This window comes from Acinetobacter entericus (assembly GCF_026168575.1).
Classification (GTDB): domain Bacteria; phylum Pseudomonadota; class Gammaproteobacteria; order Pseudomonadales; family Moraxellaceae; genus Acinetobacter; species Acinetobacter bouvetii.
On the sequence record NZ_JAPEQW010000007.1, the window covers coordinates 1 to 57,671 of the forward strand.

General features: G+C 43.3%; 45 protein-coding genes and 2 pseudogenes (1 of these 47 running past the window's edge). 18 read left to right on the forward strand and 29 right to left on the reverse strand.

All coding sequences use genetic code 11. The features are described 5' to 3' along the window. The first annotated feature begins 404 nt into the window (after nt 1-404). Nucleotides 405-1,337 carry a hypothetical protein gene (locus OKC24_RS07100; protein ID WP_265464909.1) on the forward strand — a complete coding sequence of 311 codons (933 nt, stop codon included), beginning with the start codon at nt 405-407 and terminating at the stop codon, nt 1,335-1,337. A gap of 603 nt (nt 1,338-1,940) precedes the next feature. Here OKC24_RS07100 and serC read toward each other — a convergent pair. Further along, nucleotides 1,941-3,020, reverse strand: coding sequence for a 3-phosphoserine/phosphohydroxythreonine transaminase (gene serC, locus OKC24_RS07105; protein WP_219191208.1), 1,080 nt, complete (start codon nt 3,018-3,020; stop codon nt 1,941-1,943). 119 nt (nt 3,021-3,139) lie between these two features. Further along, nucleotides 3,140-3,802, reverse strand: a complete 663-nt coding sequence (locus OKC24_RS07110; protein WP_265464910.1) for a hypothetical protein — start codon at nt 3,800-3,802, stop codon at nt 3,140-3,142. A 158-nt stretch (nt 3,803-3,960) separates the two neighbouring features. Here OKC24_RS07110 and OKC24_RS07115 point away from each other — a divergent pair, with 158 nt between their 5' ends. The 5 genes from OKC24_RS07115 (at nt 3,961) to gltP (ending at nt 10,462) form a co-directional block, all read left to right on the forward strand. Further along, nucleotides 3,961-5,481 (forward strand): TolC family protein, encoded by a 1,521-nt coding sequence (locus tag OKC24_RS07115; protein ID WP_265464911.1) that lies wholly within the window; start codon nt 3,961-3,963, stop codon nt 5,479-5,481. An 18-nt stretch (nt 5,482-5,499) separates the two neighbouring features. After that, on the forward strand, nt 5,500-6,681 hold the full coding sequence (locus OKC24_RS07120; protein ID WP_265464912.1) for an HlyD family secretion protein: 1,182 nt from the start codon (nt 5,500-5,502) through the stop codon (nt 6,679-6,681). A gap of 2 nt (nt 6,682-6,683) precedes the next feature. Further along, nucleotides 6,684-7,814 carry an ABC transporter permease gene (locus OKC24_RS07125; RefSeq protein WP_265464913.1) on the forward strand — a complete coding sequence of 377 codons (1,131 nt, stop codon included), beginning with the start codon at nt 6,684-6,686 and terminating at the stop codon, nt 7,812-7,814. Continuing rightward, nucleotides 7,811-8,908, forward strand: coding sequence for an ABC transporter permease (locus tag OKC24_RS07130; protein ID WP_265464914.1), 1,098 nt, complete (start codon nt 7,811-7,813; stop codon nt 8,906-8,908). Before OKC24_RS07125 ends, OKC24_RS07130 begins: the two co-directional genes overlap by 4 nt. Nucleotides 8,909-9,166: 258 nt before the next feature. Then, complete coding sequence (gene gltP, locus OKC24_RS07135) at nt 9,167-10,462, forward strand: glutamate/aspartate:proton symporter GltP (RefSeq protein WP_005008605.1); 1,296 nt, start codon at nt 9,167-9,169, stop codon at nt 10,460-10,462. Between the two features lie 89 nt (nt 10,463-10,551). On the opposite strand, the gene OKC24_RS07140 is transcribed toward gltP, so the two are convergent. The 6 genes from OKC24_RS07140 to OKC24_RS07165 all read right to left on the reverse strand — a co-directional run bounded on the left by OKC24_RS07140 (nt 10,552) and on the right by OKC24_RS07165 (nt 17,916). Beyond that, nucleotides 10,552-10,917 (reverse strand): hypothetical protein, encoded by a 366-nt coding sequence (locus OKC24_RS07140; protein ID WP_131275788.1) that lies wholly within the window; start codon nt 10,915-10,917, stop codon nt 10,552-10,554. Nucleotides 10,918-11,157: 240 nt separating this feature from the next. Further along, a complete protein-coding gene (locus tag OKC24_RS07145; protein WP_130147015.1) occupies nt 11,158-11,595 on the reverse strand; it encodes a DUF5065 family protein in 438 nt (145 codons plus the stop codon). Nucleotides 11,596-11,669: 74 nt separating this feature from the next. Beyond that, nucleotides 11,670-14,651, reverse strand: a complete 2,982-nt coding sequence (gyrA, locus tag OKC24_RS07150; protein WP_265464919.1) for a DNA gyrase subunit A — start codon at nt 14,649-14,651, stop codon at nt 11,670-11,672. 418 nt (nt 14,652-15,069) lie between these two features. Continuing rightward, complete coding sequence (locus tag OKC24_RS07155; RefSeq protein ID WP_265464920.1) at nt 15,070-16,002, reverse strand: electron transfer flavoprotein subunit alpha/FixB family protein; 933 nt, start codon at nt 16,000-16,002, stop codon at nt 15,070-15,072. An 18-nt stretch (nt 16,003-16,020) separates the two neighbouring features. After that, a complete protein-coding gene (locus OKC24_RS07160) occupies nt 16,021-16,773 on the reverse strand; it encodes an electron transfer flavoprotein subunit beta/FixA family protein (RefSeq protein ID WP_265464921.1) in 753 nt (250 codons plus the stop codon). Between the two features lie 537 nt (nt 16,774-17,310). Further along, nucleotides 17,311-17,916 carry a LysE family translocator gene (locus tag OKC24_RS07165; RefSeq protein WP_265464922.1) on the reverse strand — a complete coding sequence of 202 codons (606 nt, stop codon included), beginning with the start codon at nt 17,914-17,916 and terminating at the stop codon, nt 17,311-17,313. 112 nt (nt 17,917-18,028) lie between these two features. Here OKC24_RS07165 and OKC24_RS07170 point away from each other — a divergent pair, with 112 nt between their 5' ends. Both OKC24_RS07170 and OKC24_RS07175 read left to right on the forward strand, forming a co-directional pair. Then, nucleotides 18,029-18,523: an Lrp/AsnC family transcriptional regulator gene (locus OKC24_RS07170; RefSeq protein ID WP_130146591.1), complete on the forward strand. Its 495-nt coding sequence runs from the start codon at nt 18,029-18,031 to the stop codon at nt 18,521-18,523. After that, nucleotides 18,520-19,161: a GNAT family N-acetyltransferase gene (locus OKC24_RS07175; RefSeq protein WP_265464923.1), complete on the forward strand. Its 642-nt coding sequence runs from the start codon at nt 18,520-18,522 to the stop codon at nt 19,159-19,161. Before OKC24_RS07170 ends, OKC24_RS07175 begins: the two co-directional genes overlap by 4 nt. Here OKC24_RS07175 and OKC24_RS07180 read toward each other — a convergent pair. After that, entirely contained in the window at nt 19,067-19,438 is a 372-nt protein-coding gene (locus OKC24_RS07180; RefSeq protein WP_130146593.1) for a hypothetical protein, read from the reverse strand. The two genes, OKC24_RS07175 and OKC24_RS07180, sit on opposite strands and share 95 nt — an antisense overlap. Before the next feature lie 424 nt (nt 19,439-19,862). Here OKC24_RS07180 and OKC24_RS07185 point away from each other — a divergent pair, with 424 nt between their 5' ends. Beyond that, nucleotides 19,863-21,545 carry an amidase gene (locus OKC24_RS07185; RefSeq protein ID WP_265464924.1) on the forward strand — a complete coding sequence of 561 codons (1,683 nt, stop codon included), beginning with the start codon at nt 19,863-19,865 and terminating at the stop codon, nt 21,543-21,545. A gap of 41 nt (nt 21,546-21,586) precedes the next feature. On the opposite strand, the gene xerA is transcribed toward OKC24_RS07185, so the two are convergent. The 8 genes from xerA to OKC24_RS07225 form a co-directional block, all read right to left on the reverse strand. Then, nucleotides 21,587-22,510, reverse strand: coding sequence for a site-specific tyrosine recombinase/integron integrase (gene xerA / locus OKC24_RS07190; protein ID WP_265464925.1), 924 nt, complete (start codon nt 22,508-22,510; stop codon nt 21,587-21,589). A 9-nt stretch (nt 22,511-22,519) separates the two neighbouring features. After that, nucleotides 22,520-23,134 carry an alpha/beta fold hydrolase gene (locus OKC24_RS07195; RefSeq protein WP_265464926.1) on the reverse strand — a complete coding sequence of 205 codons (615 nt, stop codon included), beginning with the start codon at nt 23,132-23,134 and terminating at the stop codon, nt 22,520-22,522. Between the two features lie 102 nt (nt 23,135-23,236). Then, the gene (dapF, locus tag OKC24_RS07200; RefSeq protein ID WP_265464927.1) at nt 23,237-24,082 is read right to left on the reverse strand and encodes a diaminopimelate epimerase; all 846 of its coding nucleotides are present in this window, start codon (nt 24,080-24,082) and stop codon (nt 23,237-23,239) included. A gap of 13 nt (nt 24,083-24,095) precedes the next feature. Then, entirely contained in the window at nt 24,096-25,340 is a 1,245-nt protein-coding gene (gene lysA / locus OKC24_RS07205; protein WP_265464928.1) for a diaminopimelate decarboxylase, read from the reverse strand. 23 nt (nt 25,341-25,363) lie between these two features. Continuing rightward, nucleotides 25,364-25,585, reverse strand: a complete 222-nt coding sequence (gene lptM / locus OKC24_RS07210; RefSeq protein WP_131276263.1) for an LPS translocon maturation chaperone LptM — start codon at nt 25,583-25,585, stop codon at nt 25,364-25,366. Between the two features lie 117 nt (nt 25,586-25,702). Next, nucleotides 25,703-28,705 (reverse strand): DUF4132 domain-containing protein, encoded by a 3,003-nt coding sequence (locus OKC24_RS07215; RefSeq protein WP_130146607.1) that lies wholly within the window; start codon nt 28,703-28,705, stop codon nt 25,703-25,705. A 24-nt stretch (nt 28,706-28,729) separates the two neighbouring features. After that, entirely contained in the window at nt 28,730-29,128 is a 399-nt protein-coding gene (locus tag OKC24_RS07220; RefSeq protein WP_130146609.1) for a hypothetical protein, read from the reverse strand. Between the two features lie 138 nt (nt 29,129-29,266). Next, entirely contained in the window at nt 29,267-30,670 is a 1,404-nt protein-coding gene (locus OKC24_RS07225; RefSeq protein WP_130146610.1) for an amino acid permease, read from the reverse strand. Nucleotides 30,671-30,955: 285 nt separating this feature from the next. Here OKC24_RS07225 and radA point away from each other — a divergent pair, with 285 nt between their 5' ends. The 3 genes from radA to OKC24_RS07240 all read left to right on the forward strand — a co-directional run bounded on the left by radA (nt 30,956) and on the right by OKC24_RS07240 (nt 34,352). Continuing rightward, entirely contained in the window at nt 30,956-32,353 is a 1,398-nt protein-coding gene (gene radA / locus OKC24_RS07230) for a DNA repair protein RadA (protein WP_265464929.1), read from the forward strand. 118 nt (nt 32,354-32,471) lie between these two features. Then, a complete protein-coding gene (locus OKC24_RS07235) occupies nt 32,472-33,479 on the forward strand; it encodes a Tim44 domain-containing protein (protein ID WP_130146614.1) in 1,008 nt (335 codons plus the stop codon). Nucleotides 33,480-33,839: 360 nt separating this feature from the next. Beyond that, nucleotides 33,840-34,352: a tetratricopeptide repeat protein gene (locus OKC24_RS07240; RefSeq protein ID WP_130146616.1), complete on the forward strand. Its 513-nt coding sequence runs from the start codon at nt 33,840-33,842 to the stop codon at nt 34,350-34,352. A gap of 73 nt (nt 34,353-34,425) precedes the next feature. Here OKC24_RS07240 and OKC24_RS07245 read toward each other — a convergent pair whose 3' ends face one another. Both OKC24_RS07245 and OKC24_RS07250 read right to left on the reverse strand, forming a co-directional pair. Further along, a complete protein-coding gene (locus OKC24_RS07245; protein WP_130146618.1) occupies nt 34,426-34,950 on the reverse strand; it encodes a cysteine peptidase family C39 domain-containing protein in 525 nt (174 codons plus the stop codon). Between the two features lie 69 nt (nt 34,951-35,019). Continuing rightward, nucleotides 35,020-35,960, reverse strand: a pseudogene (locus OKC24_RS07250) (DUF4424 family protein). A gap of 302 nt (nt 35,961-36,262) precedes the next feature. Between OKC24_RS07250 and ahcY the strand changes: the two are divergent. From ahcY to OKC24_RS07280, 6 genes are all read left to right on the forward strand, one after another. Continuing rightward, complete coding sequence (gene ahcY, locus OKC24_RS07255; RefSeq protein WP_130146622.1) at nt 36,263-37,645, forward strand: adenosylhomocysteinase; 1,383 nt, start codon at nt 36,263-36,265, stop codon at nt 37,643-37,645. 180 nt (nt 37,646-37,825) lie between these two features. Next, complete coding sequence (gene metF / locus OKC24_RS07260) at nt 37,826-38,662, forward strand: methylenetetrahydrofolate reductase [NAD(P)H] (protein ID WP_130146624.1); 837 nt, start codon at nt 37,826-37,828, stop codon at nt 38,660-38,662. A gap of 25 nt (nt 38,663-38,687) precedes the next feature. Next, nucleotides 38,688-39,404 (forward strand): 16S rRNA (uracil(1498)-N(3))-methyltransferase, encoded by a 717-nt coding sequence (locus OKC24_RS07265; RefSeq protein WP_130146626.1) that lies wholly within the window; start codon nt 38,688-38,690, stop codon nt 39,402-39,404. Nucleotides 39,405-39,571: 167 nt separating this feature from the next. After that, the gene (locus OKC24_RS07270) at nt 39,572-42,451 is read left to right on the forward strand and encodes a bifunctional diguanylate cyclase/phosphodiesterase (RefSeq protein ID WP_131276265.1); all 2,880 of its coding nucleotides are present in this window, start codon (nt 39,572-39,574) and stop codon (nt 42,449-42,451) included. 138 nt (nt 42,452-42,589) lie between these two features. Next, entirely contained in the window at nt 42,590-44,869 is a 2,280-nt protein-coding gene (locus OKC24_RS07275) for an NADP-dependent malic enzyme (RefSeq protein WP_130146630.1), read from the forward strand. An 81-nt stretch (nt 44,870-44,950) separates the two neighbouring features. Then, nucleotides 44,951-46,186, forward strand: coding sequence for a multifunctional CCA addition/repair protein (locus tag OKC24_RS07280; RefSeq protein ID WP_131276266.1), 1,236 nt, complete (start codon nt 44,951-44,953; stop codon nt 46,184-46,186). Between the two features lie 64 nt (nt 46,187-46,250). Here the strand turns inward: OKC24_RS07280 and OKC24_RS07285 are convergent, their stop codons facing one another. The 10 genes and pseudogenes from OKC24_RS07285 to OKC24_RS07330 all read right to left on the reverse strand — a co-directional run. Continuing rightward, nucleotides 46,251-47,405, reverse strand: coding sequence for a winged helix-turn-helix domain-containing protein (locus OKC24_RS07285; protein WP_130146634.1), 1,155 nt, complete (start codon nt 47,403-47,405; stop codon nt 46,251-46,253). Between the two features lie 100 nt (nt 47,406-47,505). Then, entirely contained in the window at nt 47,506-48,489 is a 984-nt protein-coding gene (gene epmA / locus OKC24_RS07290; RefSeq protein WP_130146636.1) for an EF-P lysine aminoacylase EpmA, read from the reverse strand. Beyond that, nucleotides 48,486-49,553, reverse strand: a complete 1,068-nt coding sequence (locus tag OKC24_RS07295) for a 4-phosphoerythronate dehydrogenase (protein WP_131276267.1) — start codon at nt 49,551-49,553, stop codon at nt 48,486-48,488. The genes epmA and OKC24_RS07295 overlap by 4 nt, the downstream gene beginning before the upstream one ends. A gap of 713 nt (nt 49,554-50,266) precedes the next feature. Next, a complete protein-coding gene (locus OKC24_RS07300; RefSeq protein ID WP_131276268.1) occupies nt 50,267-53,425 on the reverse strand; it encodes an efflux RND transporter permease subunit in 3,159 nt (1,052 codons plus the stop codon). Further along, nucleotides 53,415-54,647, reverse strand: coding sequence for an efflux RND transporter periplasmic adaptor subunit (locus tag OKC24_RS07305; protein WP_131276269.1), 1,233 nt, complete (start codon nt 54,645-54,647; stop codon nt 53,415-53,417). Before OKC24_RS07305 ends, OKC24_RS07300 begins: the two co-directional genes overlap by 11 nt. A gap of 1 nt (nt 54,648) precedes the next feature. Next, nucleotides 54,649-56,016 (reverse strand): TolC family protein, encoded by a 1,368-nt coding sequence (locus OKC24_RS07310; protein WP_131276270.1) that lies wholly within the window; start codon nt 56,014-56,016, stop codon nt 54,649-54,651. 48 nt (nt 56,017-56,064) lie between these two features. After that, nucleotides 56,065-56,475 carry a hypothetical protein gene (locus OKC24_RS07315; RefSeq protein WP_131276271.1) on the reverse strand — a complete coding sequence of 137 codons (411 nt, stop codon included), beginning with the start codon at nt 56,473-56,475 and terminating at the stop codon, nt 56,065-56,067. Between the two features lie 204 nt (nt 56,476-56,679). Further along, nucleotides 56,680-57,042: pseudogene (locus tag OKC24_RS07320) on the reverse strand (transposase); the annotation flags it as partial. A gap of 82 nt (nt 57,043-57,124) precedes the next feature. Beyond that, the gene (locus tag OKC24_RS07325) at nt 57,125-57,517 is read right to left on the reverse strand and encodes a transcriptional repressor (protein WP_265464930.1); all 393 of its coding nucleotides are present in this window, start codon (nt 57,515-57,517) and stop codon (nt 57,125-57,127) included. Between the two features lie 83 nt (nt 57,518-57,600). Beyond that, on the reverse strand, nt 57,601-57,671 hold the 3' end of the coding sequence (locus OKC24_RS07330) for an efflux transporter outer membrane subunit (RefSeq protein ID WP_131276272.1). Its footprint extends 1,330 nt past the window's final position; the window shows 71 of its 1,401 coding nt (coding positions 1,331-1,401); the start codon falls outside the window, past its right edge; it ends in the stop codon at nt 57,601-57,603.

Genomic DNA, 57,671 nt, shown 5'->3' on the forward strand with positions numbered 1-57,671 from the left:
TTTAAATGGTTTATCGCATAGACATTTTAATTGGTGAATAACATCTTAAATTTATTAAATATTTTTCAATGGCTTATCATGTACCAAAAAGCCCAGACCTGCCAATCTTGGCTTTTTTGATGATTTTTTATATTCCACGATTGATATTTAAACAATGTTCCACAACTTGATGCAATCTCATTGAACGCTAAAGCAGAAAAATGTCCAGATGAAATAAGAATAGATGTCTAAGCCGTTATTGATTTTGCACATCAGCATCTTGAGCATTCACTTCTATGCAGCCATTTTGACATGGTCTAGACTGAAAATAACAGCTGAATACGGAATATTTAGCGCTCAAGACTTGAAAATTTCAAATAACCCTCGATTTAATACATAAATACAACCCAACATCAATCGTGCTTATGAAAAATCAGAACAGACCAGAAATGATCACTATTGAAGATCAGAACTTCGGTAGCCACATTGAACACTGGAATTTATTAACAGAACAACCGTGTACCGATGTTCCTCAATGGCTCGGTCAAGCTCTGGATGCTCCTGTGATGCCGATGGGCTTATGCGCTGCAGAATGCGATATGGACACCGGCACCTGGCTGATTCAGGGCCCCAGTAAAGCGTCAGTACAGCTGACTCAAGTGATTGAAGTTGAAAACAACAAACCAAAAGCGGTAAAAACCGCATTTCCGTGCTTCGAGAGCCCGTATAAATTCAAGGCCAGCATTGACCGGATTATTACCTGCAAGTCCAATATTCAAGCCGTACTGTGCTTAAATTTAGGCGCCGACACTTCCGTATATGCCTTTGACAGCCTGTACAGCGTTAACCACAGCCAATATGAAAAGGGTCAGGACTATTTGGTGCAGCTGAATGGCTGGGCCTATGAGTTAGAAGCCGTTGCCGAACATGAGCAGTTAGTTGTCGATGACCCGGCCTCAATCAAACACCACCGCGCTTTAAACGATATTTTAGCCGCCAATAATGGTGTGGCGCCTGCAAACCTGCAGGAACAGATTGAAGCTTGGGAACCGCAGTCTGAAGATGATAAAGCCCCTGTCACAGTCGATTTTTCAAAAATGGTGGCTTATCTGTACGGCGAAAACATGGGCCAGGAAGATGAAGCCTGGTTCCAAGGCAATATTGTCGGCAAGTCATCCATGCAGTTTATGGATCAGGACTATACGCTTTACGATGTCACTTTAATTCACGAAGAAAATCAGCCCGCCGTGCTGATCCGCATTGCCACAAAAGACCCAGCTTACAAAAATTATGAGGTTGGCCAGTTCATTCGCGGCAACATTTGGATTCAGGCGAATATTTACACAAAATCTGCTTAATTTAAATTCAAAAAGCCTCTTTCTGTACAAATCAGACTTGGGCTTTTTTTATTTTAGCTGATAGACAATTTCATTACATAATTGATAATCCGCTGAAATTTTATCCACAATTAATAATCAAAAGTCAGCATTTTAAATTCAAACTTAAATGCACTTATCCACATTTATAAATTCAAAATTAATCCTTTTTAGTGATTATTTAATATTCAATCATAAGGATTTTAAATCCTTAATTAAATTTTAGATGACTGAAAATATGCAAGTTTTTATGCTTCTTACTCATCTTTTAAAATAAATCAAGCAGTTTGGCAATTTTAATCAAGATAGTACTTTATTTAATCAAAATTTTATGGTAAAAATAAAAATTACAAATAGGATTTAACGATAAATAGATCGGACAATAAATATCTATGAAAATCGTGCAAGAAGAAAACATACAGCAAGCCGGACACAGCCTGATTTCTCGATATCATGTCGAGCCTATGGCCTGCCTATTTTTTGTTTTAGGCATGATGATCTGTGCATATTTACTCCACACTTTTATTCTTTAATTCAGCAGATACAAAAAAGCCCATCTTTCGATGGGCTTTTTATCTTCAAGGATTATGCATTGCGTTTCGCAAAGTCATCCATGAAATTCACCAGCGCCTGCACACCTTCTAAAGGCACTGCATTGTAAATACTTGCACGCATGCCGCCAACAGAACGGTGTCCCGCAAGGTTCAGCAAATGATTTTCTTCCGCTTCTTTCAAGAATTGCTTCTCAAGCTCAGGATTTGCTAACGTAAATGGCACATTCATAATAGAACGGTTAGCTTTTGCAATCGGATTTGCATAAAAATCGCTTGAATCGATATAGCCGTATAGCAATTCAGCTTTTGCCAAATTCGCTTTATAAATGGCATCTACACCGCCCTGTTCAAGCAGCCATTCAAATACCAAACCAGACAGGTACCATGCATATGTAGACGGTGTGTTGACCATCGAATCATTTTTGGCTTGCGCAGCGTATTTTAAGATGCTTGGAATTTCAGGTTTTGCCTGATCCAACAGATCGTCACGAACGATCACAATTGTTAAACCTGCAGGGCCGATATTTTTTTGCGCGCCCGCATAGATCAAGCCGAATTTAGACACATCTAAAGGCGCAGATAAAATGCTCGATGAGAAATCTGCAACCAAAGGCTTATCTGTTTCTGGGATATTTGCAAACTGAATACCGCCAATGGTTTCATTATCTGCATAATGCACATAAGCGGCATCGTCAGATAAGTTCCACGTGCTTTGATCAGAAATTGCCATTTTGCCATCTACGGTTGTGCCCGCTTCAATGACATTAATGTCGCCATAGCGCTGCGCTTCTTTAGTCGCTTTTTCAGACCAAATACCGGTATGGATATAATCCGCTTTGCTGTTTTTGCCCAGCAAATTGAGCGGAATTGCAGAGAATTGCAAAGATGCGCCGCCTTGCAGAAACAGCACTTTATAATTCTCAGGAATGTTCATGAGTTTGCGTAAATCCGCCTCTGCCTTTTCTGCAACTGCAACATAATCTTTGCTGCGGTGGCTCATTTCCATAATGGAAAGACCTTTGCCATGCCAATCCAGCATTTCAGCTTGGGCTTTTTCTAAAACGGCAGTAGGTAATGCAGCAGGACCAGCACAGAAGTTGTACGCGCGCATGATTTTTCCTTTCAGAGTGAGACACAATAAAATGATGGCATTTAACCACAGATAGACGGTGCTTGCAGTAATTTATCCTGAAAATATTTCAATGCTGTCGGACATTTAAAGCTAAATCTTCAATAAAGATCTGATCTTTTTGCAGGTTTGATAATTTCAATAAAGGGCTCACCTGCCAGCAAATAGCTGACGATTCTTAAAATTAACGCGGGAATTACCACAATGGCGTGAATCAGCATGGCTGCGCTTAAATAAAAAGCAAACTCAACCCAGCGCAGCCAAGGCATAAAAACGGATTTTTTGCTTTCTAGCTTTTGCTGCTTTAACTGAGATAAAGGCGCATCACCATTTGCATCAATCCATTGCCGTGTTTTTAAATCATAGGTATTTGAGCTCATCAGCCCGCGGCCATAAGCGTGCACAATCCGTTTCGGCTTTAAGAAAAAGCCTGTAGACAGCGCAATCAAATTCATCACGCCTAAAATTGGATGGCGGAACATTGAGCCTGTGCCCAGCTCCCAAGCGCTGACCTCGCCTTCGCCAATCCGCCCAACCGTATAGCCCGTCAAAATATGGTGCATATCGTGATATTTTAAATATTTATGGCGCACGCCAATATTGGGCATTGGCACAATTAAACAGCCTGTATATACACCTACCGTCAAAGGCTCACGGTCACCCACAATTGGGCCAAAGCCATTTTTTTGATAAAACAGCGCAATCGCTTCATTTAAGGTATATGAATCTGAAAAATTATTTGGCGCTTTGACTTGTAAATCCATCTTATATTTATTAAACATGATGATGTGAATATAATATAGCCAATTATTCTGATTTATTACATCCTGATAACAATTTCAAAAAAATGAACAGCTGTATAAGAAGCATATCGCTGAACGGTTGCTTTATACTGGGTTTGACGATACGGAGAATCTATTTGATGTTACAGCATTCATCAAGTTTATGCAGATCTGAACAACAACAAAATCAAGCGAACAATATAACCAGCGCTATAGTGAAAAGTTCAATTTTTACGGTTTCATTACTGTTCAGTTCGCTTTGCCTTGCCCAAAGCATCAGCTTTCAACAGGCTGAGCAAAACGTACTGCAAGACTCTTACAGCACCAAAGCCAATCAGGCATTGCAGCAGGCATCACAGCTGGAAGCAGAGGCAGTCAAAGGCCTTGGGCTGCCGCGGGTCGATTTAAACGTGCGCGCTTATGCCTTTCATAATGAATTGGATATCCCATTAGGGGCCATCAAAAACAATTTAGAACAGTCGCTGTCAAATGGCGTCAACAGCAAAATTGATGAATGGCAAAATTCTAACCCGAATCTCGGCGGTTTAGCCGACCCGCTGAAAGAAGGTTTAAACCAAACCATCCATGATGGTGTCGGCTTAATTCCAGATGAATATCAAGTGGCATTAAATGATCAGGTGATCCGCCCAACCGTATCCATTATGATGCCTTTATATACAGGCGGGCTGACTTCCAGCGCTAAAGAAGTCGCTAATATTAAAGCCCAGCGCAGTCTGCTCAACACCAAACAGCAGCAGGATGTGCAGCGCTTTGAACTCATACAGGCTTATTTTAATGCGCAATTGCAAAAACAGCTGCAGGCCAGCAGTCAATTTAATTTGCAGTCCATGCAAAAACATTACAGCAATGCGCTCAAGCTGGAACAGCAAGGCTTTATCAGCAAAGGCCAGCGCATGCAGTTTGAAGTCGCGCGTAATAATGCCGAACGCGCCCATCAAAATACGCAAGCCGGCTATAAAGCCAGTTTATTTCAGCTGAATAACTTACTGCAAAGCAGCCAAATTACTGACCTGAGCACTCCGCTGTTTGTCAATTCGACACAAAACTTGGCTTTAAACAGCCTATTGAAAAGTTTTCCTGAACAGTCTTCACTCATTCAAAAAATGCAGATGGATACGCGGCTGGCCAAAGCCAATGTCAAAGTGCAAAACGCCGCGAAAAAACCCAGTGTCTTTGCTTTTGGCGAATATAGCCTGGACGATAAGCAAAACTGGATTGTGGGTGTGGCAGCCCGCTACAACTTATTCTCCGGCATCGATAAAAACAAAAATGTGCAGGCAGCCGAGTTGCAGCGTTATGCTTCAGAGCTGATCACTGAGCGCACCAAGCAAGAAATTGAAAACATCATTTATAAATCTTATAGCGAAGTGGTTACTGCACAGCAAAGTGACCAATTGCTGCAGCAAAACGTAAAAGCCGCCCAAGAAAATTTACGCATTCAGGAATTGTCTTTTAGAGAAGATATGGGTACGGCAACACAAGTGATTGATGCGCAGAATATACTCAGCGGTTTGAAAACAGAAACAGCGCTAAATGCTTATAAATATGTCATGTCACTGGCAGCTTTACTGCAAAGCCACGGTTCGATTGAACAGTTCCAGGGCTATATCAATCAGCCCAATACACGCTATGTCCGCTAATTTCAGATGGGGAATCCTATGAATCAAGATCAAAACTCACCTGAATCTGAAGAGAAGCCTATTTCACCTGAGCAGTCCAATCATGATGCTCAGACAAACTCCTCTGTATCTGAAAGCGCGAATGCCAATCATGAAAAAAACTTAACGGCTCCCAAAGATGATTCTGAGCATCAGCAGACGGAGCAGTCCGCCGTTGCGCCGCAAAATCCTAAAAAATCTGCAGCCGTTAAAATCGCCGTCTGCATGGTATTGATTCTGCTGCTTGGATTAATTGCTTTTGGCTTATGGAAAAGCTATCAGCCCAAAGAAGTCGAATTGCAAGGCCGGGTGGAAGCCGAAACCATTCATGTCTCCACCAAAGTGCCGAGCCGCATTGAAGAAATGTATGTGCATGATGGTCAAAAAGTCGTTAAAGGCCAAGAACTGGTGCGCCTGTTCAGCCCAGAAGTTGATGCGAAGAAACAGCAGGCGCTTGCAGTACTGCAGTCTGCTTTAGCGCTGCAGTCAACGGCAGACCGCGGTTCACAGGAAGAAAACATTGCCACGCTGTATGCCAACTGGCAAAGCATGAAAGCGCAGCAGAACTTAGCGCAAACCACCTATCAGCGCGGCGCCAAACTGTTTCAAGAAGGCGTTATTTCACGTCAGCGCAGAGATGAAATGCACGCCGCTTCTATTTCCGCGGCTGAATTAGCAGAAGCTGCGTATCAGCAGTATACCCGCGCCAAACGCGGCAGCACGCCAGAGCAAAAATCTTCTGCAGATGCGCAGGTCAGCATTGCCAAAGCCGCAGTAGCCGAAGCGAATGCTTTAGAGGCTGAAACTAAATTATTGTCGCCGATCAATGGAACGGTATCTAAAACCTACGGCAAACCCTCAGAGCTGGTTGCGATGGCTGTTCCCGTAGTCAGCATTATTCAAGATGATGATCTGCACGTCAGCCTGAATGTCCGTGAAGATCAATATCAGTCTGTATATAAAGCCAAAACCATGCGCGGCTATATTCCTGCCTTGGGCCAAACGGCTGAATTTAAAATTAAATATATTGATGCTGAAGGTGATTTCGCCACCATTAAAACCACCCGCCAAACCGGCGGTTATGACATCCGCAGCTTTAAAGTGCATCTTGCGCCTGTACAGGCCATGCCAGATTTAAAAGTCGGCATGAGCGTATTATTTAAAGTGAAAGAGGCGCAATAAATATGCGGGCAGGCGTTTGGCGTGAATTGCAGTATTTACTTAAGCACAAATGGGACTTGTGCTTAGTCACCCTTGCGCCTTTATTTATTGTTGTGCTGTTCAGCAGCATGTTTGCTCAAGGCAAGCCTGAATATTTGCCGATTGCCATTATTGATCAAGACCGCAGCAATTTAAGCCGCAGCATCGAACATCATTTAGCCCTGAGCAGCGCTGTGAAAATTGCGCTCATCAGTGACAGTCAAACTAAAGTCGAACAGCAGCTGAATCAAAATAAAATTTGGGGCTATGTGCACATTCCAGCGGGTGCAGAACAGCGCTTGGTGCAAGCCAAAGATGCTGAAATCAGCATTGCCTATAATCAAAGCTATTTTAGTGTGGGCAATACCATTTCGTCTGCCATGCTGCTTGGGACGCTGCAGGCCATGGCTGATTTTATGGGTCAGAATTACTTTGAAAATACCCTCCCTTATTTAGATGTGCCAACACCGAACGTCAAAGTTTCTCCGCTATATAACCCCGGGCTGAATTATGAGTTCTATTTAGAACCCTACATGATTCCAGCCATTTTGCATTTGCTGCTCTGCTGCTGCGTGGCTTTTTCTGTAGGGCAGGAACTGAAATTTAACACCGCACAGCAATGGCTGCATGGGCAAACGCTGTTCAGTGCATTGCTGTCCAAAAATTTGGTCTATATTTTAATTTTTAGCATTTGGACATGGCTGTGGATGATTTGGCTGATTGGCATCCGCGGCTGGTTTGTCGCAGGCCATTTGTGGCTGATTTTGCTCGCTCAGATTTTACTGTACAGCGCCTATGCCTTTATCAGCAGCGCAATTGTGCTGGCCACAAAAAACCTGTCGAAAACCTTTGGCGTGATTGCCGTCTACGGCGGTTCATCGCTCAGCTTTGCAGGCGTAACCCTGCCCCTCAATAATGCCCCGATGTTCACCCAGTTTTGGGCGCATATTATCCCCTACACGCCGTATGCCAAACTGCAAACCGAACAATGGGTGATTGGCAGCCCGCTGTCATCTTCCTTGCAGCCTTTTGCCCTGCTCGTGGTATATAGCGTGCTGTATTTTGCACTGGCTTATGTCTTCTTGAAAAAATGCGCCAAGGAGATTCAGTCATGAAACAGTTTTTCCACTACTACATTCAAACCTTTAAAAACATTGCTGCCAATTCATCTATCTTGACCACGCTGATTCTGTCGGTCTTTATGTACAGCTTTTTTTATCCTACAGCTTATCAGGCGCAGCAAGCGCAGGCTTTGCCGATTGTGATTGTCGATGAAGAACAAAGTGCAATGACATCCGCAATTATTGGACAAGTCTCTAACAGTCCAAATGTAAAGATTAAGGCAGTCACAGCTAACTTTTTAGAAGCTGAACAAATGGTTCAGCGCCAGCAGGCGGATGGCATTTTGCTTTTGCCTGACAATTTATCCAACAGCATCCGCCATGGCGAAGTTGGCGGTGTCGGCTTATATCTCAGCGCTGCAAATTTTTTAAAAACCAAACAAATTGGCCTTGGCCTTGCCACATCTATTGAAAATGCACTGGCGGAACAGGCAGAAAAATTTGGCAATATTTCACATTTCTCTCCTGCACTGTCCATTCATCAAATACCGCTATTCAATACCTTATCTGGCTATGGCAGTTATATTTTCCCTGCAGTTGCGCCGCTGATTATTCACCAGACCATTGTACTTGGACTGTGCATGCTGCTGGCAAGCTACCGTGAACAGTATCAATGGAAACCTGCTGCAGCTGAATTTTGGGCAATTTTCGCGGCCATACTTACGATTGGCTGTTTGGGCTGTTTCTATCTGTTCGGCTTTACCTTCTGGCTGTACGATTATCCGCGCGGCGGAAATTTTATGGGCATGCTGATCGCGGTACCGATATTCATTAGCTGCATCATTGCCCTTGCTATGCTGCTGGCCTCATTTTTAGATATGCCTGAACGGGCTGGGCATCTGATTGTATTCACCTCAATTCCGCTATTTTTGCTCTCTGGCACGGCATGGCCGCACGCAGCAATGCCTTTATGGATGCAGGGGCTAGGCAGTTTTTTGCCTTCTACCCAAGGCATTCAAATGTTTATCCAGCTGAACCAGATGGGAGTGCCGACCAGCATTGTTGTGCCTAAATTAATCTATTTAAGCGCTTTTGCCGGCGTTTGCCTATGCTGGTCTTACTATAGATTAAAACTTAAGCCAAACTAGTCAATTATTAATCATTTTTATTTGTTTCATAACTTAATTTTATCACCTAAATCGGATTATTAAATAAAACTGAAAGAAAAAACACCAATCAACAGCAATATCATAAAAATAGTTAGCTCATTTTTCATAAAAACTTCAAAATAGGCTTAATCAAATCTGCCAAAATTCCTCTTGCCTTTGCAGCGCCATTTTTTAGATGCAGCGCAAGAGTTCATGCAGATTTTTTTTGTCCCTAATTTAGTTTTTTCAGAGCTGAGTATGAAAAAAATTAAGATGAGCCTTGCATGGCAAATCGTAATTGCACTCATTTTAGGTATACTTTTAGGCTCTATTCTCCACTATTCTCCTGAATACCGTGATGCCTTAGTAAATAATTTATTGACCCCGCTGGGTTCAATTTTTATTAACCTTATTAAAATGATTGTAATCCCGCTTGTAGTTTCAATGCTGATTTTAGGCATTGCCAATGCAAGTCATGGTTCCAATGTGGGTAAACTGGGTTTCAAAACCATTTTGTATTTTGAAATCATTACCACTATTGCAATTATTGTCGGTTTAGTTGCAGCCAATGTCTTCCAGCCCGGCGCTGGCATTGACATGTCGACCCTGACCCAAGTGGATATTTCCAAATATCAGGAAACATCCCATGAAGTCAGTTCGCATTCACATGGATTGGTGCAAACTGTATTATCTTTGATCCCGCCAAACTTCTTTGCTGCTTTAACCAGCGGGCAAATGCTGCCGATTATTTTCTTCTCGGTGCTGTTTGGCATTGGCTTAGGCTCTTTATCAAAAGAAACTAAACAGCCGCTGATCAGTGTTTTGCATGCCGTTTCTGAAACCATGTTCAAAGTCACTCACATGATTATGATGTTTGCGCCTTTAGGTGTATTCGGCTTAATCGCTGCGACTGTCGCGAACTTTGGCTTCAGTTCATTACTGCCTTTAGTCAAACTTGCATTATTGGTATATGGCGCTATTTTCTTCTTTATTTTTGTCGTTTTAGGATTTGTTGCCAAAATTTGCGGTTTCAGCATTTGGGCGATTATTAAAATCTTGAAAGATGAATTGATCTTAGCTTATTCAACTGCCAGTTCAGAAACAGTGCTGCCGCGCATTATGGAAAAAATGGAAGCTTACGGTGCGCCAAAACCGATTACCAGCTTCGTGATTCCAATCGGCTATTCATTCAATTTGGATGGATCAACACTGTATCAAAGTATCGCTGCAATCTTCATTGCGCAGTTGTACGGCATTGATTTAAGCCTGGGCCAGCAAGTTATTCTTGTCTTGACACTCATGATTACTTCTAAAGGCATCGCTGGCGTTCCTGGCGTGTCTTTCGTCGTACTGTTAGCAACGCTGGGCAGTGTCGGCATTCCGCTCGAAGGCCTTGCATTCATTGCCGGTATTGACCGTATCTTAGATATGGCGCGTACTGTTCTGAACGTGATCGGCAATGCATTGGCTGTTCTCGTGATCAGTAAATGGGAAGGCGAGTTCGATTACGAAAAGCAAAAGAACTACGATCCTAAGCTGCATAACACACTCTAAAATTGACTGCATATAAAAGGACGCCTCGGCGTCCTTTTTTGTACCTCAAATTATGAAAATTTTAAAGCTTCAATATAAAGTATAGTGATTTAAATAGCGGTACTATGCTGTACATCCAACCACAATCCTACAACTTCATCTCCCCCCTCATGTCCTTGGTAAACCACAGAAAACAACACTGTTTCTTCTGGATACATATATGCGTAATCAATTTTCGTGATTTCACCGACTGCCTTTTCATCTATCTGCGCAACAGCAATAATTTCAGCTTGGTTCAAAAAATAATCCGGTAAAATTCCATAAACATGGTTTAAAGCGTCTGTATTCTGAAACAAAGCTGCTCGGACATTCTGTCCGACTAAGACCATGATTTTCTCATTATTTCGCTGAATTAAAGCTTCAAACAATACTGCCGATTTGCTATTTTGCTGCGTGCTGGCTCCGATCATCATCATTCCACTATGCTTCTGCTCATTTGAACTGTAGCACAATGCTAATGTTAAACACGTATTCACACAATTATGTTCGCTAATTTACATCCGTAGCATTGCTGTCAATATTTCAGCTAATTGCAATACCGTCAGATTATTTAAATGCATAAAATCGGTGCTTCAATCTGCAACAAAAAAAAGGATGCCTCAACATCCTTTTTTAGATTTCATTCCCATTGAATCAAAAAAACAGCAAATTCTGTTTTAAATCTTCTCACCAAATACAGACACGCTTAAATCACGAATTTTCGCGCTGCCGCCCGCCTTGTCAAAACTGACATCATACTGCACTAAATTTTTGTCATACGCATATTCATACGTCACCGTATACTTACTGGGCTGATTGGTTGCCTTGACTATGTTTTTCGCGACTATTTTCTTGGTTTTATAGTTTTCCTTTGGCAAGCCGCGCGCAAATTTATGCATTTCTTTTTCATTGCCGCTGAACCGCGCCTGCAGTTCCGGCTCTAAACGCGTCATCAGCTGACTAAAATTCTGCGCTCGCAAGTCATCATAGGCAGCTTGGGCCGCCTGAGCTTGCGCTGCGCTCGGGTCAGGAATCGCATTCATCGCTTGCTGACCCAATTTCTCACAGCCGCCTAAAGCCAGTGCAGACGCCAATACAGCATATTGAAGCTTCATCATCATTCTCATCCATCTATCTAGGGCCGACATAGAAAAAAGGACGCCGAAGCGCCCTTTTTATTGATTTAAAATCAGTCTTCTTCAGGCTCATTCAAATCAGATTCATTTTCTGTATTTTCAGCAATGATTTCATCATCTGCCGCCGATTCAGCGGATGCCGCTAAAGATGCATCATCCAGCAATTCATCATCTTCTTCCACAGCTTCAATCGCCTCTACGCCAACCAGTGTTTCATTTTCACCTAAACGGATTAAACGCACACCTTGAGCATTACGGCCAGTTTGCGCAACTTCTGACGCACGGGTACGAACCAAAGTACCGCCGTCAGAAATCAGCATCAACTCTTTAGACGCATCAATGGCAACTGCGCCGACCAGCTCGCCATTACGCTCAGAGGTCTTAATTGCAATGACGCCTTTACCGCCGCGTTTCTTGGTTGGGAAGTCATCGACTGGCGTACGCTTACCGTAACCGTTAGCAGATGCGCAAAGCACTTCGCCTGTTTCAGGCACCACCACCAAAGAAACGATGCGGCTGACAAATGCAGAATCTGCCGCGTCATCATCCGAATCTGTATCAGCATCTTCCGCTTCTTCCGCTTGCGCTGCGCCGATAGTGACACGCATGCCGCGCACGCCTTTCGCAGAACGGCCCATTGCGCGAACATCTGTTTCAGCAAAACGGATCGCCTTGCCTTCGTTCGAGAACAGCATGATTTGCTGTTCGCCGTCAGTGATGGCTACACCAATCAAGGTGTCTTCATCATTCAGCTCAATTGCGCGTAAGCCATTGGAACGGACATTCGAGAACTGTTCAAGTTCAACACGCTTGATCGTACCTGCTTCTGTTGCCATAAAGACATAGAAGTTTTTACGCAAGTTTTCTGCAAGTTCTGCAAATTCAGCGACAATTTCATCGTCCAAATCAGTCGCAGAAAGCTCGATACCCAGCTCTTTCAGCTGTTTGCGCAATGCATCAGAAAGGTCATCGCCATCAGCCAGTTCTGCAAACGCAGCTTCCAGCGCATCATAATGCGCATTGACGATTTCATTTGCTTTCAGTCTTTCAGCATTTGCTTTCACGAAACTGCGGAAGTCAGCAAGACGCTCTTTGAATTTCTTCGGCGCATCAATCACCGGCAAGATTGCTGTGATGGTTTCATCAGCATCCAGCGGCAGCAAGTTCACCATTGGACGGCCTTTTGAACCGCGTGAAGCTTGCGGCACTTCAAATACTTTCAGGCGGTAAACTTTACCAACATTGGTGAAGCACAATACTGTTGCATGGTTTGATGTCACAATCAAATGCTGAATGTAATCATCTGCTTTCATTGAGGTCGCAGACTTGCCGCGGCCGCCGCGGCGCTGCGCTGCATAGTCAGAAAGCGGCTGTGTTTTTGCATATCCTGTTTGAGAAACAGTGAGCACAACCTGCTCTTCTGGAATCAAATCTTCACGCGAGAAGTCAATGCGCGACTCTACAATTTCGGTACGGCGCGCATCGCCATACTGCTGCAGAATCAATGCAAGCTCTTCTTTAATCACATTCATCAATAAATTAAAGTCATTTAAAATTGCTGTATATTCAGCAATTTGACCTAAAATTTCAGTATATTCAGCATGCAGCTTATCTTGTTCAAGGCCCGTTAAACGGTGTAAGCGCAACTCTAAAATTGCGCCAACTTGCGCTGGAGACAAGCGGTAGACATTGCCTGCCAATCCGAATGGACGGCTTGGATCTTCCCCTTCAATTTCATCTGGACGGATTGAAATTGAACCTGCTTTTTCCAGCAAAGCAACAACACCGCCCGCAGCCCACTCGCCTGCCTGTAAACGCTCACGCGCTTCACCAGGGTTCGCAGACGTTTTGATGGTTTCAATAATGGCATCAATATTGGCTAAAGCAACCGTCAAACCTTCTAAGATATGGCCGCGTTCGCGCGCTTTGCGCAATTCGAACATGGTGCGGCGCGTAACCACTTCTTGGCGGTGACGGACAAAGGCCGCGATAATATCTTTCAGGTTCATCAATTTTGGCTGGCCGTTGTCCAGGCAGACCATATTGATGCTGAAAGAGTTTTCCAGCTGAGTATTTAAAAATAGATTATTGACGATCACTTCGGCGTTTTCACCGCGTTTCAAGTCGATGGCGATACGCATGCCGTCTTTATCTGATTCGTCACGAAGCTCAGAAATACCTTCCAGTTTTTTCTCTTTCACTAACTCCGCAATACGCTCAATGGTTTTTGCTTTGTTAACTTGATAAGGAATTTCTGTAAATACGATTGTACCGCGGCCAGTTTTCTGGTCTTCTTCGATATGATATTTACCGCGGATATGCAAGCGCCCCTTACCTGTCCGGTAAGCGTCTACAATGCCTGATTTGCCGTAAATAATGCCGCCTGTAGGAAAGTCTGGACCAGAGATGTGCTCCATCAATCCTTCAATACTGATTTGCGGATTATTGGCATAGGCCAAACAAGCGTTCACAACTTCAGTCATGTTGTGCGGCGCCATATTCGTCGCCATACCGACAGCAATACCGGTTACACCGTTAATCAGCAAGTTCGGCACACGGGTTGGCATGACTTGCGGAATACGCTCAGAACCGTCGTAGTTGTCTTCCCATTCAACTGTATCTTTTTCAAGATCAGCCAATAGTTCATGGGTTAACTTGCGCATACGGACTTCGGTATAACGCATCGCCGCAGCGCTGTCGCCGTCGACCGAACCGAAGTTGCCCTGACCATCAACCAATTGATAGCGCAAGCTGAAATCCTGCGCCATACGGACGATGGTTTCATAAACGGCGAAGTCACCATGCGGGTGATATTTACCGATCACGTCACCGACTACACGGGCAGATTTTTTGTACGCTTTGTTGTAGTCATTGCCCAGCTCGTGCATTGCGAAAAGCACACGGCGGTGAACAGGTTTTAGACCATCCCGCACATCCGGCAATGCACGCGATACAATTACGCTCATCGCATAATCGAGATATGAACTTTTGAGTTCATCCTCAATGGCAATCGGTCTAATTTCCGATACGCTCATGCATACTCCTTATTATACAGGTAAAAATGACCCGCATTTATATGTCGTAAATCCAGCTAAAATTTCACTCAAAAGCATGAGTCAAAATGTAAAATACAGCCGTAAATTATAGCATAAATCTGCTTTTAAATGTGTGTTTTGACAATCTGCTATCTTGTTATATTTTTTAAAAATTTGAATATTTTTTAGACAAAAATTTAGACTCTGGCCAATAGTAAGATGTTATGATTTTTTTATCTGCTGAAGGCCCATCAAACATGCGGTTAAATCTGATTTCTCAGACCCAATAATCTCTTTCAACTGAATTTAAGCCCAACAGCCTTAGGACTCATAAAAACCCAAACTGACTCAAAAGCGCAGCTCAAAAAAAACCCTCAGAATAATCTAAGGGTTTTTTTTGAAACAGTAATTTCAGAAATTAGATTTTAGAAACCAATTCTGGAACTACAGTGTTCAAGTCACCGACTAACCAGTAGTCCGCTACTGCATTGATAGGCGCTTCTTCGTCTTTGTTGATCGCTACGATCACTTTAGACTCTTTCATACCTGCCAAGTGCTGAATCGCACCTGAGATACCTACAGCGATATACAGTTCTGGCGCAACGATTTTACCTGTTTGACCAACTTGCATATCGTTTGGTACGAAGCCAGCATCTACTGCAGCACGTGACGCACCTTGAGCAGCACCTAACTTGTCAGCTAATGGGTCAAGCACAGTGTGATAGTTTTCACCTGAACCAACACCACGGCCGCCAGATACAACAATGCGAGCAGCTGTTAATTCTGGACGTTCAGATTTCACGATTTCTTCTGAAACGAACTTAGAAATTCCAGCATCACCAGCAGAAGCAAGCGCTTCAACTGCAGCAGAACCGCCTTCCGCAGCAACTGGATCAAATGCAGTACCGCGTACAGTTGCAACAACGATTGATTCGTCAGATTGAACTGTAGCAATCGCGTTGCCTGCATAGATAGGACGCTTGAATGTATTTGCTGAATCGACTGCAATAATGTCAGTGATCATGCTTACATCAAGAAGCGCAGCTGCGCGAGGCAGAATATTTTTACCAGTTGTAGTAGACGCAGCGAGAATGTGCGAATAGCCAGAACCAATAGAAGCAACTAATTTAGCTACGTTTTCAGCCAATTGGTTTGCATAAGCAGCGTCGTCAGCAAGCAATACTTTGCTTACGCCAGCAACTTTAGCCGCTTGGTCAGCAACAGCTTGCGCGCCTGAACCAGCAACCAATACAGTGATATCACCGCCGATTTTTTGCGCTGCAGCAACAACGTTTAAAGTAGCGCCGTTAAGTGCTTTGTTGTCGTGCTCAGCGATAACTAAAATACTCATGATTTTTATCCTTCTGTATTAGATCACTTTCGCTTCGTTTTTCAATTTTTCTACAAGCTCGTCTACAGACTTCACTTGTACGCCAGCTTTACGTTCTGCAGGCGCTTCAACTTTAACAGTTTTAAGCTTAGTTGCAGGGTTTACGCCATAATCAGCTGGTGACTTAGTATCAAGCGGTTTTTTACGCGCTTTCATGATGTTTGGAAGAGCAGCATAACGCGGTTCGTTCAAACGCAAGTCAGTCGTGATGATTGCAGGAAGCGCAAGCTCTACAGTTTGCAGACCGCCGTCAATTTCACGAGTTACTTGTACTTTATCGCCTTCAACTTTAACTGCTGAAGCGAAAGTACCTTGACCTGCGCCAAGAAGAGCGCCAAGCATTTGGCCGACTTGGTTTGAGTCATCATCAATTGCTTGTTTGCCTAGAAGGATTAATTGAGGCTGTTCAGCATCAACTACGCCTTTTAAAATTTTAGCAACTTCAAGCGCGCCTAGCTGGCTGTCATCAGCTTCAACCAAGATACCGCGGTCAGCGCCAAGCGCCATAGAAGAACGGATTTGTTCTTGAGCTTCTTTAGGGCCAATAGAAACAACAACGATTTCTGAAACAGTTCCTTTTTCTTTTAAGCGAACCGCTTCTTCCACTGCGATTTCACAGAATGGGTTGATTGACATCTTAACGTTAGTAAGGTCAACCCCACTGTTGTCCGGTTTAACACGAACTTTAACGTTGGCATCAACCACACGTTTTACAGCAACAAGAGCCTTCATGTAATCCTCGGCTGTTTTAGCAAATGTAAATGTTGAGAAAAGTTATATTAACTCTTCACTTTAAATTTTTTAGGTGCCCTATCTTGCAATGTGATTGGCATTTGGGTCAAGTCACAATTATCGAAAGACCTGTAAAAATCCGTAAAATTCCTTGAACTTATCGTTCACACTTTTTCAGAATGGTTTTATTTATTTGTTTTCACGACTTATTTAGTTATTTTTTAAGCATTGATTTTTATTATATTTTTACTTGATTAGGTTCATCAAAAGATTTGATTTAATATCTTTTTCCGATCAGTCATGATTCTTTTTTATGCAGAAATGACTGGTGCGCATATCATAGTGTTTGTGTCATTTAAGATAGATGACATATTTTTGTAGCGAATTTATGCAATCCGGAATTGATTCAAAATTAAAACTGGCTTTATTGCGCTGAAAAATTCAGGCCATTTATTTTAAAGCACAACTCTTCTGCTTATATCTCAATAAAAAGCCTGCTTAAAATGCAGGCTTTTTATCAAATGAATAGGCTTGATTTTAGTTTGCAATCAGCCACGCCGCAGCGAGACCTAGTAATCCGCCTGAGGTGCCATCGATCCATTTTTGTTTACGTGCATCAATCTCGGTTTTTTGCGTAATCTTGGCAAAAACCAAACTTAAACTGCAGTACACAATAAATATCAAAGTAATAAAGATCAAAGATAAAACGAGACCCTGAGTGACCGTGTTGCCTGACTGATCTATAAATTGCGGCAAGATCGCAAAATAAATCAGCATGCCTTTCGGGTTTAGCAAAGCGGTAAAAAATCCTTTTTTTATAGGATTTGACGCACTTTGCTTTTCAATACTCAATTTTTTATTGCTAAACACAGATTTAATTAAATGCGCCGCCAAATATAAAAGATAAGCGATCCCCAGCCAGCGGATGGTTTCAAACAAAATTGGAAAAGAGACAATAATTGCAGCAATACCTAAAGCCACTAAAACTGAATGCACCAAATAACCTGTGCATACACCAACAGTTGCCATCATGCCTGCTTTTGCATCTTTGCCCATCACTTGAGACAGAATAAATAGCATATCTGGCCCAGGGGTAAAAATTAGCGGAGTTACCGTTAACGCAAAGACTACTAATACAGACATTTTCTTTTCCTATCACTGTATGGATGGACAAAAATAGTATCTGTGAATTGAACTAAAATAGGATTTCATTTATTCTAAATTTATTGTTATTTTTAGAATATAATTCTAATTTATGAAAATTTCTTCCAAATCAATTCTAGTAAAGCTCGATCGTATTGATAAAACTATCATTCGCTCTTTGCAGAATAATGGCCGAATGCAAAACAATGATCTTGCAAAAACCATTGGCCTGTCACCATCGTCCTGCCTACGCCGTGTAAAACTGCTTGAAGAGGCCGGCGTCATTCAAAGCTATACTACGGTGGTCGACCCGCAAAAAATTGGCTTTCAATTGATTTTGTTTTCTCGTATTTGGCTGCTAGGCCAAGATGCCGAAACGATTGATACCTTCATTGAGGCGATGAAAGAACTGCCGCAAGTGATGGAGTGCTACATTATTTTAGGGGAATGCGATGCCATGCTGAAAGTGGTTGTGCCGGATTTAGAAAGCTACCGTAAATTTCAATCCACGCATTTAACCAAACGCAACGGCATTACCAGTGTAAAAACAGATGTTCCGAGCCAGATCGTTAAACAAAGCTATCAGCTGCCTTTGGAAGATTTATGATGCGAAACGGCCCAGACATTAAGCCGCCAGTCATTTTAGAAACCGCACGGCTGACTCTCAGGCCGTGGGAAACTGAAGATTTAGCGCCATTTGCGCACATGAATGCCAATGCTCAAGTCATGCAGCATTTTCCACAAACGCTGAACACACAAGAAAGCGATGCGCTGGCAGAAAAATTTCAGCAGCATATAGATTTAAATGGCTGGGGATTCTGGGCGCTGGAATTAAAGCAAACAGGACAGTTTATTGGATTTACTGGGCTGCATTTTCAGCCGGATTTATTTGAATTTTCGCCTTGCACTGAAATTGGCTGGCGCTTAGCTGCCGAATTTTGGCATCAAGGCTATGCCTCTGAAGCCGCGGACGAATGCCTAAGATTCGCCTTTGAGGTTTTGCAGCTAAAAACAGTGAAAGCATTCACGGCCGTTCAAAATAAAGCGTCTGAAAATGTGATGCTGCGTTTAGGCATGCAGCATCAAGGCTATTTCAATCACCCGAAACTGAATTCAAATAGCCCCTTACTGCGTCATACGCTGTATTGCATTAAACAGGCTGATTTTCTAAAAAATCACGGTGAATATGGCTTAAATCAATCAATTCATATTGAGCCAGCTCAAAGATTTGCCAGACCTCAATAAAGTCCTGCTTAGAGTCAAAAGAAGCCGTCGGAGATTGCGTTTCTTGCCATTGCAGGTCAGAAATCCAAAGATAAGCCTTTTGTGTATCTGCATGAATGGCTTGCACTTTGCCATTGGCATTCACCCCCTGCACAACTGCATTTACAGGAAGAGACGGCTCAATATTGGGCAAACTGATTTCCACAAAATGCTTCACTTGCCGAAGGCCATAACCAGCAAAAATCTCTTTTTGTTTAGAGCTGAGCTGATCATACTTGTCTTGAATATCCAAAATCATTTCTTTTGCCTAGTTTTCAATTAAATTCTTGATGCGCATTTTTCGGAACAGCAACGACTCCTCGGTTCGCTTAAGCTGACCCTACGCATTGATGCATTCTTTTATACGTGAAAAATTGCCTTTTTTTTATTCTACATTAGTGCAAGCATCACTATTAATCGCATCTAAAACATTTACTTTCGAATAATTTATGTTCTTTGCATGCTTTTGTCTAGATTTCTTCAATATTGTTACCGTTTTTTAATCATTTCAAAATTAATTGAAATTTAATGCATGTTTACTGTGCAAAAAATGATTCAAATACGCACAAAACACTGCAGCAATCATTTTTTCATTCAAAAAATAGCTCATAACATCAACATCTTCGATGGCACAACACTTGCATTGCTTCTCTGATCAAATACGATCACCGAGGAAAACATCTGTGCTGAACTTTAAAAAAACTATTCTACTTATATCGCTTTCTGCATTTTTAAGCGCCTGTAACGATTCAGATGAATCTGCATCGAATGCAGATAATGAAACTATAAAACCAATTGCATTCACCCCAGTTGAAGCCAGTATTGCAAGTGTGCATCAATCGATTCAAAGTAAAGGCGCCAGCTGTGTTCAAATTGTGCAAAGCTATTTAGACCGAATTGAAGCTTATGATAAAAAAGGCCCCACATTAAACAGCATTATTTCTGTTAATCCGTCCGCATTAACAGACGCCCAAGCCCTTGACGATTATTATGCACATACAGGCCAACTCAAAGGCCCCCTTCATTGTGTAACGGTCTTGCCCAAAGATAATATTGATGCAATGAACATGGCAAATACCGCTGGATCACCCGCTCTGAAAGACAATTTCCCAAAAGATGATGCCTATATCATTCATAAAATTAAAGAAAATGGCGGCATTATTTTAGGCAAAGCCAATTTAGATGAATTTGCTTTTGGTTTTGGCGGTAAATCCAGCCATGAAAATGGCGGGCAAACTAAAAATGCTTATGACCTGACGAAAGGGCCTGGAGGTTCATCTGCAGGCACTGGCGCTGCAATTAATGCCAGCTTAGCATTAATTGGCATTGGCACAGATACTGGCGGTTCTATTCGTATTCCTTCCGCCGTGCAAGGCTTGGTTGGCCTACGCCCTTCACTGCGCCTGGTCAGCCAAGACGGTATTATTCCTTTGGCGCCTACCCAAGATACTGCAGGCCCAATGTGCCGCAAAGCAATCGACTGCGCTATTTTAATAGATAGCTTAACTGGCTATGATCCATCCCCCTCATCTAATCAGCGCAATGATTTTGACCGTCTTGCGCCTTTAGTCGCTTCCGAAACGGAATACCGTACTTTGTTTTCTGTGCCAAATTCTTATGTTCCAGCAGAAACTGCATCATTACAAGGCAAACGCATTGGCTTGGTTCGGGCACTCTATGCACAGCCCAATAGCCGCGGCGTGATGAGTGAAGATGGCCAACTGGTTAATGATGCTATGGATCAAGCTGTAGAAAAAATGAAAGCTGCGGGCGCGATTGTCGAAGAAGTAGACATTGAAGATTTAGCCAATATTTTAACCAAATACTCCAGCCTTTCCGCCTATGAGTTTAAGACATCACTGAGTGCTTATTTAAAAACCACGCAAAGCATTTTTCAATCTTATGCAGACCTGCAAAAAAGCGGCCTGATGATTGCGACTTTCAATAACTATGACCGTGACCCAACGGCAGCATCCTTTATTGAAGGCTATCATCTCAATACTGTGATACGCGCGCCGCATGTTCGCGGAAATCTCAATGCGGCCCTAGACCATACAGACTTAAACGGTGTATTTAAGGGCACAAGCTACGATGCCTTGGCCTATCCAACCATGACTGCTTTAGCTGCCGACTTAGGCAACAGCCCATCTGCTGGAACGAATAACCGCCTCAGTCCATTTAGCGGCTTCCCTGCCCTTTCCATGCCGGCTAAAACAGTGACATCATCACGCAGCAGCTATCCAATGAACATCAATATTGAATTCATCGCACGTGAATTTGATGAGCCAACATTGTTGAATATTGCGACAGCTTTTGAGAAAGCAAATCCTGCACGCCAAGTCCCTGTTCACAGCCCGGCGCTATAATTCTTTGCTAAAAAATAAATGAGGAGTTTCATGCTCCTCGTTTATTTTTTAGCTGCCCGCGGGTGCGCCTGATCATAAACTTTCGCCAAATGATCAAAATCGACATGGGTATAAATTTGAGTTGTGGTTAAATTGCTGTGTCCCAGCATTTCCTGTACCGCGCGCAAGTCCCCGCTATTGGACAGCATATGGCTGGCAAAGCAATGACGCAGTAAATGCGGATGCAAATCCACATTGACCCCTGCCCGCTGCGCTTGAAATTTCACCCGGTTTTCAATTTGCCGCGCGCCTAAAGGATTGCCTTTTTGGGTAATAAATACATTGGCCTCGGGTACAAAATCACCGTGCCATAATGGATACACCTGTAGCCAATTCATGACAGCTTCTTTGGCTTTTGCGCCAAACGGCACAATACGGGTTTTATTCCCCTTACCGGTAATGCGCAGCAGCTGCCGGTTAAAATCAACATCTTTGATCCGCAGCGACTGCACTTCCGCCAAGCGCAGCCCGCTGGAATACAGCAGTTCTAAAATCGCTTTATCCCGCAGCCACATTTGCTGCTGCGCCTCTGTTTCTGGCGCTGGCTGATCCAAAATTTGATTGACCGTTTCGATATCCACCAAACCCGGCAAAGGGCGGGACTGGCGCTTTAGCTGGAAATTATCGGCAGGGTTGAAACGCATATATTCACTATGCTCCGCCCATTTCATAAATTGACGGATCGCGGACAGCATGCGCTGCAAACTGCTGGAACTGAGTTGATGGCACTCGACCTTATATGCCAAATATTCACGCAGATCCGAGGTTTCCAGATCTGATAACGGAAGATTCCGTTTGCCGCAAAATAGAATAAAGTCCGAAACATCGCGCTCATAAGCCCGCAGGGTATGCGCAGACTGATTTTGAATTTCCCGCTCTTTGAGCCACATACCCAGCAATGCAAATGCATCTATTTTAGAGGACATACTGTCGCCTCATGCGCTGCTTTCTAAAGCATGTAAATATTCGGTGACGAATTCAGCCACTTCCGATGCATGCTGCGCTGCAAATAAATGATCGCCATGTTGAATAATATGCAGTGTTGAATGTTGAAATTTCTGATTTAAGTACCGTCCGACTGCAACTGGGCTGATCAAATCTGCATCGCCCCACAACAGCAGCACTTCTTGGTTAATCTTAGATAATTGGCTGGCGTAATCCAAATGAACAGCAGCAAACCAGTCGGGATAATTTAAAAACTGATTCTTGTACGCGCTCCGCCAATCTTCAACCTGGAAAGGGCTTAAATCAATACCGCCTGAAGTCGCAATGAGCACCAGCCCTTTCACCAGCTCAGGCTTCTGCAGTGCAGCCTGCAGCGCCAATATGCCTCCCATCGATTGCGCGATAATTATGCACGGCTGATCAACCTGTGCCAGTACATGACGGCTCAGGCTATCAAAATCATAGACACTTTCCTGCATGGGCACTGAACCAAAGCCGGGATAGCCAATAATGTGTTTGGAATAGCGCTCTGGCAATAAGGCCATTAATGGATGCCAAAATTCAAGGCTGCCGGATGCGCCAGGAAGAAATATCAATGGTGTCATTCAAGTTCAAGGCAAATGCATTCTTTTATACAGCATAACTGATTTACAGGCATAAAAAAGCACCATCTTACGACCGTGCTTTTTTTATTGCTTAATTTGGCTTTAACCTTGGAAGTAGCTCAAATCCAAACGGCCTTCGTAGACATTTGCAGTCGGACCGGTCATCCAAACCACATCGCCTTCGCGCCATTCAATTTGCAGTTTGCCGCCAGCCAATTCAATTTCCACTGAATTTGCCAATAATCCACGGCGCATGCCTGAAACAGCTGCCGCGCAAGCGCCTGTACCGCAAGCCAAAGTCTCGCCGACACCGCGTTCAAACACACGCAGACGCGCATGCTTTTCATCAATGATCTGCATAAAGCCTGCATTCACCCGCGCTGGAAACCGCTCATGCGACTCCAGCTGCGGGCCTAAACGCGCGACATCTGCCTGAATCACATCAGGGACAATTGTCACAGCATGCGGATTGCCCATATTCACAACATCAATCGTGAGCTGTTCGCCATCAGGCAAGCGAATGTCATATAAATTTTCAGGTTCTTCTGCAAGAAATGGAATTTCATGCGGCAGGAATTTAGGATATCCCATATTCACGCGGACCCAGCCATTCTGCCCCAGTTCCGGCTCTACAATGCCAGCCTTGGTCTGCACTTTCATTTTGGTTTTCGTGGTCAGCTTACGCTCATGTACAAAACGCGCAAAGCAGCGTACCCCATTGCCGCATTGTTCAACCTCAGAACCGTCTGCATTGAAAATCCGGTATTTAAAATCGACATTCGGCATATCGGGCGGTTCAACAATCAAAAGCTGATCAAAACCAATGCCAAAATGACGGTCTGCCAAACGCTGAATGGTCATCGTATCTAAAAATGCGCGCTGACTGATTAAGTCCAGCACCAAAAAGTCATTGCCTAGGCCATGCATTTTAGTAAATTCTAATAGCATCTCGAATTACTCCTTAAGGCAACAGGCGTTCGCGTTCCCACAATGATTCGATGCTTTCGCGCTCACGAATCAAATGCGGCTGATCACCATCGACTATCACTTCCGCAGCGCGGCCGCGGCTGTTGTAATTAGAACTCATCACAAAGCCGTATGCACCGGCGCCCAGCACTGCAAGAATGTCATTTTCCTGAATTGCAAGCTCGCGCTCTTTCCCTAAGAAATCGCCCGTTTCGCAGATTGCGCCAACCACATCCCACTCTTTCGCTTCAGTATCGCTACGCGGCGTCACTTCCTGAATATCCATCCATGCTTCGTATAAAGCGGGACGGATTAAGTCATTCATGGCGGCATCAATAATAGCAAAGTTGCGGTGATTGGTCGGTTTCAGCAAATCGACTTTAGTCAGCAGCACGCCTGCATTGGCCGAGATGCTGCGGCCCGGCTCCATATAGACTTTCATGCCTAATTTTTCTAACGCCGGCTTCATGGCATTGGCATATTCTTCGACGGACGGAGGAGTTTCATCCTTGTAGGTGACACCTAAGCCGCCGCCAATATCGATATGCTTAAGATTGATGCCCAATTCTTTGAGTTTCTCAATCATCACCATCACGCGGTCTAAAGCATCCACAAAAGGCTGGGTTTCTGTCAGCTGCGAACCGATGTGGCAATCAATGCCGACGACATCTAAATTGGGCAATGACGCTGCATATTGATATGTTTCATACACGCTGTCAGATGGAATGCCGAATTTATTTTCTTTTAATCCCGTCGAAATATACGGATGGGTTTTGGCATCTACATCTGGATTGACGCGCAGCGAAATGGGCGCTTTTTTGCATAGTTTTGCCGCTACTTTCTGAATGCGGTCCAGCTCTGCATAAGATTCGACATTAAAGCAGGCAATCCCCACTTCCAGCGCTTTTTGAATATCAGCTTCTGTTTTGCCTAGGCCGGAAAATACAATTTTCGATGCATCGCCGCCCGCTTTTAAAACCCGCGCCAGCTCGCCGCCCGTCACAATATCAAAACCGGCGCCCAGCTTGGTCAATACATTCAATACCGCAAGATTAGAGTTTGACTTTACCGCAAAGCAAATTTGATGATCGATAAAGCTGAATGCACGGTCCATATCTAAATAATGCTTTTCAAAAGTTGCTTTTGAATAAACATAAAGCGGCGTGCCAAATTGCTCTGCGAGCTGCTGTAGAGAACATTGCTCTGCGTGCAAAACCCCATTAATGCGGGTAAAACTCATGAATGTATCCTTGCTTTTAAGAGTTAAGGTGTAGTGGTGGAAGTCGAATCTTCAGGTGCAGCTGGCGGCTGAACTGGAGCCTGTTCAGTGTGCTTGGCAGATTTTTGCGGCGCTTCTGCATCTGAATAAAGCAAATATTTTGCACGTTTATCGTGGTTCTGATCGTTCGGCAGCTGCAAAGCGCCCGACTGACCGCAGGCAGACAAAAACGCGCAGCTCGCCAACATTAAAATTTTATAATTCATAAAACGATACATAAACGTACCTAATGAAATGATTTTCCCGAGTATAACGTGATCAACGGATGGATAAAAGAAAAGCCCCGCAGTAAATGCGGGGCTATATTCAGTTCTGCCTCTATTTTAAGCAACTTTAATTTGCTGCTGGATTAATTCATCTTTAATTTGATGATCTTGCGCCAATAACAATACCTTGCTCAAGATCAGACTGAGCATAGCATCATCTTCAAAAGGTAAAAATAAATGCGCGACATGTACCGCTTCTAACTTTTGCTGCGGCACAATGCAGATGAACTGATCATTCGGTGACATAAAAATATGTCCTGTACCTAAATGAATTTTATATTCATGCAATTGACCTTGTACATAAACAAAATGTGAGTCTAGGCGGCACTGATAAGCTATGTCTAATCTCGATAAAATATGATCTAAACTATCATGACGATTAACAATAATTTGGCTCAGTGTGGATTGATAGCGTTGTGAATAATAGCGTTGCATCTCTTCAGGAAAACCCGTCAACTCCAGTGCGTAATCTAAACCAATTGAACAGCCTTGAATAAAATAATCAGCATCGCGCATTACTTCCGAAAAAATTAATTTTGGCACATCGTTCAAGTCAATCAGCTGACCTTGACTGGTGCTAAATTTAATCTCTTGCGTCTTAATATAAGCATATACTCCCTGCTCATTTAACAAAGTTGAATGTTTTGGAAAATCCACAGCTAAAATCGCAATAATCCCTTGTGCTGGGAAATACCGTGAAGGCAGACTAACATTATCCCAGCCCCCTTGAATCTCGTAATTCCAAGCTCTGCCTGTTGCCACAGCCCGAAATTTAGATTGTTGTAAATAATGATAAGCAAAGCGCAAAGATTGCTGTTCCTTTAACTCAGTTTCAGTCGCAATATAGACTTCTCTAAAAGCTTGTCTAAAAGGTTGCTGAATCTGTTTTATCAAAATATATTCACGCCAAGCTTTCACCTCATCCAATGTCGCTTCAATCGGATGCCATAAACGCAGACTTTTGATTTGATCTGCATTCACCGTAATAACTTGCTGGCGCACATCCAGCCAGTGCTGCGTATCCGCCTGATAACAGCCAATAACTTGTTCGCTATTTTGTAATTCTAGTTGCCAAATTAAACGCCCTGCGAGCCATCCCAGAATCCCATGCCCTGCAACATACTGCTGCCAAAAACCGTAAGACCAATGTCGTTCTTGAAGCAGCGCTTCTTCAAAACCCAATGCATATACTTTAATTTGTCGGGCAATGAGTGCGGCTTGTTTTTTTAAATCTTTATAGACACTCGAACTGGTTAAGCCTTTGATTGTTGACGCAGCCACTTGCTGATCGGATTCAATCCACACCTCACATTGTGTATCTCCCACACAATGTAAACCAAGCTGATAATCTCCCCAAGCAACTGGATGAATACTTTTACCTTGGATAAAATCAAAATCTTCTGCCACTACTTCTTTAATTTCATCCACTGTTAAATGATTGCTCACAGCCGCCTCATTTAAGGCTTTACGGATAACTTTCTGCCCAAGTTCGTAACGAATTTTTTTCTGCAAAAAGCTCAGTTTTGCTAAACCAGTTAAACCATGTTGCGCCAAAGCATGTAAACAGACACCGCCTAATACTGCACTAGTCGCACCTACACCAGCAATTTTACGATAACAATATTCGCTCATCAGTGTTAAAACATTTAAAAGCTCATCTTGGCGTGTTTTCTGAAATTGCTGAAACCAGACAATCCCTTTTAAGGTATTTTCATTTTTACTGTTAAAGGGGCGAGTATCCGCAACAGCATGCTTTTTCATCACAGTCCACCAATGCTGCAATTGGTCTAAGTAATGATTTTGAATCACTGGACTTTGCTGCCAAATTTTTTCAGCGTCAAGCAACCATTTTTTTGTTGGTTTTGCAGAGCTTACAGCATCTACATGCTTCCAAAACTTGTACCATTGTTGTTTTTCATCCACAGCTAAAGCATCAAACTCTTTTTGCAGCACGGCAACCCATGCCAACCGAGCATTGCCCTGTCTTAAAAAAGCCCCAACCGCCGCTTCTTCATCTGAAAATGGCAATTGATAATCCAGCATCTGCATTTGTACTGTGGCAACTGTTTCCTCATTGAGGACAGGAGATTGATAGTGCTGTACGGTCTCATGAATTTTCTGTTGATATTTTTCTAATTGCTTGGTCGGGAAAAAGCCAAAATGACTTAACTGAACAAAATTGATTTGTTTAAGGACCGCAATCAAGGCTTGTGACAATTGCTTTCTCTTCGCTTTTTGCGACACCATTTTGGTTATAAGCTGTATCAATCGTCTATCACGAATCAATTTTATAAACTGTAAAAATTGCTCAATCAGTAAGATAAAACTTCGCTCTTCAAATAAAGTAATGTCTTCATCTTCAATCGCAACCAGAAACATCCCAAAAAAATATTGATGCAAAACCGTCTTGTCATAGTGGTTTAAAACACGGGTTTCTAGATTTTGAGGACGGATTTCAAGTAAAACCGTCAACAACCAATACCATAAATCTGCTTTTTCAGTGTTTGAAAACACTCTCAACTGCTGCCGTGCCCATGTTTTTAAGGCCGCATAATCCAACATTTTTTCTGGATAAAGATATGCAGCGTGCTGATTCATCAGTTGAATGAGTTCAATTGTTTTACGTTGAATCTGCAGTGTACGCTGCAAGAAAAGATTGACCAGCTCAGCTTGATCTATACCCGCACATGCCGTTTTCAATACCCGAATCCCACGTCCTACTGCATGAGGAAACCGATAGGCTTGGTCTATCTTTTCAAAATTCAGAAAAATCTGCATCATATCCTGACGTTGCTCAGTATGTGCCGCATAGTAATCAACTAAATGCTGCAAATACTGCGATAAACTGAGCGTAGCTTCCTGCAAAACAATATTAGATTCATACGATTCCACATACGTAATCCATAACTGTTGTAAATGTGGTTGAATCCCCTGTTCTCCACATTGCTGCAAATAATTGAGCTGAGCTTGATAACAATCACGTAAATCCTGATTTCGTTCTGCCTGCAAGATTTGAATATTTTTAGTGACTGCTTGTTGAAATTCTTCTTGTGTTTGCATATTAAATACCCCATGAAATGAATTTTATTGACCTGTTAATGGAATTAAACGAATAAACTGAATTCTTGAATGTTCAGCCATATAAAAAACCTGATCGATATCTATAATCTGGACATCATCCACCAGCACAATAAATGCACCTTTTTTAAAAAGCTCAATAGCATAGGCGAGATGTTGCTCAGGATTCATTAACTGCTCCCATCGTGCAACAGGTCGATGCAAAACTTTATTTAAAATTTCTTCTTTACTATTTTTTTCTTGTACTTGTCGTATTAAGTGCCCTTGTATTTTTTGCATTTTCAGAAATACATATCGCGCTAAAACTTCAGGTAATGTGTATTGCTGACATGGAATTTTATATTCATTCTGATGGTCAATAATGTATTGCAATAAAGTTCCTGAAGAAAGATTCATCTTATCCATAATGTACTCTTAAAGCATTAATTTTAATCGAGTATATCCGGATATTTTTTGTTCTAAAATTAATTTTCTCGCTCAGCGTCAATTTCTGTCGTAAAAAAACGCCAGTCTAAAGCTGGCGTTTTTTTTATTTTACTTGAATTATTTGTGTTTCGGTTTATAGAAACCAAAGTAACCGATAATCAAAAGAATAAACCAGATTGGGCTGACCATCAGCGCTTTCATCGTATCTGCTTCTAAAGACAGCACGTAAATCATGCCGATAAAGAAGATGATGACCACCCAGCAGGTAAACAAGCCGCCAGGAAGCTTAAAGGTTGATTTCGCATGCAGCTCTGGGCGTGTTTTGTAATAAACAATATAGCTCCAGATAATCATCAGCCATACGCAAATAAACAAAATCGTTGATAATGTCGTTGCTAAAGTAAATGCTTCAACTGTATTAGGTACAAAATACTGCAGCGCTGCACCCAACAGCAAACATACTGCAGAGAAGTATAATGCATTTGCTGGAACAGCGCGGCTATTCAAATGGCCAAAGGCTTTCGGGCCTTGCTCTTCACGCGACAAGCCAAACAGCATGCGGGATGTTGAGAACACGCCGCTGTTCATAGAAGACATAACAGATGACAGCACCACCAAATTCATAATAATGGCCGCCGCTGCAATGCCCGCCTGACTGAATAGATTCACAAATGGGGAGACTGTCGGGTCAATTCGATTCCAAGGCGTGACTGACATGACAATCACCAAAGCCAGCACATAGAAAATAATGATGCGAACTGGAATTGAATTCACCGCTTTCGGCAAGTTTTTCTCAGGATCTTTGGTTTCGGCTGCGGTAGTACCTACTAATTCCACACCCACAAAGGCAAAGATGGCAATCTGGAAGCCTGCCAGGAAGCCCGTGACGCCTGTAGGGAATAAACCGCCATGCGACCAAAGATGAGAAAACGCAGCAACTTCACCTGTTGTTGAAGTAAAGCCGGTAAAGATCATCCATAAGCCAACACCAATTAAAACCACAATGGCAATAATTTTAATCAGCGCAAACCAAAACTCCAACTCACCAAACAGTTTTACAGTAACAAGGTTCAGCCCCATAATAAACACAATGGCGGCGATACTGATCATCACCCCTTCCCCAGGTGTGAAAGGTATGCCTCCATTAAAAAACTGCAGGTAATAAATAATTGCGGACAAATCTGCAATGCCGATGGTGATCCAGCACAGCCAATAGGTCCAGCCGACAAAATATCCTGCCCAAGGGCCAATCAAATCAGTCGAAAAATCGATGAATGATTTGTAATGGAGGTTAGACAATAACAATTCGCCCAGCGCACGCATGACGAAAAACACCATAAAACCAATAATCATGTAAATCAGTAAAATGGATGGACCAGCCAAGCTGATCGTTTTACCTGACCCCATGAATAAACCAGTACCAATTGCGCCGCCAATAGCAATCAATTGCAGATGGCGGTTAGATAAACTTCGCTTTAGTTCACTATCTTCGGTAGTCGAACTGAGGTTTTCATTTGACATTGTTATTTTGTCTCTCAGAATTCAGTGTGTAAAAGTAGCCCAAAAAAATAAAAATAAAAAAAGGTTTTTGAGCGATTAGCTGATATTTTTAACGTCCAATCACGTTTTAGATGTTTTTTTAAACAATGTCACCTGTATCCTTTTCTATTTGGCTCTGTCCTTGATAAATTAGCATTTTGCGTGCCAATTTAAATTATGCGGAGAATCTGCTCAAAAAATTGTTTTTATAAGCCGCTATTGCTACATTCTCAGCATCTCTAATTTCTTATACAGATAACAAGCTACATGAGTAAAGTCAAAACTGTTTACCGCTGCGAACAATGCGGGACTGATCATCCTAAATGGGCAGGCCAATGCACAGACTGCGGTGAATGGAATTGCCTCACAGAAGTCAGCATTGCACCGGCCATTAGCCACCGCGCGCAGCCCAAAATGGGCAGCAGCGGCGGCTATGCAGGCCAAGCAGCCTCTATCACCACCTTAAATAAAGTGACCGTTTCACGTGAATCACGCTTAGCTACAGGCATTGGAGAGTTTGACCGTGTCCTTGGCGGCGGCTTGGTCACAGGCTCCGTCGTTCTGATTGGCGGCGACCCCGGCATCGGCAAATCCACCATTTTATTGCAGACTGCCACACATATGGCGGCAGCCAACAGTTCGGCCTTATATGTAACCGGCGAAGAATCCCTATCTCAAGTCGCCCTGCGCGCACAGCGTTTAGACTTGCCGACCGATCAGCTCAAAGTCATGGCGGAAACTTGCGTAGAGCGCATATGCGATATTTTGGCGCACGAACGCCCAGCCGTGGCTATTTTGGACTCTATTCAGACCCTGTATACCGAAACCTTGCAGTCTGCACCGGGCGGCGTATCGCAAATCCGTGAATCAGCCGCTTTGCTGACCCGTTTTGCCAAGAACAGCGGCACATCTTTATTTATTGTTGGCCATGTCACCAAAGAAGGTTCGCTTGCCGGACCGCGTGTTTTAGAACATATGGTGGACTGCGTGCTGTATTTTGAAGGCCAGTCTGATTCGCGTTTCCGCATGATCCGCGCAGTGAAAAACCGCTTTGGCGCTGTCAATGAGTTGGGCGTGTTTGGCATGACGGATAAAGGCCTGCGCGAAGTCTCCAATCCTTCAGCGATTTTTCTCAGCCGTTATGATGAAGCCATTCCCGGCTCAATTGTGGTGATCAGCCGTGAAGGCACCCGCCCGCTGCTGGTTGAAGTGCAAGCGCTGGTGGATGATTCTCAGGGCCAGCCTAGGCGTGTCGCTTTAGGCCTAGACCAAAACCGCCTGAACATGCTGCTGGCCGTCATGCACCGCCATGGCGGCGTGCAAACCTCAGGACAGGATGTTTATGTCAACATTGTCGGCGGCTTAAAAATCACCGAGACGGGTTCAGACTTGGCGGTACTGCTGGCCTGCGCGTCGAGTATTCGAGGCAAGGCGCTGCCGCAGCAGTTAGCTGTGTTTGGCGAAGTCGGCCTTTCAGGTGAAATACGCCCTGTGCCGAATGGTCAGGAGCGGCTAAAAGAAGCCATCAAGCACGGCTTTAAGCATATTATTTTACCTCGCGGCAATGCGCCGCAAAGCCCGATTCCTTGCGTAAATATCATTTCAGTCGCACGCCTGCATGAAGCGCTGACTGAAGCAATGAATCTGAGTGAAGAACTGACTTAATCGCTATTTCATGTCTTGAATCGTTTTTTTAATAAAAAAAACGATTTTCCTATTGAAATTCAAATAAAATGCCTGCATAAATACAGGGCGATTTTTTATTTTTATATAGGTAAATTTAATGGAAGTTCGACAGCGTGGTTTGATTGCGGGCGTTTTGACCGCTGCTTTATTGGTTGCACCTTTAGCTGCAGAAGCAAAACGTGCAGGTGGCGGTAAAAGCCACGGTATGAGCCGTCAAGCGGCCCCATCTCAGTCTTACCAACAGCCTCGTCAAGCTGCTCCAGTTCAACAGCCAGCAACTGCAGGCGCGCCAGCTAAATCTGGTTCAAATGTAGGCGGCATGGTGGCTGCCGGTGTAGCGGGCGCTGCAATTGGTGCAGTTGCGGCTAACGCCATGGCAGATGATAAAAATACTCAGGCGGCTTCTGAAGCGCAAGCCGCGCAAGAAGAAGAAAAAGGTGGCATTCCTAGCTGGATTTGGATTTTGCTTGCTGCAGCCGCTGCCTTCTTTATTTTCCGTAAGATGGGCGCAAAAAAAAAACTAGCCAATAATCCATATGCACCAAATAACGGTTCATCAAACATGGCTTCTGCCAATAATGGGCCGTTTGGTCAGCAAAATGCTGCGTCAGGTTCAGCTGCTGGCGGCAGCACCAATATTTTTGGTCAGTCCGTTGGCGGTTCTACTGCGTCTCAAGCACCTGTAAACAACGCACCTTTTGCAGGCGGCGTATATACCAATTCCGGCAGCCAATTGCCGGACGGTACTGAGCCTGCGGCTTTTTTACGTGTTGCCCGTCAGCGTTTCAACCATATTCAGTCAATGAATACTGCAAGCAACATTGCAGAAATTCAGCGCTACTTAACGCCAAATCTTTATCAGTCCATGTATAACGACATTATGGCCAATCAAGATCAAGACGTTGCTGAGTTTTCTAACTTAAATGCAATGGTAGCTGATTCGACAACTGAGAATGGCCAATATGTTGTAAGCGTGCGCTTTACCGGTACCGTCAGCGAAGATTTAAACAGCCTTCCACAGCCATTTGCTGAAGTTTGGCATTTTGTAAAGCCTGCCGGTTCTAGCGAAGACTGGAAAGTAGCTGGCATTCAGCAAGAAAGCTAATCCAAAATGAATTTAAAAATAGCAGCTTCGGCTGCTATTTTTTTTGCCTGCTCTTGTTGCTAAATTACTAATCATTCAATCCATTACCGCGCTCACTAAAAGCTTCATCAATTCACTTTACGATGTGAAATGTGTTTGTACATAGATTCGCTTAAATACATGCAAACGGTACTCAGCACTCACCTGCTCTAGGCTGTGCACGCAAAGCGGAGCACATTGCTGCCCTGACAGCCTGTATGGGCGCAGCAGCAGCGCAGTTTTACTCCACTTAAACCCTGTGGTCTTAAAAGCAGATTTTTGGATTGGCTTTTTTGAAGCTAACCCATTAGGCTATGCCTATTCTGCACTTTTGGATCCGCTATGTCTGACCTTCCTATTTCACCTGCATTATTTAACCGCGCGACAGCAGGCAACCGCGATGCTCAATTTGAACTGGCTGAAATTTACATGCAAAGTGACAATGATGAGCATGTTGAATTGGCTGAAGAGTGGGCGCTGAAAGCGGCGCAGCTGGGGCATGTTGAGGCGATGTATTGGCTCGGCGAAGGCTATGCGGTTTATGCCAAAGACATGCAGGAAGAAGATGCTGAAGAATCGAAAGCTTATTTTGAACATGCGCACCGCTGGCTGGAACAGGCGGCAAAGCATAATCACCCTGCTGCCATTTTGGAATTGGCGAATTTTTACCGCCGCGGCGATGTCGTTGAAAAAGACATTGCCAAATCTATTGAGCTGGTCGAACAGTCTGCCAAACTCGGTGAAGTGCAAGCCATGCGCGATTTAGCGTTTATTTATGCCAATGGCTTAGGCATTGATGCAGATGAAGAAAAAGCGGATTTCTGGACTGAAAAAGCCAATGCTGCCGAGCAGTAACTGTAAGACTCATTTAAACTAAACAATCAGAGCCCATCATCAGATGGGCTTTTTTACATGACAGCCATTTCGCTCAACTCGCGATATAGTCATTTACATCCACAGTAATAACTTGGCGACAGATTCCCTCGGCCTGACGCTGCCGCTCAAAATCTTCGGCCGACATGGCGTCAAAGCTGTCAAAGAAACTGATTTCGGCTTCATCGATGTCATACACCAAGGAGTGATTGCCAATACCTTCAAAGGTATCGTAATAGGCAATTACAAACTTGTTTTGCTCAAAGGCCTGCAAAATTTCCGCATAGCCTATTGCAGGCAGGACAGGCAATTGCAGTTGCGCTGCTTCAGCATAACTGAGTTTTTCAATGTCTTGCAGATCTGGATCATGTTCTGTATAGAACTGCACGTTAAAGCCAAAATTTTTCAACCCAACGGCTAAACCAATCATCGTTGCGCCATATCCAGCTTCATAGCCGCAGACCTCTATCAGCTGCTGAATGTCCGCATCTATTCCTAAATGCTGCAGCAGCATCCAAACAGCGTAAATGCCGCCATTAGCCTCTAGGCTGGATAATTCTTCAGGCATTTCCAAAGACATAATCAAAACTCAAAAAATTGTCTGAAGCGATAATAAACAAATCATTCAAAATTTGCGTGAAAGTTTTAATCATTCATGGGCTTTAGCGTGCACAAAGATAATGTCTAAATCCTGCTGAGGCACAAAGTTCTTTTCTGACATTTGGAATCGTGTCGGACTGATTTTTTTGACTTTGCCCGCCCAGCAGAAGGACACGAGTTCTCCTGCATCCCGTTCAATCGTCAATTTAAAGTCTTGAATCGGTTTGGCCCAATTCGCTCCAGTTTTTAAGATATAGCCTAATGCCTGATAAGGCGCCTGCTGCGATTTTGCTTTCTTTAACCCAGCTTTAAAGTTCCGATCCATGCAGTACGCTTTAGTATCTTCTTCCGGATACAAAGCCACAGAGCCACCTACCAGCGGTGCATATTGATGCTGTACGCGAGTAAACGCATTGGCTTTAAACGTTTGCTTCCAGCTGTAAATCACTTGAGATGACCATGAAATGACTTCATTCGAATCTTTAGGCAATGCTTTTTGCAGCGTTGCATTTTTACAGTTTCTGAGCTTTGCCTCGAAAGTTTCATATTCATCATCTTGCCTGCTCCACGGGTTGAGCATGTCTTTTTCGGTAAACCCGCATTGCTTAAAGCTGTCCGTTATATCAATGAGTGCTGTTTTTTCATCTTTATAAATAAAAGTACGCACATGCATTTCTGGCTGAATCGTTTTGCCATTCACCTGAACTTTAAAACTTTTGAGCAATTTTTCAGTATCGGCAAAATCAGATTCAAAGAAATTTTCAACTATCGGCAGCGGGAACAAAACCGTTTCAGTCACATCTTTATTACTCAGGTTTTAAACTGATAATCGACTTTAATATTTTTTTTACTAATAAACAGGTCTTCACTGAACATTTGAATGTCTTTATTTTTCAGGTACTGCACACCACCTGTTGCGACATAGCCCGTCGAATCGTTGGCCATGATTGACGCGGAAATTAGAAGCAAGGCACCGAGTAATTTTTTCATCATTATTCTTTTATTCCAAACAGACCTATATAAAGTCAGAACGCATTATTCCATAAAATTTACAGATCAAATGCTTATCCGTTAGATATTAATCAATTTCAGATTGGAACTCATCCTAATTCCAAGTACAATACCCCGCTAGTCGAGGGATGCTGCGACTTTTTCACAGGCTGATTTTCAAAAACAGCAATGTGAAATCGCTAGGCTCGACGATTCGGTCATAGGCCTGTGAAATAACAGTGCTGATCAAAAACGGCATCCGCGAACATAACGATCCAATCTATTTTTTCTAGGAGATCCTGATGAACGCGGTCACTGCTTCATTTACAGATTACAAAGTTGCCGACATTTCACTTGCTGATTACGGCCGTAAAGAAATTAAACTTGCAGAAGCAGAAATGCCAGCCCTAATGGGTCTTCGCAAACGCTATGCAGCTGCTAAACCGCTTGCTGGCGCGAAAATCCTTGGCTGTATCCACATGACCATTCAAACTGCAGTTTTAATTGAAACTCTAGTTGAATTGGGCGCAGAAGTTCGTTGGACTTCTTGCAACATCTTCTCTACTCAAGACCATGCTGCTGCTGCAATTGCTGCTGCAGGTGTTCCTGTATTTGCTTGGAAAGGCGAAACAGAAGAAGAATACATGTGGTGTCTTGAACAGCAAATCAATGTAAACGGCACACCTTGGGATGCCAACATGATTCTGGACGATGGCGGTGACTTAACTGCGCTTGTTCACGAAAAATATCCTGAAGTGATCGCTAAAATTCACGGTATTACTGAAGAAACCACTACTGGCGTGCAGCGTCTTTACGAAATGCACCGCGACGGTACTTTAAAAGTTCCAGCTATTAACGTAAATGACTCTGTTACTAAGTCTAAGAACGACAACAAATACGGCTGCCGCCACTCTCTAAATGACGCAATCAAACGTGGTACAGATATGCTTTTATCTGGCCGCCGCGCGCTTGTGATCGGTTATGGCGACGTAGGTAAAGGTTCTGCGCAATCACTTCGTCAAGAAGGCATGATTGTACGTGTCACTGAAGTTGATCCAATCTGTGCAATGCAAGCGTGCATGGACGGTTACGAAGTTGTTGCTCCATACAAAAACGGCGTGCAAACTGGCAAGAAAGAAGACATCAACCTTGACCTTCTGCAAAACACTGACTTGATCGTAACCACTACGGGTAACTACCACGTATGTGACGCAGCGATGCTTGATTCTTTAAAAGCAGGCGCTGTTGTATGCAACATCGGTCACTTCGATACTGAAATCGACACGAACTACCTACGCGGTTACAAGTGGGTTGAAGTTAAGCCTCAAGTTCACCAAGTGTATCGTTCAGAAGATGAAAATAACTATTTAATTCTTCTTTCTGAAGGCCGCTTAGTGAACCTTGGCAACGCTACTGGTCACCCGTCACGCATTATGGATGGTTCTTTTGCTAACCAAGTATTAGGTCAAATGCATCTATTCGCTGAAAAATTTGCCGATCTTCCTGAAGATCAAAAACAAGCTGCGATTCGTGTAGAACTGATTCCTAAGAAATTAGACGAAGAAGTTGCTGCAGCGATGGTCGCTGGTTTCGGCGGCGTATTGACGACTTTGACTCAAGAACAAGCTGATTACCTAGGTGTTCAAGTTGAAGGTCCGTTCAAAGCTGAGGCTTATAAATACTAAGTTTTTCACCTCTCCTAACCTCTCTTGCGCTGAACTTTTAAGCAGTGCTTAAAGCACGCTCAGGAGAGGGATTTTTCATTACAGTTTTAAATAATGTAATGGATTCCCCTTCTCCCTTAGGGAGAAGGCTGGGATGAGGGAAATAATAAACAAACAGTATTTATAAAAAAGGATTTGAACATGTCAAAACAGATTCCTATTTCCTTTGAGTTCTTCCCGACCAAAACTGACGCTGGCGCGGAAAAACTTAAAGTTGTACATCAAGAACTTCAGTTGCTCAATCCTGAATTTTTCTCTGTAACATACGGTGCAGGCGGTTCTACCCGTGAACGCACATTGTCTACATTGAATGATTTCAACGGCAAAGGCACACCTGTTGCTCCCCACCTGTCTTGTATTGGTGACAGCAAAGCACGTATTGCTGAATTGCTGGATTTGTATAAATCACAAGGCATTGACCGCATTGTTGCACTTCGCGGCGACTTGCCGTCTGGTCAAGTGGGCTTAGGCGAATTGCCTTATGCAACGGACTTAGTACGTTTTATTCGTGAACATACAGGTGATCACTTCAAAATTGAAGTTGCTGCCTACCCAGAAATGCATCCGCAAGCAGACAGCTTTGATTTAGACATCAAGCGTTTCTGCGACAAAGCCAATGCAGGCGCAAACGCGGCATTGACACAGTTCTTCTTTAATCCAGATGCATACTTCTACTTTGTAGAGCGCATTCAGAAAGAAGGCGTGAACATTCCTGTCGCTCCAGGCATTATGCCAATCACCAATGCAAGCAATTTGATTCGCTTTGCAGATGGTACAGGTGCAGAAATTCCGCGCTGGATCCGCAAACAGCTTGCAACCTATGGTGATGACACAGATTCAATCAAAGCCTTTGGTCATGAAGTGATTGTAAAACTTTGCGAACGCCTGATTGCCGGCGGCGCGCCAAGCCTGCACTTCTACACCATGAACACCACTGATCCAACGCGTCAGCTTGTCACTGACCTTGGCTTAGCTTAATCCCCATTGCGCGAGTAATACTGAAATGCCCCGTTTTTTTATTGAAGCTGATTTAACTGTTGATACGGTCATCGAATTAACTGAAACAGTTTTTCATCACTGGGTGAAAGTATTGCGTGCGCAAGTGGGCGAAAAAGCCACCTTGTTCAATGGGCAAGGCGGCGAATTCGAAGTTGAATTGACGGAAGCCTCTAAGAAATCTGCTTCAGTCAATATCATTTCATTTAATCCAGACAACCGCATCCCTGCTTTTAAGGCTTTACTCGGCCAAGTCATGAGCAAAGGCGACCGTATGGATTATGCGATTCAAAAAGCCGTTGAACTGGGTGTGGCGGAAATTCAGCTGCTGACCTCTGAACGCTGTGAAATGCGCTTGAAGTACGACCGTGACCAAAAGAAAATAGACCACTGGCAAGGCATTGCCATTGCAGCCTGTGAACAATGCGGCATGAATGTTGTGCCAAAAATTCATGCCCCGATCAGTTTAGAGGCATGGCTGGCATACGATCTGCCGGAGACTAAACTGGTTTTAGCACCCAATAAAGATGAAACAGATGTACTTGCGGATGCATCTTTACAAATTGCATTGCTGATTGGCCCAGAAGGCGGACTGAGTGAAGCTGAAATTCAGCAATCCAATTCCGCTGGCTTTAAAAACTGGTGCATAGGCTCGCGAGTCTTGCGCACTGAAACCGCTCCAATTGTTGCCCTGTCAATTTTGAATTACCGCCTAAAAGCCTAGCTCATCCGAATATTATATTTTTGTATACAATTTGATTGATTTTTATGTTTAACGTAATTAATCTAATTGTAAGCAATAAAAATTAAGCGATGAAAAACCAGTGTGTTTGGATTAATAAAACAACAAGCGACTTTTAATTACTATATTTAAATAAGGCACTTATATTGATGACAGATGATCAATATGACTACATCAAGCAATACAATCATGCTGCTCAAATCGAGAATACGCTTCGCTTGAGCCGTTATTTTCTTCTCAGTATTTTAATCATCTGTCTATATATCTTTTGTATTTACCAAATTTACTTTAACACTGTTAATTTTTATTTCAATTTTTGGTTTATCTTTACCGAATTATTTGCTAGTTTTTGCTGGCTCATCAGCACAGCCTATTTCAAGCCTCATCAATTTGACTTAAAAATTGCTCACCGTTGGCTTCAATTTCAATGCTTCAGTATTGGCGCGCTGATCTCTGCCGGCATTTTCATCATTTATTATTATTTGCCGTCTATAAATCCTAATTTTGCCGATATTCAAGCGCTGACCTTATCTGCATTATTGCTGATTGTGACGCAAACCTTTGGTTTAACCTATTTAACACAGAAGCTGAATTATTTTTGCTTGGCTTTTTTACCCTCCATTGTGCCCTACTTGGTTTCACAATTTTTGTTTCTCGACAAAAGCAGCCACCTATTCAGCTTAGCCATAAATTTTGCTTTAATTGTCATACTGTTATGCGCAACTACGTCATACCGCATTCATCGCCGAATTTCTACCCTTTATGCTAAAAACAGCCTTTTAGTGAAAGAAGCCGAACAGCAAGTAGCGTGGACAGATGACCTGTGCAAGCAGCTGAAAAATGAAATTAACCATTCTAAAGATATCGAACTGCAGCTTCAGCTGAACAATCAGCTGCTGGAGCAAAAAGTAAAAGAACGGACTTTCGATATCGAGCAAATGAACAAAAATCTAGAAGATCAGCAGCAGAATCTTCAGCTTGCGCATGAAATTGCTGGTTTAAAACCCTGGGATTGGAACATTAAAGACCGAACAATTTCTCTGGCCAATACTCATAAAGGCACCACTCAGCGCGATTCAAAAGAGCATCATTACCAACTGCTGCATACAGTCCATCCAGATGATGCAGAACAGTTCAAAAATGCGATGAAACTGCATTTACGCGGTCAGAATGACCGTTATGAATCGACCTACCGGGTACAAAACAGCCTGACTGGGAAATGGAGCTGGGTGCATGACATTGGCCGGATTATTGCCTGGGACCCTGACAGCAATAAACCGTTGCGCATGGTTGGAATCCGCCGTGATATTCAGCAGGAACGTACATCGCAAGAGCGTTTAAAATTGGCAGCCAGCGTTCTTAAGCAAGCGGCTGAAGGCATTTTTATTCTAGATGAAGAGCTTCGCTATCTGGATGTCAACCCATGTTATGAACAGCTGACCGGCTTCCGCCATGAACAAATGATTGGTAAACATTTATTTGATATCGCTGCAAATTATAAATCGCAACAGCGCAGCGCGCATGCTGAAATTTTAAAGCAGGTGTTGCAGCATCAGCAGTATGACGGTGAACTGCAGGAAAAATTCCTGTCAGGAAAAGAATTAACACTTTGGCTGCACATTAATGCAGTGCTGGATGATCAAAACCGTGTCGCCCATTATATCGGCATTGTCTCAGACTTGACTGAACGCAGGCTGCAGGAACAGCGTTTATCTTATTTAGAGAATTATGACATCCTGACCGATTTGCCCAACCGGTTTTATTACAACTATCAGCTGCATCAGTACTTGATTTCGCAACAGGACTCTTTAAAGCAGCTGGCCGTCATACGCCTGAACATCGACAGATTCCGCCCGCTGAATGAATACCTCAGCAACAACGGCGGTGATGAGCTGCTTCGGCAAGTTGCTCAGCGCCTGCGTCTAACCAATGCGGAGGCCTTATTTTTAGCCCATCTCAATGGCGACGACTTTGCCATTGTGTATGAAATTTCGCATATCCGCCCATCCGTGATGGAACATTGCGAACGCATTGCCAAAGCTTTCACACTGCCCTTCAATATATTGGGGCAAGATCATGTCATCACACTGTCAATGGGTATTGCACTCTATCCAGAGCATGGCCGTCAGCTGGATTATTTAAACAACTGCGCGGAACAAGCGCTTTCTGAAGCCAAGCACCTTGGCGGCAATACCATACGTTTATATTCCAATGAAAACACAGCGCTGCTGGAACAGGGCATCTTTTTGGAAAGAGAGCTCCGCAAAGCGATTCAAAGCAATGAACTGGTGGTCTATTACCAGCCAAAAATCAATTTCAGAGATAAAAATATCTATGGCTTTGAAGCTTTGGTGCGCTGGAATCACCCTGAAAAAGGCATTATCCCGCCAGGGCTGTTTATCCCGCTTGCCGAGCAGACCAGCCTGATTTCAGACATTGGGCGCATCGTCATCCAGCAAACTGCCAAACAGATCAAGAAATGGAACCAAATGGGGTTTAATAACATTTGTGTCTCAGTGAACGTCGTTGCCCAGCAATTGCGCCGCGGCCAGCTGCTGATCGACTTGGATGAAGCCATCAAAGCCAATGAAATTTCCGGCGACAGCTTAGAACTTGAAATTACAGAGTCATCATTAATTGAAAACTCAGAAACAGTCAAAAAACTGCTGCAGGAAATAAAAAGCCGCCATATTAATATTTCTTTAGATGATTTTGGCACAGGCTACTCATCACTATCTTATCTTGCTGATTTTCCTATTGATGTTTTAAAAATAGATCGCAGTTTTATTTCCAAAATCGGTCAAAACAAGCACGAAGCCATCGTCTGCGCTATGGTTGCCATGGGCAAGGCTATGGGTTTAACCGTGGTGGCAGAAGGTATTGAAACCGAACAGCAGCTGCAATATTTGCAAAATTTAGACTGTGACATCGCGCAGGGCTATCTGTTCTCCAAACCGCTCCCTGAAGCGGAAGCAACGGTGTATTTAAAACAAAATATCCGTCCTGCCACTTATACATACTTAATCTAAGTACATCTTTCCGGTCTATAAGTTTGTTTGAAAAAGGCACTTTAGCGACTGTCCCAAGTGACGAACAAGTGATATATTCGTGCTTATTTAAGAAACACTACCCGCATTTTTGGGCAACTCAGAACAAACGAGATACAGATGGACGATCAATCTTTAAAACAGCAGGCTTTGTACTATCACGAATTCCCAACTCCGGGAAAAATCAGCGTCACGCCAAGCAAACAATTGGTCAACCAGCACGATTTAGCTCTCGCATACTCTCCAGGTGTAGCAGCGCCATGTTTAGAAATTGAACGTGACCCGTCAACCGCAGCGCTTTACACAGCACGCGGCAACCTAGTTGCAGTAGTCAGTAACGGTACAGCCGTACTTGGCTTGGGCAATATTGGTCCTTTAGCATCTAAACCAGTTATGGAAGGTAAAGGCGTACTGTTCAAAAAATTTGCTGGTGTCGATGTTTTTGACATTGAAATTGCAGAAAATGATCCAGACAAAATCGTCGATATCGTAGCAGCATTAGAGCCTACTTTTGGCGGTATTAACCTTGAAGACATCAAGGCGCCAGAGTGCTTCTACATCGAGCAAAAACTTCGCGAACGCATGAATATTCCCGTGTTCCATGACGATCAGCACGGCACATCCATTATTGTCGGTTCAGCATTATTAAATGCATTGCAATTGAACGGCAAAAAAATTGATGAAATCAAAATTATTGCTTCAGGTGCGGGCGCTGCTGCCCTTTCATGTCTGAACTTGCTTTGCGCTTTAGGCGCAAAGAAAGAGAACATCATCGTTGCCGATTCACGTGGCCTGCTCACCGCAAAACGTGAAGGTCTGGATGAATCTAAAAAAGTGTATGTACAAGATATCGAAGGCACACAGCTTGCCGATGTCATGGAAGGCGCGGACATGTTCCTCGGCCTTTCTGCAGCGGGCATTTTAACCAAAGAAATGGTTAAAGTGATGGCGAAAGATCCAATCATCTTCGCTCTTGCAAACCCAGATCCAGAAATTCTGCCGGAACATGCGCATGAGGCGCGTTCTGATGTGATTATGGCGACAGGCCGCTCTGACTATCCAAACCAAGTCAACAACGCGCTGTGCTTCCCTTACATCTTCCGCGGTGCGCTGGATGTTGGCGCAACCACCATTAATGAAGAAATGAAAATTGCGTGTGTTCATGCCATTGCACGCATGGCGCATGTTGAGGCGGATGCAGCGTCTTATGGTGAAAAATCTGCATCTTTTGGCCGTGATTACCTGATCCCGCGCCCATTAGACCAACGCTTGATTCTTGAAATTGCACCTGCAATTGCACAAGCAGCAATGGACTCTGGTGTAGCAACCCGTCCAATCCAAGATTTCTCTGCATACCGCCAGCGCCTGTCTGAATTCGTCTATAACTCTGCGTTTATGATGAAGCCGATTTTTGCGCAAGCCAAAACAGATCCTAAACGCATTGCATATGCTGAAGGTGAAGATTTACGCGTACTTCGTGCGGTGCAAATTGCAGTCGATGAAGATTTAGCAAAACCGATTTTGGTTGGCCGTCCAGCGGTAATCGAAGCGAATATCAAAAAATTAGGCCTTCGCCTTGAAGATGGTGTGAATATCACAATTGTCGATCAAGAGAAAAACCCTGATTACGATAAGTTTGCAGATGATTACTACAGCATCATGCAGCGTAAAGGTGTTACACCTGAATATGCGCAGCGTGAAGCGCGCCGCCGTTCTACACTTATTGCAGCCATGCTGGTTCGCCATGGTGTTGCTGACGGCATGCTGTGCGGCACATATTCAAGCTACGACATTCACTTAGACTTTGTCAGCAATGTGATTGGTCTAAAAGAAGGCCGCAATAACTTCTTCACGCTGAATGCATTGATGCTTGAAGACCGTAACTTGTTTATTGCGGACACGTACATTAACCGTAATCCAACCGCTGAACAACTGGCTGAAATGACTATTTTAGCAGCTGAAGAAGTACGCCGTTTTGGTATTACACCGCGTGTAGCATTGCTTTCTCACTCAAGTTTCGGTTCTGACCAACATGATCCTAGCGCGCAAAAAATGCGTCAGGTGTATGACATTTTGTCTGAAATTGCCCCAGAGCTTGAAGTTGAAGGTGAAATGCACGGTGATGCTGCGCTTGATGAGAATATTCGTCATTTCGCATACCCGAACTCGCGCTTTAAAGGTTCAGCAAACCTGCTGATTATGCCTAACCTGGACGCAGCCAACATTTCATTCAACTTGCTTAAAGCAACATCAGGCAACAATGTCACAATTGGCCCAATCCTGCTGGGCGCAGCCAAACCAGTTCATATTTTAACACCGACAGCGACGACCCGCCGCTTAGTGAACATGACTGCTTTAACTGTTGCTGAGATTCAAGAAAATGAGAAGTCCGCGCTGTAATTTAGCTGGCTAGATCACACTTAGAGACTTGAGAAAACCTCTATTCTGTTGCATGATGGCTTCAAGAATAGAGGTTTTTTCATGCAAGTTTATTTAGTAGGCGGTGCAGTTCGAGATCAGCTGCTCGGACACCCCTATCACGAAAAAGATTATGTTGTTGTCGGCGCAACGCCGGAACAAATGCTTGCTCAAGGCTATCAGCCCGTGGGTAAAGATTTCCCTGTTTTTCTACACCCTGAAACCAAAGACGAATACGCGCTAGCCCGTACAGAACGCAAGTCTGGTCATGGTTATCACGGCTTTGAATTTTATACCGATGCTGCTGTTACCCTTGAACAGGATTTAATTCGCCGCGATTTGACCATCAATGCCATCGCAAAAGATGATGACGGCAATTTATATGACCCTTATGGCGGCCAAAAAGATTTAGATCAGAGAGTTTTACGCCATGTGTCTCATGCCTTTGTGGAGGATCCGCTACGTGTGCTGCGCATTGCGCGCTTCGCTGCCCGCTACAAAAGCTTAGGCTTTACAGTTGCAGATGAAACTTTAGTACTAATGAAAGAGCTGGCAGAATCTGGTGAGCTTGAAGCCTTAACACCAGAACGCGTCTGGAAAGAAACATCCCGTGCATTGATGGAAGATCATGCAGACGAATATTTTGAAGTCCTGCGTGCATGCGGCGCTTTAAAAGTCTTATTTCCAGAAATAGATGCGCTTTATGGCATTCCTCAGCGTCCTGAATATCATCCTGAAATAGACTGTGGCATTCATACCATGATGTCATTGCAGCAGGCTTGCCGTGCCAATTATTCCTTAGATGTTCGCTTTGCGGTATTGGTGCATGACTTAGGTAAAGCCTTGACCCCTGCCGATGAATTGCCGCGCCATATCATGCATGAAGAACGCGGTATTAAACCTGTCAATGTCGTCTGTGACCGCCTGCGTGTGCCAACCAATACCAAGCAACTGGCTTTAGCCGTCTGTAAAGAACATTTGAAGTGCCATCAAGCTTTGACATTAAAACCAGGTACTTTATGGCGCCTATTGCAGCGTTTGGATGTATTGCGCCGCCCTGAGCGCGTTGAAGCCTTTGTACAAGCTTGTGAATGTGACTCCCGCGGCCGCTTAGGACTTGAAGACAGAGACTATCCTCAAGCGCAATATGTACTGGACGCTATGCAAGTGGTGCGCAGCATTAAAGCACAAGATTTGCCGCCTGAGATTCAGGGGCCAGATATTGGTGAAATGCTGATTGAACGTCGTATTGATGCTTTAGCCGAGTTAAAGCAGAACTATATTGTCCAGACGGTATAATCTAAACATTCAATATTGTCCTTTAGCATATTTAACTAGAGGACAATATTTGGAATGTAGAGCATTAATTAAAGTTTAATTTTTGCTGAAATTGCAGATCCAATACACAATGATTAAATGCCGCAAAGCGTTCCAGCTCTGTACTTAAAAGTTCAATAAAATGGGCTTTATTATTTATAATTGCTTGCAGATGAAAGCTCAGTATTTCTAAAATCCCTTCCCCACGATGTGCCTTACAATCGATTTTCCCCACTAATTCAGCACCATACAATATCGGCAAACAAAAATAACCATATTGCCGTTTTTCTGGCGCCACATAGCATTCCAAACGATAATCAAAATTAAATAAGGCCATTAGGCGGTCACGATGAATAACCAAATTATCAAATGGAGAAAGAATTTTGACGCTTTTTTCGGTTACATTAAACTGATCTATTTTTTCTAAATCAACATAGAGCCATTCACCTGAATCTAACTGAACTGATTCAATTATTTTTGCATCAATTTGTTTATTTAGGATTGAACGCATTGCTATTTTTAATTCTGTACCCGATTTTAAATGTAGCAATTGTTTCCATGTAAATACGCCATGTGACCTTTTTACCGTTTCAAACAAGTAACGTGCATATTCTTCTACATTGGGCTCCGTCAAATCCAGTCCTGAAGGCAAGCAGTTTTCTGCAAGTGCATAAAATTTTTCAACACCTACACGCTTGCAGACCATCAATTCACCTTGCATATAAAGTTGCTCAATAGACTTTCGCACAATGTTCGATTTCCACCATCCTTGTACTGTCTTTTCATTTTTGTTCAGAAAATCTCGAGAGCACACCTGACCTTCGGATTTTGCCTGTGCCAATATCTCTTGCATAAGGTATGAGTCACCTCGATTGAAATATTTACTTTCTCCACGTCTGACAGAATTCATCTGCCTCAGCGCATATCGATAGTCACGCATTGGGATATATGAAGCGGCATGAAACCAATACTCAAATATTTTTTGATCGGCAAGTAAGCGGTTTAAATGCTCTTTATCATAGTTTTGAACACGATTCCAAAGAATGTGATGGTGCGCGCGCTCAACCACTGAAATCGTATCGATTTGCACATAACCTAGGTGCTCAATCACCTTCAGGCTATCGATCATTCCTCTTGGTGCGATAGGCTGAGGATGAAGCAATGAACTATTGATCGCTAATTGTCTAAATTGAACATCCATAATTTGCCGTATTGTTTTACTTATAATATTGAATTACATCGGTTTAACGTATTGAGAGTTGCCCCAAACACAGCAATGAACGGCATTTGGGGCGAACAATTTACGATAGCGCTGCAGGGAAGGTAATTACCTGCTCAAGCTTCATTTGCTCAGTCGCAACCATCAGTAAGCGATCTATACCTAAGGCAATACCCGAGCATTCGGGCATATTGGGCAGTGCAGCCAACAAATATTCATCAATTGGCATAACATGCAGCCCAAGCTTTTCACGTTCAAGATTATCCGCCTCAAAACGGCTGCGCAGCACATGAGCATCTATCAGTTCATCATAGGCATTTGCCAGCTCCAAGCCCTCAATGTACAGCTCGAAACGCGCTGCAACCAACTCGCCATCCTCATCAATACGCGTCTTTGCTAAAGAGGCCAATTCAGGCGGGAAATCCGTCAAAAATACAGGGGTATCAAAACCTAAGCTGGGCTCGACAAAATGCGAAAATAGCAGATCTATATAGCCTAAACGGTCATCACCCAAATCGAGATTCAAGCCCACCCGATTACAGCAGTTTTTTAAATCCTGCAGTGTTGCCTGCAGCGGGTTTAATTCCAGCCGATCCATAAAAGCATGCTTATAACTTAAGATGGTTGGACGGACTGCCCCAAAGCGCTGCGCTAAAGTGACATTCAGCAATTCCGTCACTTCAAACATTAAGTCTTTCAAGCTAAACCCTGGACGGTACCACTCCAGCATGGTGAATTCACTGTTGTGTTTTCGACCATGTTCATCATCACGGAATACTTTGCAAATTTGATAAATGGGACCGCTGCCGCTGGCAAGTAAACGCTTCATGGCAAATTCGGGTGAAGTCTGTAAATAATGCGTTTGCTTTTTTCCTTGTACATGACGCTGCGCCTGTACAGAGGCTAAGTACACATCAGTTACTCCTGCTTGCGAGAGCACTGGCGTTTCTACTTCCAGCACATCGCGTTCAGCAAAAAACTGGCGGATTTGAGCATACATTTTTGCGCGCGCGCGCATGGCTTTTAAATCACAGCTGGGCTGATATTGGATGTCCGACTGGCTCATGCTTTAGGCCCTCCATGCGCAGCCCATTCACGGCGCAGCGGATAGGTTTTACGCAAATAATCAAAGGCTTTTTGATCAACCTTGCCATCCTTTAAAGTTGCTCTTAAATTCGCATCGTCGCGGGCAATATCATAAATTTCTATTAGATGCTGTTTCAATACAGCCTTTAATGACTGATTGGCAAATAAGGCCTCACAAACAGGTAATTGCGTTTCAAAACGTTTGGTCGCTGTATGATCAAATGTTTTGCAAAAAGCATCGTAGATCATCTGTGTACCGCGGGCTTTGCCTTCTAGGCTATAGCCTGCAATATGCGGAGTAACAATCGTTATTAGATTTAGTAAAGTTTCAGAGATTTCTGGTTCGTGTTCAAACACATCTAACACGACCTGACGCTGAGTCTTTTGAATGTCTGCAATTAAATCTGCTTCTGCAACCACTGGCCCGCGTGCAGAATTGATTAATATGGCTTCTGGTTTCATCTGAGATAATGCATCTGCATTGATTAAATGATAAGTCGGATGCTCACCAGATTGAGTCAAAGGTACATGAGTTGAAATGGCGTCTGCGTTTTTTAATAATTCTGAAAATTCGACTTGATTTACATGCTCACGCTGAACAAATGGGTCATAGCCAATCACCTTCCAGCCCAAAAGCTGCGCCATGGCAGCCAAGCGTGAACCGACATTGCCTAGACCAACAATGCCTAATGTAAACTGCTCATTGACTTCTATCAGTTCTGGCTGGAGCTTCAGCAATGCTGTAATCACATATTCCGCGACGGCTTGCGCATTGCAGCCCGCTGCATTTGACCATGCTATTCCCTGCTGTTCAATCACAGGAATATCCAAATGATCTGTACCAATGGTTGCGCTGCCGACAAACTGTAAGATTGTGTTCTGAATCAATGCAGCATTTACGTTTGTGACTGAGCGAACCAGCAGTGCTTCGGCATCTTTTACATCACTGTGTGTTAAGCTGCGGCCGGCTTTATGTTCAATCGTTCCAAATTCGGCAAAGAAATAATCGGTAAATGCCAGATTTTCATCCGCAATGATTTTCATAAACGCATCCAAAATTTTACTGCCGCTATGATAGCGCTTTTATGCGTAGAATCGCTATGCGAGACAAAATCACTCATGAAAAAGGCTCCTGATTTCTCAAGGGACTTTGTAATATCTTGTTAAAGTGGAGGCAGTCCAAGAATAGGTGATATTTGCCTAGGAGAATGGTCACTATTCACATTGAGCATGGGGATCAAACCAGATCGAAAGATTTGCTCGATTCACCAAAGCTTGGCTTAAGAAGAGCAATTTTTCGTACGATTCATCTCTAGCTGATCAGTCCCAAACATTTTTCAAGGCAGGTGAATAAAATCCATGCACATATAGTGATGCTGAATAAATTCACTGGATTAGACAAATCATTTGCCCAAGTTATTTTCTAAAATTGAAAATTTCAGGGTAACTTTGTCTTTTGAATGTTTGTCCAACAAAGCCCTATAAGCGTAAAAGTTTTATCTTTAACTTTTTCAGAAAATCTAAATATATCTATGACAAATGAGCCATAGGCAGCGTTAATCAGTCTGTTATTAATTTTTTAATTTTGAACTGTCATCACTCTCCTAGACCAATTTCGCCTATTCTCCTTCAGTATCAGCCATATAGCTATGATCATAATGTTCTGCCATAAAATATTTTCCTTACGATATTTACAATTAGCAAAGATACTGGATATAAATCCAATATCTCTGCCGTAAATTAATTAACCTATTGTATTAAAAAACTTTCTTTTCATTTAGCCATCTATACAGAACCGGCAATAAGACCAATGTCAGCATTGTCGAAGATATAATTCCTCCAATCACAACAGTTGCTAAAGGCCTTTGTACTTCTGCTCCAGTTCCAGTTGCCAATGCCATTGGGACAAAGCCAAGCGATGCAACACAGGCGGTCATCAGTACTGGTCTTAAACGCAAAATTGCCCCCTGCCATGTTGCATAATAAAGATCATATTGCTGCCGCAGCTCTTTGATGAAAGTGAGCATGACTAAACCATTTAGTACCGCCACCCCTGACAATGCAATGAAGCCAACGCCTGCAGACATAGATAGCGGTATGTCACGCAGCCACAATGCGACTAAGCCGCCACATAAGGCAAATGGCACACCGCTAAAGACCAGCAGGCTTTCTTTAATGCTGTGAAATACAGCCATCAACAGAATAAAAATAGTGAGCAATGCGAGCGGAACGACCAATTGCATACGCGCTTTGGCAGACATCAGATTTTGAAATTGACCGCCATAATCTATCCAGTATCCGCTTGGTAACTCCTGTTTGGATAACGTGCTCTGAAGCTCAGTTACGAATGAGCCTAAATCTCGCCCCTCTACATTTGCAGTAATGACAACACGGCGTTTGCCATTTTCCCGGCTGACCTGATTAATGCCCAAGATATTTTCAACACGCGCCACATCTTGCAATTGGATTAAACCGCCATTCGGCAATTGCACCGGAAGCAATGCTAACTGTTCAGGACTCCGCTGAGAGTCATCTAGGCGAATCACAAAATCGAACCGCTTGTCGCCCTGTAAGATTGTTCCAACATTTTGACCACCGACACTTGTGGCTACCAGATCCTGAATGGCTTTGACCGACAAACCGTATTGTGCAGCCTTAGATTTATCAACTTCTACATTCAATAAGGGCAAGCCGCTGGTTTGTTCTACATTAACGGCTGTCGCCCCTGAAATGGATTTAATTTTTTGAGAAATTTTATTCGCTTCGCGATTCAGCACCTCCATATCATCGCCAAATAATTTGACGCCCACATCACTTCGCACCCCTGAAATCAGCTCATTAAAGCGCAGTTCAATAGGCTGCGAGAACTCACTGTTATTCCCTGGCAATGCTGCTAAGAACGTGATCATTCTCTGGCGAAGCTCATCAATGGTTTGTTTGGGATCAGGCCATTCATCATGGGGCTTTAACAGCACAACGCCATCTGAAATATTGGGCGGCATGACATCTGTCGCGACTTCTGCAGTGCCGGTACGGGCAAAGATCGCTTTAATTTCAGGAAATTCTTTCAGCAGCAGTTTTTCAGTGTTTTCCTGCATCCGCAGTGACTGTTCTAAGCCGGTACTCGGAGAGCGCATTTGCTGAACAGCAAAATCCCCCTCACCCAATTGAGGCGCAAATTCACTCCCTGTTTGAGTGGCCAGCACCCCCGTCAGAACTAAAATACAGACCGCTAAAACAGTCACCAATACACGAAGTTCATAGGCCTTGTCTAAGAGCACTTCATATTTGGCTTTAAGCCAATGCATCCAGCGGCTTTCAGTTTCCTTGACTTCTCCAGTAACAAATAGTGCAACTGCGGCTGGCACAAAAGTGACGGACAAAATCATGGCGCCAATTAAGGCCAGCACTACGGTCATTGCCATAGGATGAAACAGTTTGGCTTCTACACCGGTTAAGGTAAAGATGGGCAGATAAACCACCAGAATAATCAACTGTCCAAAGATGAGCGGGCGTCGCGCCTGCTTGGCTGCCAGAAAAACTTCTTTAAATCGTTCAGATCGGCTCAGCAAACTGCCTTTCATTTTCTGAGCTTCAGCGAGCCGGCGAATACAGTTTTCGACAATAACCACTGCGCCATCAATAATAATGCCGAAGTCCAGCGCGCCTAAACTCATCAAATTCGCACTAATTTTCTGTTCTGCCATACCTGCTAAGGTGAACAGCATTGAAAGCGGAATAACGCAAGCCGTGATCAGCGCTGCACGGAAATTGCCTAAAAACAGAAATAAAATCACAATGACGAGGATTGCGCCCTCAATCAAATTCTTCTGAACGGTTTGAATCGCCCGGTCCACCAAATGCGTGCGGTCATATACCGTCTCAATCACTACGCCTTTAGGCAAGGATTGCTGAATGGACTGCACTTTTTCATCAATAGCTTGAGCGACGGTACGGCTATTTTCGCCCATCATCATCATGGCGATGCCCAAGACTGTTTCTTCACCATTATAGGTTGCCGCGCCGGTTCTTAAATCATGACCGATCGATACCTTAGCAACATCTGAGACCCGAATCGGATAGCCGTTTTTATTGGCAATGCTGATGTTCTGAATATCTTCAATCGTGTTTAAAGTCCCGGGAACCCGAACAGTTAATTGCTGTCCATTTTTCTCGATATAGCCTGCACCGCGGTTTTCATTGTTTTCTGTCAAGGCCGTTTGCAAATCAACTAAAGGGATTTGCAATTGCTGCAATCGGTTCAGATCCGGGGCAACCACATAGGTTTTATTAAAGCCGCCGATACTGTTGATTTCCGCAACGCCTTTTACGCGCTGTAATTGCGGCCTCACGATCCAGTCCTGAATTTCACGCAAATCCATCGCGGAATAAACAGTTCCATCGGGCTTCTTCGCATGAGGTTCGGCTTTAATCACCCATTGATAGATTTCGCCTAAACCTGTCGAAATAGGCGACATTGCCGGCTGTATATTTTCTGGCATTTCTCCCATCGCTTCTTGCAAGCGCTGGTTAATGAGCTGTCTGGCCCAGTAAATATCGGTGCCATCTTCAAAAATGACAGTCACCTGCGATAAGCCATAGCGGGAAATAGAGCGGGTTTGTTCCATTTTCGGCATGCCCGACATGGCATTCTCAATGGGATAAGTAATCCGCTGCTCCATCTCCAAAGCAGTAAAGCCATTGGCTTGAGTGTTAATCTGCACCTGCGTATTGGTAATATCAGGCACGGCATCAATCGGCAGCTTTTGATAGCTGTAAATGCCTACGCCAATCCAAGCCGCAATAAAAAGCATAATCCAAATGGCATTATGAATTGAAAACTGAATCAGCCGATCAAACAGCCCTTCCGGCTTTGCCGATTCGGTATCAGATATTTGAGGGGTTTCAGTGCTCATGTGAAGCCTCTCCTTTTTCCAGCTCAGATTTCAGTAAAAAACTGCCTTGGCCTGCATATTTTTGTCCCGGGTTCAATCCATTGACCACTTCAATCCATGGACTGTCCCCAGACGATTGGCCGAGTTTTACGGCTTGCGGACTGAATTCAATTTTCTGTCCATGCTGAGTGGCGACAAATATCACCGCTTTTCCATCGACATTCTGAACTGCAGACTTGAGCACCCGCAATGCACTGTTTTCACTCTGCTGCTGCAGCAGTACATTTACCATCAAGTTTGGACGCAATTCGGCTGCATTCGATTCAACTTTTGCACGTACCTGCAGACGGCCAGTTTGAGTGTCCGCTTCAGTATTTAACGTCTGAATAACTGCCTGATAGACCTTTTCCGTTTGTAGCGATTTAAATTCGATCTTTTGATTTGGGGACAAACCCATCATTTCAGCATTGGGCACAATAAACTCAAGCCAGAGCTGATCTAACTGGTCTATGGTAAAGAGTTGGTCGGCCAACTGAACATTTTCCCCAAGAACCAAATCTTTTTTGCTGATCACGCCGGAAATCGGGGCTTTCAAAATATAGCGCCCGTTACTGGAATTCACGGCGCCAAATGCGCTTAAACGGGATTGAGCGGCTTGAACCTGAATTTGCGCCCGTTTATAGCTGCTATAAGCGCGTTGATAGTCCTGCTTTGCTGAAATGCCCTGTGACCAAAGCTGACGCTCACGCTCAAAGTCTTGTTTCGCCAATTCAAGATTGGTCTGTTCAATTTTAAGATTGGCCTGCTGATCGACTAAATCAGGAACAAGCAACGCCGCCAAAGGCTGCCCTTTTTGAACCTTTTGGCCGAGCTCTACATAGACATTTTCGACATGGCCGCTAAAACTCGGGGAAACATGCGCTTGCTGATCCGTATTTACATTCAGCTTTGCCGGATAAGAACTGAGTTTGACCACTGGACCTTGATCGACCACAGAGAGCTGTATGCCTTGTTCAACCAATTGCTTGGCCGTTAAGCTTACGCCATCTGCATGCTCTTCAGTTTCACCTTCATGCTTCTCTTCACCTTCTTCTGTATGTTCATCTGAAGTTGCTGATTTATTCTTTCCCGATATAATTAAAAGAATACTGAGAAGTACAGTTACGCTGATGACCACACTGATCAGCAGCGCCTGAGAAATTTTTCCGCTCTGTTTTTTTAAGCTATTTTTAAGATCGAACATGTTAATTTCCCCCGCCAATGACCGGCATGGCCTGTATGTCTTGCCATAAATTTTGATTCAATTGTGCAATCGCATCTTTTGACATCACTTCACTTGGGCTAATGCCTAGACTCAAACTTTCCGCTTCAATGGCCTTTTGCCAGCCGTCCCGCAACAGCTGAATTTTACGTAAACGTATATCCTGTAATTGAAGCGTGGCCTGCTGAACATCGCTTAAAGCAAACTTGCCTGCCAGAAAGCCTTGCAATGTTTTACTTTGCACTTGAGCCGCCAAAGGAATTTGAGTGTCATTTACAACTTTGAATTGAACCTCTAGGCCCTGCAGTTCCGTTAAAACCGTGCCGATTTGCAGCGCATTTTGCTTGAGATAAAAATCTTTCTGGCGCTCTAATAAATTCATTTTCTCTTGCGCGATTTTTATGCCATTTTGCTGGCGGTCGAAAATATTGAGCGGCACACTCACGCCAACGACCCATTGATTTTGTGCTGAGTTTTCCATGGACTGAGTGCGGTTGATCCCTAGGTTTAAAGTGGGATTCGGACGCGCCTTGGCTTTCAGCTGATCTACCGTAACTTGAGACTCTAAGACCTGTAAAACCCGATATTTCTCAACGTAGTTGTCTGCCAAATATTCTTGAACCTGCTGATGCGCCGATTTTGGCCAAAGCTTTTGCGGAGATAAATTAATCTGCAATGATTTATCTGACGTCCCCCATAAATTTGATAATTGCTGGGTTGCCACTTGCACCTGCAAGTCAGCCTGTCTAAAAAGACGAATATTTTCCGCATAGCTTAACCGTGCGCGATTCACATCGACTTGCGCGATACTGCCCGCATTAAAGCGATTTTCAATGGCTTTAATGTTCTCTTCGCTGACTCGAAGCTGTTCATGAACAATGTTTTTTTCAAGTTCAGCGATGGCCAGTTGCGACCAGACATATTTCACTGCAAGCTCAACTTGCGCTTGATATATCTTCTGCTTCAGCGCAGTTTTATCTGCAGAAATACTGGCTAATTTCTGGTTCGCTTTACGCTCACCGAAAATATCCAAGGGCTGTGATATGCCAATCGCCAGCTCTTTGTCATTCTTTGAACCAAAGCCTGTTTGTTCAATTGAAAACTCAGGATTTTTGAACAGCTTACTCTGCTGGATATTCGCAGCATTAATGCTCTTCTGCGTTTCCCAAAAGTTTTGGGATGCTTGATATTGATTGACCTGATTAATAGCCTGCTTCAGCGTTAAATCTTGAGTACTGGCGACTGCAAAGGTACTTAAGCTGATCATTGCGGATAGCACGATACCTGTACGGAGTGCTGGCCAGCATGAATTCAGGATAGAGGTATCCTGATATAATTTGTTTTTTGACATGAAATGCCCCACACATAATGAAATTAGGAGTGGTGGGCTTTTATAAGACTACCCCACCAATAGCAGGGACAAATCGGGAGGAGGTGTTAATTGATTTAAATAAGGGGATTTATAAAAGGTTCTTCCCAAATAGGATGGGATAATATCTGCCTCAAAATGAGTCTTGAACTTCAAATCATCAGGTGGATCAATTTGTATCACGATTGTATTTGAGAAATGACTGCACTTTTCGTTAAAGCAAACCTTCTGACAATAGTCATAGATTTCATTATAGTTTTCTAGAGAATAAGGCGCCAGACTAGAATGATCCGTCTTTTCATCTAAAGTGATTGGATTAGATAGTATTAAATTGGGTGTGTTCGGCATTTCATGCAGACAGGCAGCCTCTGCCACACTCCAAATATTCTGGAATGTAAACAAGAGTACCAAAAGCTGAATTAGAAATGTTTTTTTCGTCATACACAAATCTGTATTTAAGGAAGCTGCCCAAATCCATCTAGGATCTGTTCACAGAATTTAAGCCACCTTAAACTTTTTGCAATCTTAAGTAAAGATATTCAAAATTATTAAAATAACTTTTAATCAAAGCATTTTGCGCCCTAGTTCATGCCAGCTTTGCTGCATCAATACTTAGAAGTTAAAGCTGCCCTAAATAACCCAAATTTAAGTGACAACTTGGGTATGAGGTCGGCATAATTCCGTAAATGTATTTAATACTGCCACACGGGCATGAACCTCACTGACTTTGCTTTGCACGTTACTGACACTGAGTTTATCGCCTAATAACTTGATACAATGCATCTTAGTTTCAACCAAGCTTCGACAATGATAACCAGACCACTTTTTCCAAAGAACTCTTCCTAACCGTTTGACTGTTTTTAATAATTCATTCCGCTCTATAAATCTCGCTTGCTTATCTTTCCAAGGCTTTGCATTCTTTCTTGGTGGAATCACGGCATATGCTTGTCGATTTAAAATCACTTGTCTGCAGTATTTTGTATCATATGCTCCATCCCTATAGATAGACAGAGTCTATACGCTCATCAGGTGAAGCTTTAACTTTTAGATCTTTGCGCAGCAAAGCCAATGAGATCTATACATTCGCCCTTTATGCAATCAACAACAGAATATTATTTTTTATATAAACGATATCGATGCCAGAAAACTCATTCTTATATTTATCAAATAATTGTTCAAAATCCATAATCAATTCTTGATTACTGCAAGGCAATACCTCATTACTATATGCATCACTCACACTACACTTTAACTTTTGCTTTGAAATTGTATAAACAGCCTTTTGACGAGCAAATTCAGTTTTTCGAACGACTCCTAATCTCCGCATCTCTGACAAGATTCTGTAAACGCTCGCAAGACTGCAAGATTTTATCAAATTGAGCTGGATATATAATTGATCTACAGCCAATCCTTCTAAATTTTCATCCAAAATATCAACGATAAGCTGCTGTATTGATTGCTGTTGCTTTTCATTATTTAACAAGATGAAATATCCCAATTCCAGTAAAATATTGATTGCCTTTTCAGACAAATAAAACCTATACATTTCAAAAATGATGCTTCAGATTACATTCGAATATTTCCGCCCAATGCTGCAATTAATTGCGCTGTATTGTTCAATTGTGAGAGTTGCAATT

Bases quoted from the DNA above. Each gene is read 5' to 3' on its own strand.
- OKC24_RS07115 (WP_265464911.1), top strand. From the start codon at position 3,961: ATGTTACAGCATTCATCAAGTTTATGCAGATCTGAACAACAACAAAAT.
- gyrA (WP_265464919.1), bottom strand. From the start codon at position 14,651: ATGAGCGTATCGGAAATTAGACCGATTGCCATTGAGGATGAACTCAAA.
- dapF (WP_265464927.1), bottom strand. From the start codon at position 24,082: ATGCTATTAGAATTTACTAAAATGCATGGCCTAGGCAATGACTTTTTG.
- OKC24_RS07240 (WP_130146616.1), top strand. From the start codon at position 33,840: ATGTCTGACCTTCCTATTTCACCTGCATTATTTAACCGCGCGACAGCA.
- OKC24_RS07225 (WP_130146610.1), bottom strand. From the start codon at position 30,670: ATGTCAAATGAAAACCTCAGTTCGACTACCGAAGATAGTGAACTAAAG.
- gltP (WP_005008605.1), top strand. From the start codon at position 9,167: ATGAAAAAAATTAAGATGAGCCTTGCATGGCAAATCGTAATTGCACTC.
- lptM (WP_131276263.1), bottom strand. From the start codon at position 25,585: ATGAATTATAAAATTTTAATGTTGGCGAGCTGCGCGTTTTTGTCTGCC.
- OKC24_RS07245 (WP_130146618.1), bottom strand. From the start codon at position 34,950: ATGTCTTTGGAAATGCCTGAAGAATTATCCAGCCTAGAGGCTAATGGC.
- OKC24_RS07305 (WP_131276269.1), bottom strand. From the start codon at position 54,647: ATGTTCGATCTTAAAAATAGCTTAAAAAAACAGAGCGGAAAAATTTCT.
- OKC24_RS07170 (WP_130146591.1), top strand. From the start codon at position 18,029: ATGAAAATTTCTTCCAAATCAATTCTAGTAAAGCTCGATCGTATTGAT.
- OKC24_RS07265 (WP_130146626.1), top strand. From the start codon at position 38,688: ATGCCCCGTTTTTTTATTGAAGCTGATTTAACTGTTGATACGGTCATC.
- OKC24_RS07195 (WP_265464926.1), bottom strand. From the start codon at position 23,134: ATGACACCATTGATATTTCTTCCTGGCGCATCCGGCAGCCTTGAATTT.
- epmA (WP_130146636.1), bottom strand. From the start codon at position 48,489: ATGAGCCAGTCGGACATCCAATATCAGCCCAGCTGTGATTTAAAAGCC.
- lysA (WP_265464928.1), bottom strand. From the start codon at position 25,340: ATGAGTTTTACCCGCATTAATGGGGTTTTGCACGCAGAGCAATGTTCT.
- metF (WP_130146624.1), top strand. From the start codon at position 37,826: ATGTCAAAACAGATTCCTATTTCCTTTGAGTTCTTCCCGACCAAAACT.
- OKC24_RS07285 (WP_130146634.1), bottom strand. From the start codon at position 47,405: ATGGATGTTCAATTTAGACAATTAGCGATCAATAGTTCATTGCTTCAT.
- OKC24_RS07180 (WP_130146593.1), bottom strand. From the start codon at position 19,438: ATGATTTTGGATATTCAAGACAAGTATGATCAGCTCAGCTCTAAACAA.
- serC (WP_219191208.1), bottom strand. From the start codon at position 3,020: ATGCGCGCGTACAACTTCTGTGCTGGTCCTGCTGCATTACCTACTGCC.
- OKC24_RS07120 (WP_265464912.1), top strand. From the start codon at position 5,500: ATGAATCAAGATCAAAACTCACCTGAATCTGAAGAGAAGCCTATTTCA.
- OKC24_RS07160 (WP_265464921.1), bottom strand. From the start codon at position 16,773: ATGAAGGCTCTTGTTGCTGTAAAACGTGTGGTTGATGCCAACGTTAAA.
- OKC24_RS07235 (WP_130146614.1), top strand. From the start codon at position 32,472: ATGGAAGTTCGACAGCGTGGTTTGATTGCGGGCGTTTTGACCGCTGCT.
- OKC24_RS07145 (WP_130147015.1), bottom strand. From the start codon at position 11,595: ATGAAGCTTCAATATGCTGTATTGGCGTCTGCACTGGCTTTAGGCGGC.
- OKC24_RS07140 (WP_131275788.1), bottom strand. From the start codon at position 10,917: ATGATGATGATCGGAGCCAGCACGCAGCAAAATAGCAAATCGGCAGTA.
- OKC24_RS07310 (WP_131276270.1), bottom strand. From the start codon at position 56,016: ATGTCAAAAAACAAATTATATCAGGATACCTCTATCCTGAATTCATGC.
- radA (WP_265464929.1), top strand. From the start codon at position 30,956: ATGAGTAAAGTCAAAACTGTTTACCGCTGCGAACAATGCGGGACTGAT.
- OKC24_RS07300 (WP_131276268.1), bottom strand. From the start codon at position 53,425: ATGAGCACTGAAACCCCTCAAATATCTGATACCGAATCGGCAAAGCCG.
- OKC24_RS07125 (WP_265464913.1), top strand. From the start codon at position 6,684: ATGCGGGCAGGCGTTTGGCGTGAATTGCAGTATTTACTTAAGCACAAA.
- OKC24_RS07175 (WP_265464923.1), top strand. From the start codon at position 18,520: ATGATGCGAAACGGCCCAGACATTAAGCCGCCAGTCATTTTAGAAACC.
- OKC24_RS07215 (WP_130146607.1), bottom strand. From the start codon at position 28,705: ATGCAAACACAAGAAGAATTTCAACAAGCAGTCACTAAAAATATTCAA.
- OKC24_RS07130 (WP_265464914.1), top strand. From the start codon at position 7,811: ATGAAACAGTTTTTCCACTACTACATTCAAACCTTTAAAAACATTGCT.
- OKC24_RS07295 (WP_131276267.1), bottom strand. From the start codon at position 49,553: ATGAAAATCATTGCGGATGAAAATCTGGCATTTACCGATTATTTCTTT.
- OKC24_RS07110 (WP_265464910.1), bottom strand. From the start codon at position 3,802: ATGGATTTACAAGTCAAAGCGCCAAATAATTTTTCAGATTCATATACC.
- OKC24_RS07270 (WP_131276265.1), top strand. From the start codon at position 39,572: ATGACAGATGATCAATATGACTACATCAAGCAATACAATCATGCTGCT.
- OKC24_RS07100 (WP_265464909.1), top strand. From the start codon at position 405: ATGAAAAATCAGAACAGACCAGAAATGATCACTATTGAAGATCAGAAC.
- OKC24_RS07315 (WP_131276271.1), bottom strand. From the start codon at position 56,475: ATGACGAAAAAAACATTTCTAATTCAGCTTTTGGTACTCTTGTTTACA.
- OKC24_RS07155 (WP_265464920.1), bottom strand. From the start codon at position 16,002: ATGAGTATTTTAGTTATCGCTGAGCACGACAACAAAGCACTTAACGGC.
- xerA (WP_265464925.1), bottom strand. From the start codon at position 22,510: ATGTCCTCTAAAATAGATGCATTTGCATTGCTGGGTATGTGGCTCAAA.
- ahcY (WP_130146622.1), top strand. From the start codon at position 36,263: ATGAACGCGGTCACTGCTTCATTTACAGATTACAAAGTTGCCGACATT.
- OKC24_RS07280 (WP_131276266.1), top strand. From the start codon at position 44,951: ATGCAAGTTTATTTAGTAGGCGGTGCAGTTCGAGATCAGCTGCTCGGA.
- OKC24_RS07275 (WP_130146630.1), top strand. From the start codon at position 42,590: ATGGACGATCAATCTTTAAAACAGCAGGCTTTGTACTATCACGAATTC.
- OKC24_RS07165 (WP_265464922.1), bottom strand. From the start codon at position 17,916: ATGTCTGTATTAGTAGTCTTTGCGTTAACGGTAACTCCGCTAATTTTT.
- OKC24_RS07220 (WP_130146609.1), bottom strand. From the start codon at position 29,128: ATGGATAAGATGAATCTTTCTTCAGGAACTTTATTGCAATACATTATT.